Origin of the sequence: Isoptericola sp. NPDC060185 (genome assembly GCF_042728595.1) — a bacterium.
GTDB lineage: Bacteria > Actinomycetota > Actinomycetes > Actinomycetales > Cellulomonadaceae > Isoptericola.
The window spans coordinates 1-57,068 of sequence record NZ_JBHWYY010000020.1 but is presented as its reverse complement, the minus strand read 5'-3'; the positions used below and the strand labels follow the sequence as shown (position 1 = coordinate 57,068).

Here is a 57,068-nt window from a genome sequence, read left to right as displayed (position 1 = left end):
CGTCGTGCGCGCGGCTCGCCGCCGCCCTGCCGGGCGTGCGGTTCGTGCTCGACCACCTCGCCAAGCCGCCGCTCGCGGCGCTGCCCGCCGCCGGCCGTCCCGGGGACCCTGCCGCCCTCGACGCGTGGCGCCGCGACCTGGCCGCGCTCGCCGCCCGGCCGAACGTCGTCGCGAAGCTGTCCGGGCTGGTCACCGAGGCCCGCTGGGACGCGTGGACCACCGCCGACCTGCGGCCCGCCGCCGACCACGCGCTCGACGTCTTCGGCCCCGGCCGACTGCTGCTCGGCAGCGACTGGCCCGTCTGCCTGCTCGCGTCCGGCTACGGCCGCTGGTTCGCCGCCGCCGACGAGCTGCTGGCGTCCCTGTCCGACGACGAGCGGGCGGCCGTGCGCGGCCGCACCGCCGTCAGTACCTACGGTCTCGACACCTCCGGGGTCGACGTCGAGCCCGCCACCACGACGAAGGAGTACCCGTGAGCAGTGCCCCCCTCGAGAACCCGCCGGAGTTCGCCGGCATCCGCGCCGTCGTGACCGGGGGAGCGTCGGGCATCGGCGCCGCCGTGGTGCGTGCGCTCCTGGCGCGCGGCGCGCGCGTGGTCGCGATCGACCGCACCCGCGACGGCGTGCCCGAGGGCGCGGGCGCGGAGGTCGCGGACGTCACCGACGACGCCGGCGTGCGCGCCGCCGTCGAGGCCGCGGCCGCGACGCTCGGCGGCATCGACGTCGTCGTGAACAACGCCGGGATCGGCGCCCAGGGCACGGTGGCGGACAACGACGACGCCGAGTGGCTGCGGGTGCTCGACGTCAACGTGCTCGGCATCGTGCGCGTGACCCGCGCCGCGCTGCCGCACCTGCGGGCCTCGGAGCACGCGGCCGTGGTCAACATGGCGTCGATCGCGTCCTGGTCCGGCCTGCCGCAGCGCGCGCTGTACTCCGCGAGCAAGGGCGCCGTGCAGGCCCTGACCCTCGCGATGGCGGCCGACCACGTGCGCGAGGGCATCCGTGTGACCTGCGTGAACCCCGGCACCGTCGACACGCCGTGGGTGGGTCGCCTGCTCGACGCGGCGCCCGACCCGGCCGCGGAGCGCGCCGCGCTGGAGGCGCGCCAGCCCACCGGCCGGCTCGTCAGCCCCGAGGCCGTGGCGCACGCCGTCTGCTACCTCGCCAGCCCGCTCGCGACGTCGACCACGGGCACGGCGCTCGCCGTCGACGGCGGCATGCACGACCTGCGCGTGCGCGCGCCGGAGCAAGCGTGAGCGGCGCGACGACGGGCGTGCTGCCCGCGCGGGAGGTCCGCTCCACCGGGGTGCGGCTGACCAGCCTCGGGTACGGGGCGGCGCAGGCCGGCAACCTGTACCAGGCCACCACCGACGAGGAGACCGCCGCGGCGGTCGGGGCCGCGTGGGACGCCGGGGTGCGGTACTTCGACACCGCGCCGCACTACGGGCTCGGGCTGTCGGAGCGGCGGCTCGGGGCGAGCCTGGCCGGGCGTCCCCGCGACGAGTACGTCGTCTCGACCAAGGTGGGGCGCCTGCTGGTGCCCTCCCCCGAGACGGCCGACCGCCGGGACGACGACCTCTTCGACGTGCCCGCCGCCACCCGCCGCGAGTGGGACTTCTCCCGCGACGGCGTGCGGCGCTCGCTGGAGGCGAGCCTGGAGCGCACCGGCCTGGACCGCGTGGACGTCGTGTACCTGCACGACCCGGACGACCACGAGGAGCAGGCGTTCGCCGAGGCGGTCCCCGCGCTGCTCGAGCTGCGCGACCAGGGCGTGGTCGGCGCCGTCGGGGCGGGGATGAACCAGTCGGCCATGCTCGCCCGGTTCGTGCGCGAGACCGACGTCGACGTGGTGATGTGCGCCGGCCGGTTCACTCTCCTGGAGCAGCCGGCGCTCGCCGACCTGCTCCCCGCGGCCCTCGACCGGGGCGTCGCGGTGGTGGTGGCCGGCGCCTACAACTCCGGGCTGCTGGCCCGCGAGACCGTGCCCGACGACGCGACCTACGACTACGCGCCGGCCCCCGCGGCCCTGCTCGACCGCACCCGCGCCGTGGCGCGGGCGTGCGCCGACCACGGCGTGACGCTGCCGCAGGCGGCGCTGGCCTACGTGCGGGCGCACCCCGCCGTGGGGAGCACCGTCGTCGGGCTCCGCACCGCCGACCAGGTGCGCCAGGCCGTGGACCGGCACGCCGCCGTCGTCCCCGCCGCCCTGTGGGCCGACCTGGTGGACCGCGGGCTGCTCGCCCCCGAGGCCCACCCCGACGCCTTCGTCTGACGCCGTTCGTATCGCGGGACGGTTGTGACCGAGCCGCGGCCCGGGCGCATGATCGATGCGCCCCCCAGAGAGAACTAGAGGACACCGATGCAGCTGCTCCGCCTGGGCCCGGTGGGCCAGGAGATCCCTGCCGTCACCCACGACGGCGTCACCTACGACCTGCGGCCGCTGATCGCGGCCGTCCCCGGGAGCCACGACGTCGACGGCGCGTTCCTCGCGGCGGACGGCATCGCCCGCACCCGGGCCGCGCTGGCCGCCGGCGAGCTCCCCGTGCTCGAGGGCGCGGACGCCCTGCGCGTCGGCGCGCCGATCGCCCGCCCCACCGCCGTCGTGTGCGTGGGCCAGAACTACGCCGCGCACGCGCGGGAGTCCGGCGCGGAGCCCCCGCGCCTGCCGATCATCTTCTTCAAGCACCCCAACACCGTCGTCGGCCCCGACGACACGGTGCCGATCCCGCCCGGCTCGGACAAGGTCGACTGGGAGGTGGAGCTCGCGATCGTCGTCGGGAAGCAGGCGAGCTACCTGCCGTCCGTCGAGGCCGCCCTCGAGCACGTCGCCGGGTACACCGTGGTCGACGACGTGAGCGAGCGGGCCTGGCAGCTCGACGACTCCCTCGGCCAGTGGTCGAAGGGCAAGTGCGGCCCCGCGTTCCTGCCCACCGGTCCCGCGCTGGTGCCCGCCGACGAGGTGGACCCCGCCGGCCTGCGGCTGCGGTCGTCCGTCAACGGCGAGCCCCGCCAGGACTCGTCGACGACCGACATGATCTTCGACGTCGCGGCGATCGTGCACCACCTGTCGCAGTACATGACGCTCGAGGCAGGCGACCTGATCTGCACCGGCACCCCCGAGGGCGTCGCGCTGTCCGGCCGCTTCCCCTACCTCGCCGACGGCGACGTCGTCGAGGTCGAGATCGAGGGGCTCGGCCGCCAACGACACGCCTTCGCCGCGCAGGTCCCGGCCGCCTCGTCGGTCCCGGCCTGACGTGCTGCGCTACGAGCTGTTGCACCCTGGCCTCGTCGCGGCGCTCGCCGCGGCGGGGCACGGGTCGCGCGTCCTGCTGGCCGACGCCAACTACCCGCACTCCACGGGCGCACGGCCCGGCGCCGCGCGCGTGCACCTCAACCTGCGGCCCGGCCTGCTGACCGTGGACCAGGTGCTCGAGGTGCTCCTCGACGCCGTCCCGGTCGAGTCCGCCGCCGTCATGGTGCCCGGCGGCGTGGCGGGCGACGTCGTCGCCCCGGGCGAGGAGATCCCCGCCCACACCGGCTACCGGGCGATGCTCGGGCCCGACGTCGGCTGGGACGAGCTGGACCGCTTCGCGTTCTACGACGCCGCCCGGTCCGACGACGTCGCCCTGCTCGTCGCCACCGGCGACCAGCGCGTCTACGCGAACCTGCTGCTCACGATCGGCGTCCGCACGCCGGCGTAGGCACCGAATCATCAGAGGACTTGTCCCAGGTTCTCGAGCGATTCCCCAGGTCAGACGACTGCGGCCCGGCCCGCGCGCAAGGTCATCCGATCTTTATCGGCTCGGAGGGTCGTCTGGAGGTTATCTATCAGGTAGCCTGTCTGAAAGTAATAGTTCGCGGCCACCCGGCCGCCCGGACGAGATGGTCGCAATGACGCGAAAGACCCTGTCGGTGAACGAGCGGATGGTCCTCGACCTCCTCCTCGAGCATCAGTCGGCCTCCCGGGCCACGATCAGCAAGGCCACCGGCCTGTCGAAGCCGTCGACCGGCGATCTCGTCCTCCGGCTCGTCGAGGCCGGGCTCGTCGCCCCCGTGGGCGAGGTCTCGTCGGCGCAGCGGGGACCGAACGCGGTCCACTTCCGTGCCGTGACCGACCTCTGCCACGTCGTGGGCGTCGAGATGCAGCCGGGCCGGTTCGTGCACGCCGTCGTCTCCGACCTCTCGGGCGCCGCGCTCTCCGACGTCCGCGTCCCGCAGCACGGCGACGACCCGGTCGAGACCGTCGCCGAGGCGGTCGCCGCCGCGTGCGCGGAGGCCGGTGTCGAGCCGTCCAGCCTGTGGCAGGTGCTCGCGGGCACGCCGGGCGTCGTGAACCCCCAGGGAGACATGGACTTCGTCTCCGGGCATCCGGCGTGGCGAGCGGGACAGCGAGGCCGGCTCGCCGCGCGGCTCGGCTGCCCCGTCGCGCTCGAGAACGACGTCAACCTCGCCGCGCTCGCCGAGGCCGAGAGCGGCAACGCGGCCGGCATCGAGAGCTTCACTCTCCTGCGCCTCGACGAGGGCATCGGAGCCGCGACCGTCGTCAGCCGCACGCTGCTGCGGGGCGCGCACGGGTACGCGGGCGAGATCGGCCTCGCGCCGACGACGAGCGGCGGACCGCTCGGCTCGTCGTCCGCCGGCTTCCAGAGCCTCGTGGGCTCGGCCGCGCTCCAGGACGTGCTCGACGGGCTGGGGCTCGACGGGACCTCGCCGGAGGAGGCGCTCGGCGACGAGGGCCCGGGCGAGGCCCTCCACGCGTTCCGTCGGGAGGCCGCGCGCCGCGTCGCCCTCGTGGTCACCACGATCGCCACCGTCGTCGACCCGCACCGCGTCGTCCTCGCCGGGACGGTCGGGACGGCGGGGGGCAAGCGGTTCGCCGCGGAGGTCGAGGAGCTGCTCCGCACCGAGTCCCCGCTGCGGACCGAGGTGGTCCCGTCGTCGCTCGGCCCGGGCGGCGTGGTCCGCGGCGCGCTGACACTCCTGCGCGAGGCCGCGCGGGAGTCCGTCTACGGGATCGGCGCCGTCGCCTCCCCCGTCCGCACCTGGCCGGAGCTGCGCGAGCCCTGACACGACACCACCACGCGCGACCCACGCACGACCGACCACGCACGTCGCCCGAGAACGACCTCGCGCGACGGCACCGACCGCCACACCTGTGGATCACCACGGACCGACTCCAGGTCCGGCCCACCGTCGGGTAGACACCTCACGAGGAACGGCTGAACAGATGAGCACTCACACCTTCACGTCCCGACCGCACCGCCGCGGCCGCGCGCTCACGGGCGGCGTCGCCGGCGCCGTCGTCCTCTCGCTCGCACTGTCGGCGTGCGGCATCGGCGGAGGCTCCGACGAGGTCGGCGCCAACGGCAAGCCGACCACGGCGGGCCGGTGCCAGCTCTCGGACGAGGTGACGTCCGACGAGCGGCTGTCGGGCGAGCCGTCCGGCGAGATCACCTTCCAGACCACGGCGCTCAAGCAGGACTTCAGCCCGTACTTCGAGAAGCTCATCGCGGCCTTCGAGAAGAAGTACCCCGAGGTCACGGTGAAGTGGCAGGACGACCCGGGCGACGCCGAGTTCACGCAGCGCCTCGTCACCAACGCGCAGTCGTGCGACCTGCCCGACGTCGTCAACCTCAACCAGACGACGGCGTACGCGCTCTACCGCGAGAACTTCCTGCTCGACCTCACGACCAAGGGTCCCGAGGACATCGGCGCCCCCTTCATCCAGTCGGTGTGGGAGTCGCAGAAGTTCCCCGGCGACGACGACCACTACGTCCTCCCGTGGTACTGGGGCCTGAACGGCCTGCAGACCTTCAACAAGGACCTCATGAAGGACGCCGGCCTCGACCCGCAGGCACCGCCGACGACCGTCATGGAGCAGCTCGACATGGCGAGCCAGATCGCGAAGAAGTCGGGCGGCGAGTACTACGCGTTCCCCGCGAACCCGTACACGCACGTGCCGAACGACTGGCAGCTCATGAACGCGAAGATCACGAACGCGGACGAGACCGAGTTCACCTTCGCGGACGACCCGAAGATCCAGGAGTGGCTGACCAAGTACGCGGAGCTGTACGCCGAGGGCGCGCTGCCGAAGGACACCCTCTCGAGCGACGTGGACGTCACGCAGCTCTACTCCGCCGGGGACGTGGTGTGGGGCTCCACGAACGCGTCCTTCCTGCGCTACGTCAAGGACACCAACGAGGCCACGTACGACGTGACCGGCGTCGACACGCTGTTCGACGCGCGCGGCCACGCGTTCCAGGACGGCCAGCTCATCGGCGTCCCGTCCACGTCGAAGAACCCGGTCGCGGCGGTCGCGTTCGCGCAGTTCATGCTGAGCCCCGAGTGGCAGACGGAGTTCGTCTCCAGCCCGCTGGTCTCCAACTTCCCCTCCACCGAGGAGTCGCTGGACATCCCGAAGTTCACGGACATCACCGGCCACTCGCCGCTCGACGAGGCGAACCGCCTGTCGGTCGAGGCCGCGACGGACGCGGAGAACGTCTTCATCTTCGCGTGGTCCGACGCCGTGCAGACCGCCGTGATCTCCGAGCTGCAGCTCGCGATCTCGGGCAAGAAGCCGGCCGCCGAGGCGCTCCAGGACGCCGAGGACGCCGCGAACCAGATCCTTGAGCAGCAGGGCTGACCGATGACGACCGACGTCCTCGCGGGAACCCTGGCCACCGGTGAGCCGGCGGCCGGGGCCACCCGGCGCAGCCGGACGAGCAGCCGGACGCGCAGCAGGCGCCCGCGCCCCACCTCGGGCGCCGCGCTCTACCGGCCCTGGTGGACCCCGTGGCTGTGGGTCGCGCCGGCGCTCGTCGTCATCGGGGTGTTCGGGGTCTTCCCGTTCCTCAACACCATCGTGCTGTCCTTCACCGACGCGCGGCCGCTCGGCGGCGGCGGCGACTGGGTGGGCATGGACAACTACTCGCGCATGGTCGCGGACCCGGCGTTCTGGCTCGCCGTGCGCAACTCCGTGCTCTACGCGGTCGTCGCGGTGCCGCTGCTCGTCGTGCTGCCGCTGATGCTCGCCCAGCTCGTGTACAAGAAGGTCCCGGCCATCGGGTTCTTCCGGACGGCGTTCTATGCCCCCGTGGTCGCGTCGATGGTCGCGGTCGCGCTGGTGTGGCAGAACCTCGTGTCCGAGAACGGGCCGATCAACACCGCGCTCAAGCAGGTCGGGCTCATCGACTCCCCGATCCCCTTCCTGTCGGACACGACGCTGCTGCTCCTCACGGCCGTGGCGCTGACCGTCTGGAAGGGCCTCGGGTGGTACATGATCTTCTACCTCTCCGCCCTGGCCAGCGTGCCCAAGGACCTCTACGAGGCCGCGTCGCTCGACGGCGCCGGCACGTTCCGCCAGTTCGTCCACGTCACCGTCCCCGGCGTCCGCCTCACGATGCTGCTCGTCGGCATCATGTCGGGCATCGGCTCCCTGCGGGTGTTCACCGAGATCTACATCCTCGGCGGCGCGACGGGCGGCGTCGGCGGCCAGGCACGGACCCTGCCGTTCTACATCCGGGACGTCGCGCTCGACCCGATCGCGGGCAACGTCGGCTACGGCGCCGCCATCTCCGTCGCGCTGTTCGTCCTGACGATCGGCCTCGCGGTCGCGTCGCACAAGCTCGGCTCCAAGGAGGAGGACTGATGAACTGGTGGCGCACGCGCGGCCGCACCCGCGCGCTCGTGACGCGGTACGTCCTCCTGCTGGTCGTGCTCGCGATCTCCGTGGGCCCGCTGCTGTGGCAGTTCTTCTCGTCCCTCAAGGGGCCGCAGGACGCGCTGTACGGCAGCTCGGCGACCTTCTTCCCGGAGCACCCGACGTTCGCGGCCTACCAGACCGTGTTCGAGCAGGTGCCGATGGGCACGTACATCCGCAACAGCCTGATCATGTGCCTGCTCACGGTGTTCTCGCAGGTCGTCTTCCCGACGCTCGCGGGCTACATGCTCTCGCGCCAGGGCTGGCGGGGCCGCGGCGTCTTCTACTGGGTGCTCATCATCTCGATGATGTTCCCGTTCGAGTCGATCATGGTCTCGCTGTACACCCAGATCACCGACCTCGGCCTCGACGACTCGTTCATCGGTGTCTGGCTCCCCGGCGCGATCTCGGCCGTCAACGTCCTCATCACGAGGGCGGCGTTCAGCGCCGTCCCGAACGAGGTCGAGGACGCCGCGATGCTCGACGGCGCCGGCGAGCTCCGCCGGTTCTGGAAGGTCTACCTCCCCGCGGCGCGGGGCGCGATGGTCGTCGTCGTCATCAACTCGTTCATCGCCGCCTGGGACGACTTCCTCTGGCCGTTCATCGTGCTGCGGTCGGAGGAGCTGTACACGCTCTCCCTCGGCCTGTCGCGCCTCGCGGCCTCGTCCCTCTCGTACGACCCGCGCGTCACCATGGCCGGGTCCATCATCGCCATCGTGCCGATCCTCGTGCTCTTCGTGGCACTGCAGCGGCACTTCTTCAAGGGCGTGGAATCAGGAGCAGTGAAGTGACCCCGAACCAGGACGTCCTCCAGGACGTCGCGCCCCGGACCGCCGACGCCGTGCTCGTGCCGACGGCGGAGCAGCTGCGCTGGCAGCAGCTCGAGGTGGGCATGTTCTTCCACTTCGGCATCAACACGTTCCACGCCAAGGAGTGGAGCGACGGCACCCTCCCGGCGTCGTCGTTCGACCCGACCGAGCTCGACGCCGACGAGTGGGTGGCGCTGGCCGTGGCCGCGGGCGCGACCTACGTCGTGCTCACCGCCAAGCACCACGACGGGTTCTGCCTGTGGCCGACCTCGACCACCGACTACTCCGTGGCCTCGTCGCCGTGGCGCGACGGTCAGGGCGACGTCGTGGCCGAGGTCGCGGCGGCCTGCCGCGCGGCGGGCCTCGGCCTCGGCCTGTACCTGTCGCCCTGGGACCGGAACCACCCGGCCTACCAGGACCCGGAGGCGTACGCCGACGTGTACGTCACCCAGCTCACCGAGCTCTGCACGCGGTACGGCCCGCTCGTCGAGCTGTGGTTCGACGGCGCCGGCTCGGAGGGGTACTCCTACGACTGGGCGCGCATCATGGACGTCGCGCGCACGCACCAGCCGCAGGCGATGGTCTTCAACATGGGGGCCCCGACGATCCGGTGGGTCGGCAACGAGGACGGGCTCGCCAGCGACCCCGTCGAGTACGTCGTGCACCACACGCAGATGAGCAACTACACCGTCGTGACGACGCAGTTCGCGGAGGCCCTGTACCTGCCCCCGGAGTGCGACGTGTCCGTGCGTCGCGGCTGGTTCTGGGCGCAGGACGACGAGCCCAAGTCGCTGGAGCACCTGCTGGCGATCTACTACCGGTCCGTCGGGCTGGGCGCGAACCTGCTGCTCAACGTCCCGCCGGACCGCCGCGGCCGCATCGACCCCGCGGACGCCGCGGTGGTCACCGCGTTCGGCGACGAGCTCCGCGCGAGGTTCGGGGACGCCGTCGCGGCGACGCTCACCCGCACCGGGGACACCACCTGGCGCGCCGACCTCGGCGACGCGCCGGTGGAGCTCGACCACGTGCTGGTCCGGGAGGACCTCGCCGGGGGCCAGCGGGTCACCCGGCACGAGGTCCGCCTCGACGGGGCCGTGGTGGCCCAGGGCGGCACGGTCGGGGCGGGGCGGCTGCACGTCGTGGACGCGCCGGCCACCCGCGCGCTCGAGATCGAGGTGGAGGGCCCGGGCGCCCGCATCGCGGAGGTGCTGGTCCACCGGACCGGGCACCGGACGGCCCCGGTGGTGCCCGAGGGCTACAGCGCGCCGACCGACTACCCGGAGGACTGAGCACGTGCACGACCGGAGCACGCAGGACGAGGCCGCCGCGGGGACCGATCACCGCACGGTCCACCGCACCGACCTGGCAGGCACGGGCTGGACCGTGCGGCTGGTGGGCGAGGCCGGCGACGGCGCCCCGGCCGACGAGGTCGTCGCGCGGCTGCGGGACGGGATCGCGGCATCGGTCCCGGGGTGTGTCCACGACGACCTGCTCGCGGCGGGCGTCATCGCGGACCCGTACGTCGACGACAACGCCGCGGCGGTGCGCTGGGTGGGCGAGAGCGACTGGGTCTACGAGGCCGAGGTCGAGCTGCCGGACGCCGTCGCGGCGGGCCGGGTCGAGCTTGCCCTCGACGGCCTCGCGACCGTCGCCACCGTCCGCGTCAACGGCAGCGAGGCCGTGGCCACCGCGAACATGCACCGGTCGTACGCCGTCGACGTCTCGGCGCTGGTCCGCTCCGGCGCGAACCGCGTCGCCGTCGAGCTCTCCTCGGCCGCGCGGGCGATGCTCGCCGCCGACGACGGCCACCTGCCGTACGACTGGGCCTACCCGTACAACCGGCTGCGCGTCATGGCGTCGAGCGTGGGGTGGGACTGGGCGCCGCCGCTGGTCACCGCCGGCCTGTGGCGCCCCGCCCGGATCGAGGCGTGGACCGGCGTGCGGCTGCGGTCGCACGCCCGCGGCACCGTCTCGGCGGACCTCGCCGAGCGCCGCGTCGTCGTCGCCGTCGAGCTCGACGGGCAGGACGACGACGCCGCCACGGGCGAGGTGGAGATCGCGGTCGGCGGGAACCGGTCGCGGCACGCGGTGACCGGCCGCGCGGAGATCGTCCTCGACGTGCCCGACGCCGAGCTGTGGTGGCCGCGCGGGTACGGCGCCCCGACGCTCCACGACGTGACGGTCGGCCTGGTCGGGACGGACCAGGAGCAGGCCCACCGGGTCGGGCTGCGCCGCGTCGACCTCGACACGTCGCCCGACGAGCACGGGCGCCGCTTCGTCGTCGTGGTCAACGGGCGCGAGGTCTTCGCGCGCGGCGCGAACTGGATCCCCGACGAGCTGCTGGCCTCGCGCATGACGGCCGAGCGCTACGCCGAGCGCGTGGGCCAGGCGGTCGACGCGCACATGACCATGCTGCGCGTGTGGGGCGGCGGGGTCTACGAGGGCGACGCGTTCTATGCGGCGTGCGACGCCGCGGGGATGCTGGTCTGGCAGGACTTCGCCTTCGCGTGCGCCGCCTACCCCGAGGAGGAGCCGCTGCGCTCCGAGGTCGAGGCGGAGGCCCGCGAGCAGGTGCGGCGGCTCTCGGCGCACCCGAGCGTCGTCGTGTGGAACGGCTCCAACGAGAACCTGCAGGGCTGGAGCGACTGGGGCTGGCCCGACCGGGTCGGCGACCGCACGTGGGGCGAGGGGTACTACCGCGAGCTCCTGCCGCGCGTCGTCGCGGAGGAGGACCCCGGCACCCCGTACGTGCCGTCGAGCCCGTTCTCCTCGACGGACGGCGTCGCGCCGAACGCCGACGGGGAGGGCACGAGCCACCTCTGGGACCAGTGGAACCTGTTCGACCACACCACGTACCGCAACCACGTCCCGCGCTTCGCCGCGGAGCTCGGCTTCCAGGCCCCGCCGACGTGGGCGACGCTCTCCGCCGCGCTCACCGAGCGGCCGGTCGACGTCCGCGGCGCGGCGATGGCGACCCGGCAGCGGCAGGTGGGCGGGATGCGCCACCTCGTGCGGCGGCTGGACGGGCACGTCCCCGACCCCGACCTCCTGCTCGACGACGTCGACGACTGGTCCTGGGCGACCCAGCTCAACCAGGCCGACGCCCTGCGCACCGCCGCCGACCACCTGCGGGGCTCGTGGCCGCGCACCGCCGGGATGCTCGTGTGGCAGCTCAACGACGCGTGGCCGGGGATCTCGTGGTCGGTGATCGACCACGGCGGGCGGCCCAAGCCCGGCTGGCACGCGCTGCGCCAGGCGTACGCGCCGCGCACCCTCTCGATCCAGCCGCACGACGGCGCGCCCCAGGTCGTCCTCGTCAACGACACCGACGCGGTGTGGCAGGCGCGGGTCGTCGTGCGGCGCGTGCACGTCGTGGGCGGTCCGCTGGGCGGCCCGGCGGAGGCGGAGCGGACCGTCGAGGTCGCCCCGCGCTCCGTGGCCCGCTGGGACGTGCCGCCGCAGGTCGCGCTCCCCGGCGCGCGCCGCGACGAGGTGCTCGTAGCGGACTGCGACGGGCTGCGCGCGTGGTCCGCGCTGTGCCGTGAGGACGGCGTGCGCTGGGCGCGGCCGGCGCCGTCGGTCGAGGCCGCGCGGACCCCGCAGGGCTGGCGGGTGCGGGTCACGGCGGACGTCGTGACCTGCGACGTCGCGTTGCTCGTCGACCGGCTCGACCCGGCCGCGCGGGTCGACGACCTGCTGACCCTCCTGCTCCCCGGCGAGACCGTCGAGCTCGACGTGACCGGCGCCGAGGCCGCCGACCCGGCGGCGTTCGGCGCGCGCCCCGTACTGAGGACGAGGAACGACCTGTGGCACCGATGACGCACGAGGACCCCGCGGTGCGGGGCACCGGCACCGACCCGGCGCGGCGGCGCGCCGCCGAGGTGATGGCGGGCATGTCCCTGCGGGAGCGGGTGGGCCAGCTCAACCAGCGGCTGCTCGGCTGGCAGGCCGTCGAGCGCACCGCCCGGGGCAGGTGGCGCACCACCGACCTGCTGCGCGAGGAGGTCGACCGCTGGGGCGGGCTCGGAGCGCTGTACGGCCTCTTCCGCGCCGACGCGTGGTCGGGGCGGGGCTGGGCCGACGGCATCCGGCCGCAGGAGCGGGCCGAGGTCGCCGCCCTCGTCGTCGAGGAGGTGCGGGCCGCGTCCGGGCAGGGCGTCGGGCCGCTGCTCGTCGAGGAGGCCCCCCACGGGCACCAGGCGCTCGGCGCCGCGCTGCTGCCCGTGAACCTGGCGGTGGGCGCCACGTGGGACGCCGCGCTGTACCGGGAGGCGTGTGCGTCGGTCGCGACGTCGCTGCGGGCCGACGGCGTGCACCTCGCGCTGCTGTCCACCCTCGACCTGCTCCAGGACCCCCGCTGGGGCCGCTCCGAGGAGTGCTACGGCGAGGTCCCCGCGCTGGCGGCGCGGATGACCGAGGCCGCGGTCGTGGGCATGCAGGGGCCCGGCCGCTCGCGCCTGTCCGGCAACGCCGCCGACGGGACCGGCGTCGGCGTCGTCCTCAAGCACTTCGCCGCGCAGGGCGCGGGCACGGGCGGCCGCAACGGGCACTCCGCGGCGCTGGGCCCGCGGGACCTCGCCGAGCTGCACCTGCCCGCCGCCCGCGCGGGCGTCGCGGCCGGGGCCCTCGGCCTCATGGCCGCGTACAACGACATCGACGGCGTCCCGTGCGTCGCGAACCGTGCCCTCCTGACCGACCTCCTGCGCGGCGAGTGGGCCTTCGACGGCCTCGTCATGGCCGACGGGCTCGCCATCGACCGGATCGTCGAGCAGGTCGGGGACCCCGTCGCCGCGGCCGCCGCGGCGCTGCACGCGGGCGTCGACCTGTCGCTGTGGGACCGGTCGTTCACGATGCTCGAGGACGCGGTGGCGCAGTCGCCCGACCTGCTGGCACCCGCCGTGGACGAGGCCTGCCTGCGCGTGCTCACGGTCAAGGCGTGGTCGGGCCTCCTCGGGCCGCTCGACGCGGCGCCGCAGCCCACCGAGCGTCCCGACCAGCGGGGCCACGGGGCCGCCCGCGACCTCTCCACCGCGATCGCGGCCCGGTCCGTCGTCCTGCTGCGCAACGAGCCGCCCGCGGGCGCGGACCGCCCGGCGCTGCCGGTCGCTCCCGGCGGAAGATGGGTCGTCACCGGGCCGCGCGCCGACGACGTCGACGCCCTGCTCGGCGACTACGTCGCCCCGCTCGCCCCGGACCGCCGGCTGTCGGTCGCGGACGCGCTGACGGCGTCGTCCGGGCGGGACGGCGTCGTGGTCGAACGCGTGGACGCCGACGCCGACGACGCGGCCGCCGCGCTCGCCGCGGCGGACGGGGTCGTCGTCGTGCTCGGCGGGTCGAGCCACCGCGCCTACACGGACGAGTTCGCGGACAACGGCGCGAACGCCGGCCAGACCGCGGCGGACTGCGGGGAGGGCGTCGATCTCGCCTCCCCGGTCCTGCCCGCCGGGCAGGTCGAGACGCTCGCCGCGGTGCGCGCGGCCGCGCGCGGACCCGTCGTCGCGGTCGTCCTCGCCGGGCGCCCGTACGTGCTCACGGCCGTCGTCGCGCACGCCGACGCCGTCCTCCTCGCCTTCTACCCCGGGCCGGACGGCGGCCGCGTGATCGCGGACCTGCTGCTCGGCGCGCGCCAGCCCGCAGGACACCTGCCGGTGACCTTGCCCGCGCACCCGGGCGCGATCCCGGTGCGCGACGACGAGCGGATGCCCGCCGAGAGCGTCTACCGCGACGTGCCGGAGCCGGTGCTCGCGCGCGTCGGGGACGGCATCGGCTACGGCGGTCTCGACGTCCATGGGGTGCGGCTCGCGGTGGACGGGGAGGAGCTGCTGGTCGAGGCGGACGTGCGCGCCGCCGCGGGGGACTGGGACGGCGAGGGTCTGCTGCTCGTCCGGTCGCGGCGGGTCGGCGGCCTGGACTGGGCGCGCACGGTCGTCGTCGGATGGGAGCGCGTGAGCGTCGCGCCCGGGGCCGGGTCGCGGGTGTCCGTGCGCGTCCCGACGGACGACGTCCTGCGCCCGGACCTGCCCCTCGCGGTCCTCGGGGACCGCCGTTCGCGCGTCGAGGTGGCCATCGCCGGGCGGCGGTGGTCGTTCGACGTCGCGCAGGACGGCGCCGGGGAGGTGACCGTCGATGGGGCTCGAGCCTGACGACGTCACCCTCGGTCGCGTCCGCCGCTTCGTCGACGAGCGGCTCGCCCCGGCGCTGGACGCCGCGAGCGCGCCGGTCACCGTGACGGCCTGGTCGCGGCCGGGGGAGCCGGTGCGCCCGGACGTGGTCCTGGCCCTGCCGGACGACGCGTTCCACCCTGTGGCGCCGGGCGAGCCCTGGGGCGAGCCGTGGTCGACGACGTGGCTGCGGCTGCGCGGCGAGGTGCCGGCCGCGTGGGCGGGCGCGGAGTTGCTCGTCGACCTGGAGGTCGACCTCGGGTTCACGCGCGACACCCCCGGCTTCCAGGCCGAGGGCACGGCGCGCGCGCACGACGGCCGGGTGCTCAAGGGCGTCTCGCCGTACAACCGGCGCGTGCCGCTGCCGCTCCTCCTGCGCGCGGACCGCACCGGCTGGGACGCCTGGTCCGCCGGGGCGGCCGGCCTGCCCGTGGACGTGTGGGTGGAGGCCGCGGCCAATCCGGTCATGGACCCGGACTTCACCTTCGCGCCGACGCCGCTCGGCGACCCCGCGACCCTGCCCGCCGTCCCCCAGTACGCGTGGGGCGAGATCGCCCTGCGGCTGCGGGACGACGCCACGTGGGGGCTGTGGCGCGACGTGCGCGTCCTGCGCGAGCAGCTCGAGGTCCTGCCCGACCCCGGGCTGCGCCGCGGCCGGGTGCTGCGGGCGCTGGCGCGGATGCTCGACGTCGTGCAGGTCGCGACCCCCGAGGCGCTCCGGGCGTCCGCCGCCGCGGCGCGCGCGGAGCTCGCGGGCGTGCTGGCCGAGGGCAACGGGGACGCCGGGCACGAGGTCGTGGCCGTCGGCCACGCGCACATCGACTCGGCGTGGCTGTGGCCCTTCCGGGAGACGCGCCGCAAGGTGGTGCGGACGTACTCCAACGCCCTCGCGCTGCTGGAGGAGTACCCCGAGACGACGTTCGTGACCTCCTCCGCGCAGCACCTCGCGTGGGTGCAGGAGAGCGAGCCGGAGCTGTTCGAGCTGATCCGGGCCGCGGTCCGCCAGGGCCGGTTCGTCCCGGTGGGCGGGATGTGGGTCGAGTCCGACACCGTGCTGCTGTCGGGGGAGTCCATGGCGCGCCAGCTCCTCGAGGGGACCACGTGGTTCCGCGACGAGCTGGGGGTGCGCTGCCGCGAGGTCTGGCTGCCCGACTCGTTCGGATACTCCGCGGCCCTGCCGCAGATCTTCCGCGCGGCGGGCATGCGCCGGTTCCTCTCGCAGAAGATGTCGTGGAACGACACCAACCGGATGCCGCACCACACGTTCACCTGGGAGGGCATCGACGGGTCGCGCGTGCTCGCGCACTTCCCGCCGGTCGACAACTACAACAGCGACCTCACGCCGCGCCAGCTCGCCCACGCGGAGCGGAACGTCGCGGACTCCGACACGGTCTCCGCCGAGCTCTCGCTCGCGCCGAGCGGCTGGGGCGACGGCGGCGGCGGCCCGACGCGCGAGCACGCCGAGACGGCGCGGCGCGTGCGCGACCTCGCCGGCTCGGCCCGCGTGACCTGGGGCACCCCCGAGGACTTCTTCGCCCGGTCGGAGGCGCTCGCCGCCGCCGCGCAGGCGCGGGGCGAGGCCTCGCCCGTGTGGGTCGGCGAGATGCCGCTCGAGCTGCACCGCGGCATCTCGACGTCGCAGCAGCGGCTCAAGGCGGACAACCGGCGGAGCGAGTCGGCGCTGCGCGAGGCCGAGCTGTGGTGCGCCACCGCGACGCGGCGCACCGGCGCCGCCTACCCGCTCGACGAGCTGCGCGGGCTGTGGCGCACCGTGCTGCTGCACCAGTTCCACGACGTCCTGCCCGGCTCGTCCATCGCCTGGGTCTACCTGGACGCGGCGCGCGACCACGAGCGGGTCCAGCGGCGGTGCGCCGAGCTGGTGGCCGGTGCGCTGGACGCGCTCGCCGGCGCCGCGCCGCAGGACGCGCCGGCGACCGGCCGGGACGCGCTGTGGGCGAACCCGAGCCCCGTCGTCCTCGACGGCCTCGAGCCGATGACCGTGGGCCGCCGTCTCCGGGCCGAGGCGCCGTCCGCGCGGGCGGACGGCGCGGTGTGGACCCTCCAGGACGACGCGCTGCGCGTGGTCGTCGACGGCTCCGGCCACGTGATCGGTCTCGTCGACCTCGCGACCGGGCGCGACGCCGTCGCCGCGGCGGGACCGGCGAACGCCGTCCGGCTGTTCCGCGACCTGCCGAACCGCTGGGACGCGTGGGACGTCGACGCGCACGCGCACCGCGTGTCCCGCGACGTGCCCGAGGCCCGGGTCCGGGTCGAGGACGGCGCGATCGTCGTCGAGCGCGTCCTCGGGCCGGGCGGGAGCACCCTGTCGCAGCGCCTCGGGCTCGTGGACGGCGCGCTCGAGGTCACCACGACGGTGGACTGGGCCGAGCGCGAGGAGCTCCTCGTGCTGTCGTGGCCGCTCGACCTGCGCGCGCACGAGGTCGCGGCGGAGACGCAGTTCGGCCACGTCCGCCGGCCCACGCACCGCAACACGAGCTGGCAGTCGGCGCGGTTCGTCGACGTCGCCCACCGCTGGGTGCACGTCGGGGACGCCGGCTTCGGCGTCGGCATCGCGAACCGCACCACCCAGGGGTACGACGCGGCGAGCGAGGTGCGCCCCGACGGCGGGACCACGACGACCGTGAACCTGCACCTGCTGCGCGGGCCGCGGTACCCCGACCCGGGGGCCGACCTCGGCCGGCACACGTTCGTCCACCGCATCCGCCCGGGGGCCGGGGTCGCCGACGCCGTCCGGGACGGCTACGCCCTGTCGCTCCCGCCGCGCCCGGCGCCGTCCGGCGGTGTCGTCGGGCCGCTGGTGCGGCTCGACGGGCCCGGCCTGCTCGTGGAGTCGGTCAAGCTCGCGCACGACGCGAGCGGGGACCTCGTCGTCCGGCTCTACGAGCCGCTCGGCGCGCAGGCGAGCGTCGGGGTGACGGTCGACGGGCCCGGGACGGTCACGCGCGTCGACCTCCTCGAGGAGCCGCTCGGGGACGAGGCCGACGGCTGCTCCCGGTTCGAGGAGTGGTCGGCCGGCGACGCGTGCGGTGCCGCGCTCGTCGTGCGGCCCTTCGGGATCGTCACCCTCCGGGTGACGGACGCAGGGGACCCGCGCACCACCCGAGGAAGGGAATCATCATGACGACGCGACAGGGCGTCCCGGGTACCACGGTCGGCATCGACATGGGCGGGACGATGATCCGCGGAGGGCTGGTCGGGCCCGACGGCTCCCTGCGGGACGTCGTGCGTCGGCCGCTGCCCCGCACCCCCGAGGCCCGGCACTCCGCGGTGCTCGAGCTGGCTCGGGACCTCGGGCGGCACGCCGAGGCCGTCGGCGTCGCCGTGGCCGGCGTGGTCGACGACGGCCGCCTCCTGCTCAGCGCGAACCTGGGGCTCGGGGACGTCGACCTGCGGTCGGCCCTCGTCGAGGTCACGGGGCTGCCCTCCGAGGTCATCAACGACGCGCAGGCCGCGGCCCTCGCCGAGGTCCACGGGAGCGGTGCGCAGGGCCTGGTCCTCGTCGTCACGGTCGGCACGGGCATCGGTGGCGCGGTCGTCCTGGACGGCAGGCTCGTGCGAGGGCGCGGGTTCGCCGGCGAGATCGGCCACGTGATGGTCGACCGCGGCGGGCAACCCTGCGGGTGCGGCGCCGCCGGCTGCTGGGAGGGCCTCGCGTCCGGAGAAGCGCTGCGCCGTGCGGCCGAGCGTGTCCTACCGGGTCCGGACCGCACGGTCGACCGCCTCGTCGCCGCCGCCGACGCGGGCGACCCCGGCGCCGTCGGCGCCCTGATGGAGGCCGCCGAGGCCTTCGCCGACGGGCTCGACGGCATGTGCGCGGTCCTCTCGCCGCACCGCATCGTGCTCGGTGGCGGCGTGTTCGCCCGGGGCGGCCTCGTCGCCGACGTCTACCGGTCCCAGGCCGCCACGAGGCGGTGGGTCCGCGGGGCCGAGATCACGATGGCCGCCCTGGGCGACCAGGCAGGGCTCCTCGGGGCCGGGCTGGCTGCCCGCGAGCTCGCGGCCGGCCCGCCGGCGGCCGTCATGGCTCCCGCCCACGTCGGCTGACGGGTCCGGCGCCGACCTGGGCCGGGCGTCCGCGAGGAAAGAGCTGGGTGCCCGCCCGCCCCGGTGCCAGGATCCTGGGTGTGGAGACGCCCGCCCTGACCCGTGCGACCGCCGCCGCGACCGCGATCGCCGTCGCGCAGGGCCTGCCGGTCGACGCCGTGACCGTGCTCCACGACTCCAACAAGCTCGCGCTGCGGCTGGAGCCGTGCGGGGTGATGGCGCGGGTCGCCCCGGTGGGGAAGGAGGTCGCGGAGCTCGAGGTCGACGTCGCGCGACAGCTCGCCGACCTCGGGTCGCCCGTCGCCGCCCTGGAGCCCCGGACGGGCCCGGCGGTCCACGTCCGCGACGGGTTCGCGGTGACCCTGTGGGTGTACTACGCGCCGACGGCCCCTTCCGTCGCGCCGGGCGCCTACGCCCTGGCCCTGGAGCGCCTGCACGCCGGGATGAGGGGCGTCGACGGCACCTTCCCTCGGTTCACCGACCGGATCGCCGAGGCCGAGCGGGTCGTCGCGGAGCCCGGGCTCTCCCCGGAGCTGCCCGACGACGCCCGCGCGTTCCTCGGCGGCACGCTCCGGCGCCTGCGCCCCGCCGTCGACGCCACCGGGCGCGAGCAGCTGCTCCACGGCGAGCCCCACCCGGGCAACCTGCTGAGCACCCACGACGGCCCGCTGTTCATCGACCTCGAGACGTGCTGCCGCGGGCCCGTGGAGTTCGACCTCGCGCACGTCCCCGCCGCGGTCGCCGAGCGCTACCCGGGCGTCGACCAAGAGCTCCTCGACCACTGCCGCGAGCTCGTGCTCGCGATGGTGGCGGCGTGGCGGTGGGAGAAGCGGGACCAGTTCCCCGACGGGCGGCGCTTCGGGGAGGAGCTCCTCCGCGTGCTGCGCGACGGCCCCCCGTGGCCCACCCTCGACGCGGTGATCCCGCGACCGGGTGGGGCGTAGCGGTCAGTCGTCCGTGTCGTCGGCGTCGTCGGTGTCTGCGGCGACTTCCGGGTCGGGGAGGGTCTCCTCGACGTCCAGGAGGTGCGCGGCCATGCGGACGCGGGCCGCCTCGGCGTCGCCGGCGGCCAGTGCCCGCCAGACGGCCTCGTGGTCGCGCTGGGTGCGCTCCTCCGCGCCCTGCTCGTGGCGGCCGCGCCACAGGCGCTCGCGGAACGTGCGGCCGGCGATCGCCTCGACGAGGGCGGTGGCGACGGGGTTGCCGCCCTGCTCGGCGACGATGCGGTGGAACGCGGTGTCGGCCTCGATGAAGGCGGCGTGGTCGATGTCGTCCTGGGCGAGCGTGCGCGCCGCCTGATCGAGCACGACGCGGGCCTCCTCCAGCGCCTTGGGCGTGATGCGGTGGGCGGCCAGGCCGGCGGCCTCCGTCTCGAGCACCCGCCGCACGGCGTGGAAGGGACGGGCGCTGGTGTCGCCGTGCAGGTCGACGACGAACTGCAGCGAGGACATGAGGCGCGCGGGGTCGAGGCTGGTGACGTAGGTGCCGTCGCCCTGGCGCGTGTCGAGGACGCCGAGCACGGTGAGCGCGCGCACGCCCTCGCGCAGGGAGCCGCGGGAGACGCCGAGGCGGTCGGCGAGGTCCTTCTCCACGGGGAGCCGGTCGCCGGGGCCGAGCTCGCCGCCCGTGATCATGCGGCGGACGCCGTCGACGACCTCATCGGTGCGGGACATGCCTGGATTATGGCGCAGTTCGGGCGGCGGTGCCGCGATTCCTCCGATGAATTCGCCGACCCGTGCGGGCAGCCCGGCGGGTTCCTAGCCTGGGGCGATGCCGGACCTGCCGACGGACCTGACGACCGACGACCTGCTGGCCCTGGAGCGACGGGGGTGGGACGCGCTGTGCCGGGGGACCGGCGGCGCGTTCTACGGGGCGCTCATGACGCCCGCGGCGCTCATGGTGCTCGTCGACGGCTCGGTGCTCGACCGCGACGCGGTCGCGGCGTCGCTGGACGGGGCGCCGCCGTGGGACTCCTACGACCTGCGCGACGTCCGTCGCGTCGGGCTCGTGGATGGGGCCGCGGCCCTCGTCTACCGGGCGCGGGCGGTGCGGGGCGGCGACGCGCCCTTCGAGGCGCTCATGACGAGCACCTACGTCGTCCTCGACGGCGAGCTCCGCCTGGCGCTGTACCAGCAGACAGCGCTGTGAGCGGGCGTCTGGCCCCGTTTCCCGACGGAAACAGGGCCAGACGCCCGCTCACAGCGTGGGGTGTCGTCAGGCGGGGACGATGAGCCCGGCGGTCTGGGTGCGGGCGCGCTGGAGGCGGGCGGCGACGTCCTGCCAGTTCGCGATGTTCCACACGGCCTTGACGTAGTCGGCCTTGACGTTGAGGTAGTCGAGGTAGAAGGCGTGCTCCCACATGTCCAGCATGAACAGCGGGGTGATGCCGACGGGGACGTTGGCCTGCTGGTCGAAGAGCTGGAAGATGGCGAGGCGCTGGCCGATGGAGTCCCAGCCGAGGACGGCCCAGCCGGAGCCCTGGATGCCGGTGGCGACGGCGGCGAACTGGGCCTGGAACGCCTCGAACGAGCCGAAGGTGTCCTTGATGGCCTCGGCGAGCTCGCCCTCGGGCTCGCCGCCGCCCTCGGGGGACAGGTTGTGCCAGAAGACGGTGTGGTTGGTGTGGCCGCCGAGGTTGAACGCGAGGTTCTTCTCGTGCAGGTTCACCGCGGCGTTGTCGCCGGACTCGCGGGCCTCGGCGAGCTTCTCCAGCGCCGTGTTGGCGCCGGTGACGTACGCGGCGTGGTGCTTGTCGTGGTGCAGCTCCATGATCTTGCCGCTGATGTGCGGCTCGAGGGCGCTGTAGTCGTACGGCAGGTCGGGCAGGGTGTAGACGGACATCTCGTTCCCTTCGCGAGGCTGGTGTCGTTGCTGGTCACGCTACGACCTCAACCCTTGTTGAGGTCAACGTGTTCCGCCCGACGTGTCCCAGGTCACGACGCCCAGGCGGCGCCTTCCGGGTAGCGGAACTCCGCGACGGAGGCGGGGTGCATCTGCGTGGAGTACCCGGGCCGGGTGGGCACGACGTACGACACGCCCTCGCCGGCGTCCGTCACGACGCACGGGTCGGTGAAGTGCTCGTGCAGGTGGTCCACGAACTCGGTGACACGCCCGTCGAGCGACCCGGACACGGCGACGTAGTCGAGCACGGACACGTGCTGCACCATCTCGCACAGGCCGACGCCGCCGGCGTGCGGGCACACGGGGACGCCGAACTTCGCGGCGAGCAGCAGCACGGACACGATCTCGTTGACGCTGGCGAGGCGGCCCGTGTCGAGCTGGCAGTAGTCGGTCGCGTGCGCCTGGAAGAGCTGCTTGAACATCACACGGTTGTGGCAGTGCTCGCCCGTGGCGACGCGGACGGGGGCGACGCCCGCGCGCACGGCGGCGTGGCCGAGGACGTCGTCGGGCGAGGTGGGCTCCTCGATCCACAGCGGGTCGAACCGCTGCAGCGCGCGCACCCACTCGATCGCCTCGGGCACGTCCCACACCTGGTTCGCGTCGATCATGAGCGTGAGGTCCGGGCCGAGCTCCTCGCGCGCGATGCCGAGCCGGCGCACGTCGTCCTCGAGCCTGGCCCCGACCTTGAGCTTCACGTGCCGGTAGCCGGCGTCCACGGCCTCGCGGGTCAGGCGGCGCAGCTTGTCGTCGTCGTACCCGAGCCAGCCGGCCGACGTCGTGTACGCGGGGTAGCCGCGCCGCTCCAGGTGCGCGATCCGCTCCGCCTTGCCGGGGGCGGCGGCGCGCAGGATCCCCAGGGCCTCGTCGCGGGTGAGGGCGTCGGAGAGGTAGCGCAGGTCGGCGACGTCGACGAGCTCCTCGGGCGTCATGTCCGCGAGCAGCCGCCACACGGGCTTGCCCGCGCGGCGCCCGGCGAGGTCCCACGCCGCGTTGAGCACGGCGGCGAGCGACAGGTGCACCACGCCCTTCTCCGGCCCGAGCCAGCGCAGCTGGCTGTCGGCGGTGAGCTCGCGGTAGGTGGCACCCATGTCGCCGACGACGTCGTCGACGTCGCGCCCGACCAGGAGGTCCGCCTGGTGGCGCGCGGCGAGCGCGACGACGTCCGTGCCGCGGCCGATGGTGAACGTCAGGCCGTGACCGGCCAGCGGGGCGCCCTCGGTGTCGGTGCCGTCGGTGCGCAGCACGACGTACACGGCCGAGTAGTCGGCGTCGGCGTTCATGGCGTCCGAGCCGTCGGCGGTGCGGGACGTCGGGAAGCGGACGTCGGTGATCTCGACGTCGGTGATGGTGGGCATGCGCACCTCTTCGTGGCGGTCGGCGTTCCCGGCGATCCGGAAATCATCAGATGACTGATCGCCAAACTAGCGGTCTCGCCACGAGAGGAGCAAGCCTCGTCCGGGGCGGGTGGCGCTAGACGTTGGAGGATTCCACCGCCTGCGGCGCGACCCCGGCCGTCGCGGCCCGCGCGCGGGCGGCCCTGCGTGCCACCACGACGTTCTGCGTCAGCAGGGCGAGCCCGAGCGCGAGCAGCACGCTGCCCTCCGTGACGGCGGGCGACGCCCCGAGCCGTGCCCCGAGGTCCGCGAGCTCGAAGCGGAGGGCCACCGAGACCGCCCACAGGACCACCGTCGCCGCGGTGTACCGGTACTGCACGACGCCGTCGGTCCCGGGAGAGAGCTGCACGGTGGCGGCGCGTGCGACGCCGAGGCCCACGGTCAGCGCGAGGTCGGCGGCCGCGACGGCGACCGTCGCGCCGGCGCCGCCGGGCGACGGCAGCGCGAGCCACGGCACCAGCAGGAACGCCCCGACGACCAGGACGACGAGCGGGCCGGTCAGCAGGCGCCGCGTCCGCGCGGGGCGGGCGCGCAGGCGGAGGAGGACGACCACGGTGAGGGTCAGCAGGCCGACGAGGACCTGGGGCGGGAGGGTCTCGAGCGCGGTGTCCATCAGGCGGCCTCCTCGCCGACGAGGTACGCCGCGACGGCGGCGGAGAGCGCGGTGCGGAACGCGGCGGCGCGTGCCGGGTCGTCGGGGGAGTGGCCGAGGGCCGACTGCCAGGACCGCCCGCCCAGCGCGTATCCGTACGCGCCGGACATCCCGAGCAGCAGCACCGCCTCGATCCGGTCGCGCGACGGGACCCGGTCGGCCGGCAGCGCCGCGTGCAGGCCCGTCTCCATCATGTCCGCGATGCCGGCGAGCCCGTCGGTCGCGAGCGTGCCGTGCTCCGGGTGCAGCGCCGACCACGCCCACAGCCGCCGGTACCGCTCGTCGTCGAGCGTCGCGAACACGACGTCGAGCATCCGGGCGGCGTACGGGACGCCGGCGTCGTCCGCGACCCGGGCGCGCACGCGCTCGCGGTGGCGCGCGTCCTCCGCCTGGAGCACCGCGCGGACCAGGCCGCCGTGGGTGCCGAAGTAGTGGCCGACGAGCCCTCTGGTCACGCCGGCCGCGGCGGCGACCTGGGCGAGGGTGACGGCGTCCGGGCCGTGCTCGGCGACCAGCGCGGTCGCGGCGTCGAGGATCTGCTGGCGGGAGCGCTCGGGGCTGAGCCGGCGTCGTCTGCCGCGCTGGCCTGCGACGACGTTATTGGCGGTCATGCCAATAACGTAGCGCAGCAGGCGGGAGCGGGGCACCCCCTTCGAGCACGGGATCCGTATCGCCGACCGGGTGGATGGCGACACGGATCCCGTGCTCGAAGGGGACTTCGTCAGCTCGCGGGAGAGATGCTCATCTCGCCCGCGGGGCCCTGCCGGTAGACGGTGAAGTACCCGTCGGTGGCCAGCGGGTTGTCGGCCGCGTCGTCGAGGTAGCTCCACACCGGCTCGCCGTCCACGCGCAGCACCAGGCGGGTGCCGCCCTCGACGTTGACCGCGCCGAACGTGACCTCGTGGGTGGAGTTCGGCTCGATCACCGTGTTGGGGAACGTGTCGACCATGAAGACGGCGGGGCTCCACTTCTGCATCTCGATGACGTCCTCCTTGATGACCACGAGGTAGCCCGAGCTGCTGTTGGTCCACACCGGGTCGCCGGCCGTCTTCGACCGCACGGAGAACCCGAACCAGCCGCCGTTGAAGTCGCCGACGGACGTCTCGAACCGCAGCAGCTCGTCCCCGAACTGCTGGGGCTTGAAGCTCCACGCGCCGCGCGGTGCCAGGTGGGCCGCGCCGTCGGACACCGTCACGCCCTCGCCGGGGGCCCACGCCGCCGGGTCGAGGATCTCGGCGCCGAGGTCGGTCACCGGGTGCTCCGCCGCCTGCACCGTCACGGTGGACGACGCCGCGAGGCCGGGCACCACGGTCGACGTGGCCGTGATGGTGGCCGTGCCGGCGGCGCGGCCGCGGACGACGCCCTTCGCGTCGACGGTCGCGACGGACTCGTCGCTCGACGCCCACTCCAGGCCGGTACGCGTGGCGTCCGCGGGCGTGAACGACGGGGCGATCGCGCGGGTCTCGCCCGGTTCGATCGTCGCCGCCGACGGCGCCAGCGTCAGGCCGTCGGGGTCGACGCCCACCAGCGAGAACGACACGTCGTCGAAGTCGAGCGACGCGAAGCCCTGCACGTAGAAGCCGACCTTGCCGGCCGCCTTCGGGGCCGGGTTGGCGCCCGCGACGACCTCCTCGCCGTCGACCAGCACGCGCACGCCGCCGGCCGTGACCACCACGCGCACGTCGTACTCGGTGGAGGGCTTCAGCCCCTCGCCCGCGGGGAGCGTCACCTGCTTCACCGTGCCCCAGGCGGAGTCGAAGATCGTCCACGTGGACCCGGCCGCCGCGTGCCGGTAGCGGACATACCCGCCCGGCGTGCTGCCCGTGCGGTCGTAGACGAGCATCTGCCCGCCCTCGGGGACGTCGGCCGGCGTCGTGACCGTGAAGTCGAGCGCGTACTCCGAGAACTGGCGGTCGAGCTGGGAGTTCGCGCCGTTCTTGATCCGGTAGACGTGGTCGCCCGTGCCGTCGTCGACGATCGCGCGGTTCGGGTCGGTGGCCCAGCCGTTGCCGCCCGTCTCGAAGTCCGTCGAGTGCAGCACGCCGTCGCCGGCCGCCACGGTGACGGCCATCTCGTCGCGGATGCCCGCGTCGGCCTTCGACTCGACCGTGACCGTCACCTCGCCGGGCGCGACGGCGGTGAGGATGCCGGCGGCGCTGACGGTCGCGACGTCCGGGTCGCTCGAGGTGTAGGTGACGGCCTGCGCGGTGGCGTTCCACGGCACGGCCTGCGCCGCCACCGACACCTCGTCGCCGAGCGTCACCGCCAGCTGGTCCGCGGGCAGCTGGAGCGATTCGAGGGCCACGCTGTCCGGCGTCTGCGACTGGCCGACGTGCCCGTCGGTGCCGATCTCGTCGAACGGGATGGCCTCGAAGCCCGGGACCTGGTCGAAGACGGGGGAGTCAGCGGTGAGCGTGTAGTCGCCGTTCGCCGCGTCGACGAAGCCGGGGTCCGCGTCCGTGACCCAGTTGGCGGCGTCGCCCGTGCCGTAGTTGAGCAGGTTCTTCGTGTCCAGGGCGCCCTCGGCGTTCACGTCGGGGTTGCGCGCGCGGTGCGGGTTCCACACGACGTTCTTCGCGAACGTGGAGTGGTTCGGGAAGTAGTGGTTGTCCTCGAAGAAGTGCCTCAGCTCGGGGTACTTGGTCAGGTACGGCGTGCCGACGAAGTCCTTGTTGTCGGCGAACACCTTCTTCCACTTCGGCATGTACACGCGGTCGACGGTGTTGCCCTCGCCGTCGCCCATCCACTGCGTGTAGTTGTCGTAGGGCACCTTGGTGTCGACGAACACGTTGTTCGTGGCGTCGATGTAGTCGGCCGAGCCGGACTTGATGGCGTCGTTGCCCATGTTCACGAAGACGTTCTGGCTGATCTCCAGGTCCCACGTGAAGTTGTCGGCGTAGATGCCCTCGATGCCGTCCTTGCCCACGCCGATGTCGTGGAAGTAGTTCTGCCGGAACACGTGACCACGCTGCTGGGGGGTCTCGCCGGAGTTCATGTAGACGGCGCCCAGGTCCTGGAACGTCTTGCAGACGTCGTAGACCTCGTTCTGCTCGAACACGTGGTCGTTACCGTGCACGATCACGCCGGGGTGCGGCGCGTCGTTGATCTCGTTGCCGCGCGCGACGTTCCCGACGCCGTCGAACATGACGCCCGGGTTGTATGCCTTGTGGTAGTACGCGAAGTCGTGGATGTGGGAGTCCTCGACGCGGTTGCGGCCCGGGGAGAGGGCCGCCTTGTCGCCGCCCTGCAGCACGACGCCGACGCCGCCCACGTGCCGGATGTCGCTGGAGACCACGGCGTGGTCCGTGCCGCCGCGGTTCACCGGGATGCCGTCGTACGTGTACCGGCCGGGGGAGTTGATGAGGACGCCGCCGTCGGTGAAGTTCTGGACGTCGCTGTTCGAGATGGTCACGTGGCTGCCGCCCAGGATGACGGCAGCCGTGGCCCGCCCGTACTCCAGCACCAGGTCGTCGAACGTCACGTACGACGCCCCGTCCGTGCGGATCATCGGCTCGTCGAGCGTCGTCACGACGGGGGCACCGCGCTGCGCGAGGAACGACGCGTTCGGCACCAGGTAGAGGATCCCGGCGTCGCGGTCGATGTAGTACTCGCCGGGCGCGTCGAGCTCCTCGAGCAGGTTCTGCGCGAAGTGGAAGTCCGGGTACCAGGTCTTCATCAGGCCGGACATCTCGCCGTAGCGCAGCGTGATGGTGCGCGCGTCCGTGTCGATCTTCTGGATCTTGTTGTACGACCACTCCCAGCTCTGGCCGAAGATGCCGTCCAGCCAGATGTCCTTCGCCTGCGTCCAGTACTGGGGCCGGTCGTAGGAGTAGCTGAACGTGCCGCCGCGCTCCTGCAGGTCGGCGTCGTTCTTGGTGGGGCCCGGGTCGACGATCTTGTTCATCTGGACGGTGTCCTTGGCGGCGCCGGCGTTGGGCCAGCGGGCCAGGGTCATGTCCTCGCCGTCCACGTACAGCTCCATGGGCGGCGTCGTGCTGACGTCGTTGGCCTTCCAGTAGCCGTGCCGGCTGAGCTGGCCGTAGTCGTCGATGCCGAGCGCGCCCAGGTCGATCTGGAGGACGTCGTCGCGGGCCGACGTCTCGATGATCCGGTCGAGCACGGCCTGGTCGGTGACGGGGGAGAAGCCGTCGTAGGGAAGCTCCTTGCCGCCCGAGATCGTGGCGCGCTCGCCGGGGTAGGAGGCGTACGTGATGGGCGCGTCCGCGGTGCCCGAGTCCTCCGGGCCGAGGACGAACGACTCCGAGCGCTCGTACGTGCCCTCGCGGAGGTACACCGTGACGCCCTTCGCGCGCTGTCCCTTCGACAGGTCGCGGATCGCGTCGCGCGCGCCCTCGAGCGTCGCCAGGGGGCGCTTCCGGTCGCCCTTCGCGTCGTCGTCGCCGTCGGGGGAGACGTAGAGGACGACACCGGCCGTGGCCGGCGTGCCGGCGGGCGCGGATGGGGCCGCGTGCGCCGTGGTCTGTGTCCCTGCGACGAGCAGGGACGTCAGCAGGAGTGCTGACAGGGGTCGCTTCATTGCGAGTGCTCCGACCTCTCGTGTGGTCACGGGTGTCGGGGCGACGCGGCTGCGCCGGCCCGGATCGTCAAGCACCGGCAGGTTACATTAATCGATAATCGCTGACAATGATGTGGCGGCCGCCCCGAACCGCTACGGTCGGACCCGCCCGCCACTCGAAGGAGAGCTCATGACCAGCAGCGGAACCCCCGGACGCCTCGTCTTCGTCGGGGACTCCATCACCGACGCCGGCCGCGACCGCGGCGACGCCGCGTCGCTCGGCGACGGCTACGTCAGCCTCGTCGCGCGCGCCCTGCCGGGCGCCGAGGTGGTCAACGTCGGCGTCGCCGGCGACCGCGCCGTCGACGTCGAGGCCCGGTGGGAGCGCGACGTCGCGCCGTCCGCGCCCGACATCCTCACCGTGTACGTGGGCGTCAACGACACCTGGCGCCGCTTCGACTCCGACGACGCGACGAGCGCCGAGGCGTTCGAGACGACCTACCGGCGGCTGCTCGACCGCGTGCCGGGCACGCCGCGGCTCGTGCTGGTCGAGCCGTTCCTGCTGCCGGTGCGCGACGACCAGCTCGGGTGGCTGGAGGACCTCGACGGCAAGCGGGACGTCGTCGCGCGGCTGGCCGCCGAGTCCGGGGCCGCGCTGGTGCCGCTGCACTCCCTGCTGACTCGCGCCGCCGGCGCCGCCGGCGCTGCGGCGCTCGCCCCCGACGGCGTGCACCCGGCGCCGCCGGCGTCGCGGATCATCGCGGACGCCTGGCTCACCGCGTACGCTGGCGACGCACAAACGATTGTCGATAACGACCGGACGAACGACGTGGGGCGGCAGGCATGACGGACGCGCTCAGCTCGATCGGCGGCCTCGAGCGCGGGCTGCTGTCGGACCAGATCTACGACCTCGTCAAGACCATGATCAAGACGTCGCAGCTGGCCCCCGGGGAGCAGCTCGTCGAGTCGCAGCTCGCCCGGCGGCTGCAGGTCAGCCAGGCGCCCGTGCGCGACGCCCTCAAGCGCCTCGCGCACGAGGGACTGGTGACGCACGTGCGCCACCAGGGCAACTTCGTGGCGCAGTACTCCGACGAGGAGGCGCAGCAGGCCAAGCAGGCGCGCGTGGCCCTCGAGGCGCTGGCCGGCCGGCTCGCCTGCGGACAGCTCGCCCCCGAGACCCGCTCCAACTTGGAGAAGGTCATCGACGAGATGCACGGCGCCGTCGAGGCGCAGGACCTGCCCGCGTTCCGCGAGCTCGACTTCGGCTTCCACCGCGCCGTCATCGAGGCCAGTGGCAACGGCTACCTGCCGCGCATGTGGGACATCATCGAACCCAGCCTGCGGTCCATGCACCTGCTCGGCGACCCCGAGTTCACCGGCGACTGGCACCAGGTGGCCGACTGGCACCGCAGCCTGCTCGACGTGCTCGACGACGGCGACGCCGACGCCGCGTCCGCGCTCTTCGAGGCGCACGCGGCGGGCACGCTGCTCGACGGCGAGGGTTAGGGCTGCCAGCCCGTGGCGGCGGCCCACGCCTCCGCCCGGGCGGTGATCTCGGCGATCAGGCCGCCCTTGGCGTCGGCGTAGTCGTTCATGCTCGGCCAGTCGCGCTGTGCGAGCTCGCGCTTGAGCGCGGCGTAGGCGGCACGGTCGGCGGCGTCGTGCCGGAGCCGGTCGCGGAACAGCAGGTGGCTGCGCTCCCAGCCGCTGCCCGTGGCGCAGACGTGGACGTGCACGTCGCGCTCGGGCGTGCGGACCAGGCGGTGGCCGGGCTCGCGGACGCGCAGCTCGTACCCGGCCGCGAGCAGCGCGGGCAGGTAGGCGTCCTCGTCCTCGACGTCGGGCACGCTGACGTCGATGTCCACGATCGGCTTGGCCGCGAGGCCCGGCACCGACGTCGAGCCCACGTGGTCGACGCGCACCGCCACCGGGCCGAGGGCCGCGACGATGCGCTCGCGCTCCCGCGCGAACCGCTCCGGCCACGTCGGGTCCGGCTCGACGAGGACGATCTCGCGCTTCTCGACCCCCCCGACCAGCTCGACGCCGTCGTCGCTCATCCCTGGGCTTCCCACTCCGGCGCGAGCACCGACCAGACCTCGATGTCCTGCCGCACGCCGCGGTACTCGTGGTGCTCGCGCAGCACGCCGTCGCGCCGCATCCCCAGTCGACGGGCGACCGCGATGCTCGCCGTGTTGCCCGACGCCGCCCACCACTCGATGCGGTGGATGCCGCGCTCGCGGACCGCCCAGTCGATGATGACGCGCGACGCCCGGGTCACCAGGCCGCGGCCCGCGGCCGTCGGCTCCAGCCAGCAGCCCGCCTCGGCCGTGCCCTGCGCCACGTCCATGGTGCGGAACAGGACGCCGCCCACGAGGGTGCCGTCCAGCCAGATGCCGTAGAGGCGCCCGGTGTCCGTCGCCGCCTTCTGCGCGTACGACTCGAGGAACGACCGGCTCGACGCCACGTCGGTGATGCGGTCCGGCAGGCCGATGAACCGCCCGACGAACTCCCGGCCGCGGTCGATCGTCGCCAGCAGCTCCTCCGCGTGCCACGGCTCCAGCGGCCGCAGCTCCGCGCCGTCGTCGCCCAAAGACCTCGCGAACATCAGTTCCTCCCTCGTCGCCCTGACACGTCGGGATCCTCGCACGGCATCGTCGGCGGCGACGTAGCGATTTCTCGCCGTCCTGACAGCGCACGGCGAGAGATCGCTACGTCGACCGGCGTCTGCGTGCTCAGGGGACTCGTCGGGTGCGAGGTAGCGGTACCCGCGGCGCGCGTAGGGTCGTCGCGTGAACCGGACGGACCGGCTGTACGCGATCGTCGAGGAGCTGCGGGCGGTCGCTCCCCGCCCGCGGAGCGCGTCGTGGCTGGCCGCCCGGTTCGAGGTGAGCCGGCGCACCGTGGAGCGAGACATCAGCGCGCTGCAGCAGGCGGGCGTGCCCGTCTGGGCCGAACCGGGGAGGACCGGCGGCTACTGCCTCGACCGCGCGCGCTCGCTGCCCCCGGTGAACTTCAGCCCGGACGAGGCCGTGGCCGTCGCCGTCGCGCTCGGCTCCCTCGCGGGGACGCCGTTCGCGGGCGGTGGGTCGACGGCGCTGCGCAAGATCCTCGCGGCCATGCGCGACGACGACGCGGCCGCCGCGCACGACCTCGCCGCCCGCGTGCACCTGCTGGGCGCGCCGCCCGACGCGCCCGCGATCCCCGCCGTGCTCGCGGACGCGATCACCGCGCGCCGGGTGCTCCGCCTGCGGTACACGGACCGCGACGGCGCCGCGAGCACGCGCGACGTCGAGCCGCTCGGGTTCGTCGGGTCGTCCACCGGGTGGTACCTGCTGGCGTGGTGCCGCCTGCGCGACGGGATCCGCGCCTTCCGCCTCGACCGCGTCGACCGCGTCACGGCCACCGCCGAGCGGGCGCCGAGACGCGTCGTGCGGCCCGAGGACGTCCAGGTGCCCGACGGGGACCTGCGGACCCTCACGCTCATCTGAGCCGGAATCACCGACGTCGGGGTGTCGCGGAGCGTCGCCACGCTGGTCGGGAGCCGCGGGAACCCGCGGCCCCACACCATCCCCGACCGGAGGAGCACCACCATGACCCTCGTCGCGAGCCTTGTCTCCGTCCGCCTCATCACCGACGACGTCGACCGCCTGACGGCCTTCTACGAGCGGCTCACCGGCGCCGTCGCCGACCGCCCGTCGCCGGAGTTCGCCGAGCTGCGCACGTCGCAGGGCACCCTGGCGATCGGCAGCACGCGCACCGTCCCCCTGTTCGGGCCGGGCTCCGCGGCGCCGGCCAGCAACCGCACCGCCATCGTGGAGTTCCGCGTCGAGGACGTGGACGCCGTGCACGCCGGGCTCGACGACGCGGTGGAGGTCGTCGCCCCGCCCACCACCATGCCGTGGGGCAACCGGTCGCTGCTGGTCCGGGACCCGGACGGGACGCTGGTGAACTGTTTCGCCCCGGTGACCGCCGAGGCGCTGGCGCGGCTCTCGTGACGACGGCGCGTCAGCCCGCGGCGCCGTAGAGGCGCGCCGCCGTCCCGGACCAGACCGCCGTCGCCGCGGCGTCGTCGAGCACGGGCAGGGCCGCGGCGGTGCGCCCGACGACCTCCGCGTACGGCGCGATGCGCGCGGACATCGGCCAGTCGCTGCCGAACAGCAGCCGCTCCGGGCCGAGCAGGTCGACGGCGGCGCGGGCGGCCGCGGCGACGCGGGCGGCGTCGTCGGGCGCCGTCGTGTGGAGGCCGGAGAGCTTGGCGTGGGCGAGGGGCCGCGCGGCGACGGCGGCGAGGGCGTCGCGCCACGACGCGTCGGGGGCGCCCGTGCCGAGGCCGAGGTGGCAGACGACGACGTCGAGGTCCGGGTGGCGGCCCGCCAGCCCGGCGACCGCGGGGAGCTGCTCGGGGCGCACCAGGGTCTCGAGCACGCGGCCCGATGCCGCGAGGCCCTCGCACAGCGCGTCGAGGCCCGCGACGTCGGACAGGTCCGCCGCGCGCCCGGGGACGGCGAGGCGGATCCCCGCCACGGGGGTCCCGTCGTCGATCACCGCCTGCGCCATGCCCGCCCAGGCTCCGGCGTCGCCGGGGCGTGCGTCGTACTGCAGCACGACGGGCCCGGGCAGCGGGCCGTGCGCCCCGGCCTGCCGGGCGAGCCAGCGGGCCTCGCCCTCGGTGTCCGCGGCCTGCACGGCGACGGCGGCGCGCACCGGGACCGGGGAGGTGGCGGCGGCGCGCGCCAGGTCGTCGGGGCCGACGCGCGCGGGCAGGCCCAGGTCGTCCCGGAACCACGAGATCCGCATCGCCGCCGTGTCCCACAGGTGCACGTGCCCGTCCACGATCCCGCCCGCCGTCGTGCCGAACCGGGACGTGCCGAGCAGGGACCTGACACCGTTATGCGGTGCCATGCGGCCCCATCACGGTGTCAGGTGCCTGCTCGGCTCCCCGGGGTGCTGCGGTGCCCAGCGCGATCGCGTCGAGCTCGGCCCACAGGTGGTCGGGGACGACGGCGTCGGCGGCGTCGGCGAAGACGTCCACCTCGGCGGGGGTGCGTGCGCCCACGACGACGGCCTCGACGCCGGGGACGCGCAGCGGCCAGCGGACGGCGGCCGTGGGCAGGTCGATCCCCTCGCGGTGGCACGCGGCCGCCATGCGCAGGGCCCGGTCGACCTGGTCCGGCGTCGCGGGCCGGTAGTCGAAGAACGGCGCCGCCACCGGGTCGGCGAGCAGGCCGGAGTTGTACACGGCGGCGCCGATCACGCCGACGCCGCGCTCACGGGCGGCGGGGAGCAGGTCGACCAGGGCCGACCGGTCCAGGAGCGTGGCGCGTCCCGCGGGCATGACGACGTCGAGGACGCCCGCCGCCTCGCGCACGAACCGCGCGACGGGCTCCGTCCGCATCATGCCCACCCCGACGGCCCGCACGACGCCCTGGTCGCGCAGCTCCAGCAGCGCGGGCAGGGCGCCATGCCTCGGGTGCAGCGCGGCGTCGACGTCCGCCGGGTCGTGCAGGTAGAGCAGGTCGACGCGGTCGGTGCCGAGGCGGGCCAGGCTGCCCTCCAGCGACCGGAGCACCCCGTCGCGGCTGAGGTCGCCGACCGTCCTGCCGCCCGGCCCGCCGGTGCCGCCCGACGGGACGGGTGCGCCGTCGGCGTCGACGATCACGCGGCCCACCTTGGTCGCGATGACGACCGAGTCCCGGTCGACGCCGGCCAGGGCGTGCCCGAGCCGCAGCTCGCTGACACCCTCGCCGTAGTGCGGCGCCGTGTCGAAGAACCGGATCCCGCGCTCGAGCGCGCGGCCGACCGTCGCCTCGGCGTCGGCCTCCGCCACCGGCGTGAAGAGGTTGCCGATCGGCGCGCAGCCGAGCCCGAACGACGATGCGGCGAGCCCCGCGGGAGCCTCCCCGACGGGCGTCAGCGGGCGGAGGGCTGGGCGGAACGCCATGCCTCGAACTCCCCTCGCGTGTCGGGGGTCAGGGGGTAGTAGTCGCTGAGGCGGGCGCCCTCGTCGAGCCGCTGGCGGCTGAAGACCTCCCACTCCTCGTGGTCCTGCGCGGACGCGACCACCTGGTCCGCCATCGCGCGGGGCACGATGACGGGGCCGTCGTCGTCCGCGACGACGAGGTCGCCCGGCATGCACAGCACGCCGCCGACGGCGACGGGCACGTCGTAGGCCCAGGGGAACAGCTCGGACTGCGACGCGTAGTGCGGCGTGACGCCGGTGGACCACACGGGCAGTCCGAGGTCGGCGATCTTGCCCGAGTCGCGGATGCGGCCGTCGACGACCATGCCCGCGCCGCCCTTGCGCTGGAAGTAGCGCGCGAGGATGTCGCCCACGCAGCCGGAGAAGCGGCTGCCGTACGCCTGGACCACCAGCACGTCGCCGGGCTGCACGGCCTCGAGCACGTGCCACAGGGCAGTGTGCCGCTCCACGTACTCCTGCTCGTCCCCGGCGGCGAGGTCCTCGCGCTGGGGCATGAACTGCAGGGTGAGCGCGGACCCCACCACCTGGTACCCGGGCTTGAGCGGCCGCGGCCCCTCGACGAACGAGTGGCGGATGCCGAGGCCGTGCAGCTTGGCGCATGCCGTCGCGGACGAGACCTGGCCGAGCCGCTCGAGCGTGTCCGCGTCGGCCCGCTCGTACGCGCCGCCGCGCACGGGCAGCGTGATCTCGGGCCGCACGAGGCCGGCGCCGGGATCGGACGGCAGGGCGCTGACGGGCGCGAGTGCTTCGGTCATGGTCGTGCTCCTTCGTGGTGCTGGTGGCGCGGCTGGTGGTGATGTGGGGCGGTGCCGGCGGGTGCGGTGAGCAGGACGACGTCGGCGCGCTGGCTCGGCGGCAGCTCGACGAGCAGGTCCGGGGCGTCCAGGGGGACGGTCGCGGTGGTCCGTGCTCCCGCGACCCCGGCCGATGCCGTGGACGGGCCGGGCCAGACGCCGCCGTCCTCGCCATGCGTCACGACGCCCGTCAGGCGCTCCTCGCCGAACCGCGACGGCCGTACCCGCACGCGCCGCGCGTGCGTGGGGGACAGGTTGACGAGGCTGAGCTCGACGCGTCCGGTGCCGTCGGCGTCGCGGTCGAGGCCGGAGACGAGCGCCGCGACGTCCGGCGGCAGGCCGGGGCGGCCGCGGTCGGCGTCGGTGTACGCGACGGCGGCGAACGGCAGCCCGCCGTTGTACAGGGTCTGCGGCGTGCCGGTGATGAGCTGCCCGAGCACCTCCGTGACGACCGGGTTGGCGCGCTGCCAGAAGTGCAGGTGCACGGTCTCGGGGTCCACGGGCTCGGCGTCCATCACGGCGACGCGACGGGCCAGCTGGCCGAGCGCCATCGACAGCGCGCGCTCCGGGTAGTCCGGCAGCGAGCCGTCGAGGAACGCGAGCCAGGGGCCCTCGTGGCCGGCCTCGACCTTGTCGCGGAACGGCCGCACCTCGTCCGATCCGGGGATGCCGTCGAGCACGCGGTCGAGGCGCTTGCGGTCGGCGTCGTCGCGCGTCCACCACCACAGCCAGGTGGGCAGGTCGAGCTGCAGCGGGCCGTAGTCGAACCAGCCGTCCGCGCCGTACCGGTAGGGCACGAGCGTCGCGGGCTCGTCGGCGTGCGGCCCGAGCCGCTCGATCCAGCTGCCGCGCAGGCTGAACGGCGTCTCGGTGACCGGCGAGGTGATCGCGTGGTCGAGCGCCGTGTCGAGCATGGTGCGCACGAGGTCGAGCGGCCCGTCGTCGCGCGACCCGGCGGCCCCCGCGAGGGACGACGAGACGAACGACGCGTTGATCGCACCGATCAGCGTGCTCATGCCCACCGAGTGCAGGCCGTGGGGCCACGTCCACCCGTAGTGGCCGCCGTACCAGGCGCCGTCGTGCAGGCCGCCGACGACGCCGTCGGGCGCCACGTTGTCGGGCATGAGGCCGCCTGGTGCAGTCCCGGCGGCCGCGCGCTCGCGCCACCCGTCGACGTACCGCGCCACCCACGCGGCGGAGGCGGTGTCGCCGTCGTACAGCCAGCGGTTGACCACGAGCGACGTCGCCGCGAGGTTGACCGCGGTGTCGCCGGCCGCGCGGCGCTGGAGCTCGTCGCCCATGAGCTGCGCGTGCGCCGGGTCCTCCAGGTCGGACCACCGCGTGATCCCGGGCAGCCCGTGCAGGGGGAGGCCGTACGCCTCCATGTAGTCGAGGGAGGCGGGGTAGGTGAGCCACTCCGTGCCCAGCCCGGGCAGCGGGCCCCGCGCCCCGTTGTGCGGCGCGGTGACGATGTTGCGCGCGGGGTCGTAGTTGCCGTGCGCCGGGTCCGTGTACAGCGCCGCGAACCGGCGCGCGCGCTCGGCGAACCGCTCGTCGCCCGGGTCGGCCGCGCACAGCCCGTAGAAGAACAGCAGCGACTCGCCCTGGTGGAACCAGTCGTACCCGTTCTCGTACTCGCCCGTGAGCATGCCGGCCTCGGTGAGCTGCGCCGTCACGCCCTCGAAGTGGTGCTTCGCGGCCGCGAGGATCTCGTCGCTGCCGCCCAGGGCGTAGAACGCGGGCCAGTTGAAGAACGGCTCGTACAGGTCGTCCACGCCGTCGCGGTGCTCGAAGCCGCCCGCGTGCAGGATGCGCCCGTCGGGCCCGGTGTAGCGGGCGGAGAAGAGGCGCCAGGCCTCCTCGGTCGCGTCGAACAGGCGCCGCTCGAGGACGGCCCAGGCGGGGACCTCGTGCAGGGACGTGGTGGGGATGCGGGGGTCGGTCGTGCGGTCGGTCATGGTGCGCGTCAGCCCTTCGTCGCGCCGGCGACCAGGCCGCCGATGATGTGCCGCTGCATGAGGACGAAGAAGAGGATCGCGGGGCTCACCGCCAGCAGCAGGGTCGGGAAGACGGTCGTGTAGTCGGTGGAGAACTCGCCCACGGCCGCGTACACGCCCGTCGTCACGGTGTAGATGCCGGAGCTGGGGCCCAGGATGATCTGCGGGCTGACGAAGTCGTTCCAGACGCTGATCGAGTTCAGCACGACGATCGTCGCGACCACCGGCCGCATGATCGGGAAGATGCAGGACCAGAACGCCCGGATCCTGCCCGCGCCGTCCAGGGCGGCGGCCTCGTCGATGTCGCGGGGCACGGTGCGCAGGTAGGCGGAGAACAGGAAGATCGTCACCGGCAGCGTCGCCGCCGTCTCGAACAGGATGAAGCCCGGGATCGTGTTGATGAGGCCCAGCACCCGCAGCACGAAGACGACGGGGATCAGCGTCACCTGGCCCGGGATGAACAGCCCGGACACGAACAGCAGCAGCAGGCCCAGGTGCCACTTGGAGCGGCCGCGCGCGATGACGTACGCGACCGGCGCGGCGAGCGCGATGCCGCACACGTTGACCAGCGCGACGAACAGCAGCGTGATGCCGTACGCCTTCACCACGTTGAACTTCTCGCTGGTGAGGGCGGCCTGCAGGTACTCCAGGCTGAACGTGTCCGGGGTGATCGCCAGCGGCGAGGAGATGATCGCGTCCTGCGGCTTGAAGGCGTTGATCACCATGATGTACAGCGGCACGAGCATGACCAGCGCGCCGAGGCCGAGCACCACCCACTTGAGCACGGTGCCCACGCCGGGGCGCTCGCGGCGCCGGGCCCGCGGCGTCCGGGCCGGCGTGCTCGGCGCCGGGGCTGCCGGCGGGGTCACGGGGGTGGTGGGGTGCGTCGTCGTCGCCATCAGTCGGCCACCTTCTTCTCCGCGCCGCGCCGGGCGAACGTCACCGCGAGGCCCAGCACCGCCGTCACGAGCAGCAGGACCACGGACTGCGCCGCGCCGAAGCCGAGCTTCGACTGGGCGAACGAGTCCCGCAGGATCTGGTACACGATCGTCTGGGTCGACGCGGCGGGGCCGCCGTCGGTCAGCGCCAGGACGATGTCGTAGACCTTGAGCAGCCCCACCAGCGTGAGCACGAGGTTCACGGTGAACACGGGGGCGATGAGCGGCATCGTCACGTTGCGGAACTGCTGCCACTTCGAGGCGCCGTCCACGGTGGCGGCCTCGTAGTACTCCGTGGGCACGGACTTGATGCCCGCGAGGAACAGGATCATGTTGAAGCCGAAGTGCGACCACACGATCGTGAGGATCACGCTCGCCTTCGCGAAGGCCACCTCGGTGAGGAACGGCACCGGCGCGATGCCGAGGTGCCCCAGCAGGCCGTTCACGGCGCCCTCGGGGGAGAGCATCGCCGACCACAGGAACCCGATGATCAGCGCGCTGATGATGTACGGGTAGAAGAAGATCGTGCGCAGCAGCGTGTTCGCGCGGCTGTTGCCGGCGATCAGCGCAGCGATGAAGAGGCCGACGCCGTTGCACAGGACCGTGCCGACGAACGCGACGACGGCGGTGAAGATCGCCGCGTCCACGGTGCGCGGGTTGCGGAAGGCCTCCGCGTAGTTGTCGAAGCCGATGAACGTGAAGTTCAGGCTGTAGCCGTTCCAGTCGGTCAGGCTCAGCACGAACGCCAGGATCATCGGGACGATGAACATCGCGAGGAACACCAGGACGGCGGGGCCGCCCATGACGATCCCGGGGACGCGGTCGCGCCACACGCGCGCCGGCGGACGGCGGCGCGCGCGGGCGGGTGTGAGGGTCGCAGCCATCATCAGCCTGCGGTGGAGGCGAACCAGTCGTCCATCGCGGAGTCGACCTTGTCGGGCGCGGTGCCGCCGATGAGGGCCTGCGTCTGCGCGTTGATCTCGTCCGAGTAGCCGGTGGGCAGGGTGCGCTCGCCGTAGCCCTGGCCGGTCGGGGTGTACGACTCGGCGGGGGTGTCCGCCACGATCTGCAGCAGCTCCTTGCCCAGGTCGTCCATCTCGTACTCGTAGCCGTCGCGGAAGTTGCCGTCGACCTCGAGCTGGTCCGCGACCGCCGTCTTGTCGGTCACGAGGAACTCGACGAGCTTGGCCGCCGCGTCCTGGTTCTTGCTCGCCTTGAGGATGGAGTACGGGCTCGCGATGTTCGCGCCCATCGCCGGGTTGCTGACGCCGTCCACGGCGGGGGCCCGGAAGACGCCGATGTCGGCCTTGTCCTCGGCCTTGACCTCGGAGCCGACGAACCAGCTGCCCATCGGGTAGACGGCGCTCTTGCCGGACAGGAACGCCTGCTCGGCGTCGGGGTACTTGATGCCGAGGGCGTCCTTGGGGATGTAGCCCTTCGCGACCCAGTCCGCGTAGGTGGCGACCGTGTCGCCGTACGTGTCGGAGAAGGTGACGTCGCCCGCGCTCATCTGCGCGAACCAGTCCGGGTTCTCCGCGATGATCGTCGGCAGGCCGAGGGCCTGGATCGAGTGGCTGGACATCCAGTCGCCGCCGGTCTGCAGCGGCGTCCAGCCCGCGTCCTTGAGCTTGCCGAGGTCGGCGGTGAGCTCCTCGACCGTGGTCGGCACCTCGGTGATGCCGGCCTCCTCGAACGCCGTCTTGTTGTAGAAGAAGAGGCTCTGCAGCTGGAAGCCGATGCCGGCCATGTAGTACTTGCCGTCGATCGAGTACTGGTCGGCCAGCGGGCCGGTCTTGGCCCAGTCGTACTGGGACAGGTCGACGAGCTCGGGGGCGAGCTCGGTCGTCGGGGGCAGCGACTGGACGACGTCGGGCGCGTCGCCCGCGGTGAGCAGGCGGGGGAGCGCCGCGGTCACGCCCTCGGCGCCCGGGTCCTGGACGACGACGTCGATGTCCGGGTTGGCGTCCTCGAACGGCTTGACGAGGTCGTTCCAGAACTCCTCGGTGAGGTTCGGGGTGACGTTGACGAGGAGGCTGACCTCGGTGGTGCCGCCCGCGTCGCCGCTGCCGCCGTCGTCGGAGCCGGCGCAGCCGGTGAGCGCGAGGGCGGCCACCGTGAGGGTGCCCACGCTCGCGAGGGTGCGGTGCTTGATCATCGTTGATCCTCTCGGGTTGCCGCCTGGCGCGGCCCGCTGCTGTGCGGGGGCCCGCGACGTTCGGCTGCGTGTGGGTGGGCGCCCGCGGCGCCCGGTGTCGAACGAACGTCCTGGACACTAATCGATAATCGTTGGAATGGGAAGAACGGATCTCCGAGAAGGCGGGGGAGTCTCACACCCGGGGCGTTCCGGGCCGCCGCCCGTCGCCCATAGGCTGGCCGGGTGACCTCCGCAGCTCCCGCCGTCCAGCGGTCGGGCGGTACCCCGAGCGCGCCGCAGCGGCCCTGGTGGCTCGTCGCCGCCGGGCCGGCCGCCGTCCTCGTCGCCGTGCTCGCCGTGCTGGCGGGCGGCGCCTACTCGGGCGCGTTCGAGGCGCTGAGCGGGTTCACCGACCCGGGCGCCGCCGTCCGGTTCGGGCTGCCCGTCGTCACTGTGCTCACCGAGGTGAGCCTCTCGGTGACCCTCGGCTCGCTGGTCGTCGCCGCGTGCCTGCTCCCGCCCGGCCGCGCCCAGACGCGGGTGCTCACCACCGCCGGCGCCGCGAGCGCCGTGTGGGCCGTCGCCGCCGTCCTGCAGCTCGTGCTGCGGTACTCCAACATCTCCGGCACGTCGCCCACGTCGCCCGCCTTCGGGCAGGGCCTCGGGCAGTTCGTCACCGACCTCGACCTCGGCAGGCTCTACCTCGCGATCATCGTCGTCGCGGCCGTGACGTCGGCGCTCGCGATGGCGGTGCGGGGGCCGGTGGGCGCGCTGTGGACCACGGTGCTGCCGGTCGCGGCCCTGGCCATGCAGTCCACCACGGGCCACGCCGCCGGCGCCGCGGACCACGAGCTCGCCGTCGGCGCCATGCTGCTGCACCTCGTCGGCGCTGCCGTGTGGGTGGGTGGCCTGGGCGCCCTGCTGGTGGTCGTGCTGACCCGGTCCGAGGGTCGGTCCGAGGGTCGTGGCGAGGGGCGCGACGACGGCCGCACCGCCGCCGCGGCGGTCGCGCGGTTCTCGCCGATCGCGGGGTGGTGCTTCGCGGCCGTCGGCATCTCCGGGATCCTCAACGCGCTGCTGCGCCTGGGCTCGTTCGGCGACCTGCTCACCCCGTACGGCGTGCTGCTGCTCACCAAGGCCGTGCTCATGGTGGGGCTCGGCGCGTTCGGGTTCGCGCACCGGATGTGGGTCGTGGACCGGCTCGGCCGTGCGGACTCGCGGGGCGCGGTGCGGCGCCTGTTCTGGCGGCTGCTCGCCGTCGAGCTGCTCGTCATCGGCGCCGTCTCCGGCGTGGCCGTGGCGCTCGGCTCCACCGCGCCGCCCGTGCCCGACGAGGTCCCCGTCGACGTGTCGCCCGCCTTCCAGCTCACCGGCCGGGCGCTCCCGCCCGAGCCGTCGATGGGGCGCTGGTTCACCGAGTGGAGCCTCGACCCGCTGCTGGCGTTCGCGTGCGTCGCCGGCCTGATCGTCTACCTCCGCTGGGCCGCGCGGCTCGCGCGGCGCGGGGACCGGTGGCCGGTGGGGCGCACGATCTCGTGGTGCCTGGGCATGGTCGTGATGTTCTGGGTGACCAGCGGCGGCCCGGCGGTGTACGGGCGCGTGATCTTCAGCGGCCACATGGTGCAGCACATGATCCTGGCGATGCTGGTGCCGCTGTTCCTGGTGCTCGCCGCCCCCGTGACCCTGCTGCTGCGCGCGATCCCGGCCCGCAAGGACGGCAGCCGCGGCCCGCGCGAGTGGGTGCTCGGCCTGGTGCACTCCCGGTTCGGCCAGTTCCTGGCCCGCCCCGTGGTGGCGGCGGTGCTCTTCGCGGGCGGCATGATCGCGTTCTACTACACGCCGGCGTTCGAGTTCGCGCTGCGCAACCACGCCGGCCACGTGTGGATGATCGTGCACTTCACGCTGGTCGGGTACCTGTTCGCGAACGCGCTGGTCGGCATCGACCCCGGGCCGAAGCGCCCCGGCTACCCCCAGCGCCTGCTGCTCCTGTTCGCGACGATGGCGTTCCACGCGTTCTTCGGCGTCGTGCTCACCACGGGCACGTCGCTGCTCGTCGCCGACTGGTTCGGCAACATGGGCCGCCCGTGGGGCCTGCCCGCGATCGACGACCAGCAGCGCGGCGGCGGCGTCGCGTGGGGCATCGGCGAGCTGCCGACGCTCGCGCTCGCCATCGCCGTCGCCGTCCAGTGGACGAATTCCGACGAGCGCGAGGCCCGCCGCCGCGACCGCAAGGCGGACCGCGACGGCGACGCCGAGCTGGAGGAGTACAACGCCATGCTCGCGAAGATGGCCGACCGCGACGAGCGCCCCCCGAGGTAGTCCGAGTCGGGGCGAGGTGGCGCGGGAGGCCTTGTCGCGAGGCGCACCATCCGCCTCGCTCGTTCCTCGCTCGGCTCCCGCCAGGCCCGACCAGCCTCGCGACAAGGCCTCCCGCGCCACCTCGCGGAGACGTTGCGCTGCCTCGTGCTCAGGCGGTTTGGGGCTGAGGCTGCGGGCGCACCCGCGGCGACAGGCCGGCCAGGGCGGCGACGTGCGCCGGGACCGGCTCGTGGGCGTGGGCGTCGGGGACCGCGGCACCCACGACGCGCCGCACCGGCACGTGCCCGCCCCAGCCCCCGGCGGCGACGTCGGCCGGGTCGTCGACGGGGCCACCGGCGCGGGCCTTCATGGACGCCTCGCGCAGGGGGACGGCGAGCACGGCGGTCGCGGCGAGCTCCTTGCGGGTCGCGGGGCGCAGCGTCGCGGACCGGCCCGGCGCCAGGTGGTCGACGATGGCGTCCAGGGCGCGCTCCCGCTCCGCCTCGTCGTCGACGAGGCGCGCGGTGCCGATGACGACGGCCGAGCGGTAGTTCACGGAGTGGTGGAACCCCGACCGGGCCAGGACGAGGCCGTCGAGCTCGGTCACCGTGACGCACACGGTCGCGTCCGTCGCCCCGACCAGCCAGCGCGCCGCGACCGACCCGTGCACGTACAAGGTGCCGCCGTCGTCGGGGCCGTCGAGGTCGACGGCGTAGGCGCACGGCAGCACGACGGGATGCCGGTCGCCGCCCTCGCCGACGTCGACGCCGAGGTGGGCGACCATCCCGTCGGACAGCAGGGCGTGCAGCTCCGCGCGGTCGGCGACGGCACGGTTCCGGCCGCGCCGCACGGTGGTCCTCGGGGTGGGGGAGAGTGCGTCCATGCCGCTAGCGTGGCCCTTGGCTGGCCTGCCGTCACGAGCCATTTCCGGGTGGGTCCAGCAGGCCACTTCGTCCTCGACATCGACCCCCGACATGCCCCCCGACGACAGGAGCCCGCCGTGGCAGCCCTCCCCGTCCGCCTGGACCGCGGCAGCCGCGAGCCGCTCGGCGCGCAGCTGTCCGGGCAGGTCCGCGACCTCGTCTCCCGGGGCACGTTGCGGCGCGGCGACCGGCTGCCCAGCACGCGGGCCCTCGCTGCGGACCTCGGCGTCGCGCGCTCGGTGGCCGAGCAGGCCTACGACCAGCTCGTGGCCGAGGGGTGGCTGTCCGCGCGCCGGGGCGCGGGCACGTTCGTCGCGTCGGAGGCGGTGCCGCGCGCCGACGTGCGACCGCGGCCCCCGGCGGGTCCGGGCAGCGGGCTGGTGCGCCTGAGCACCGGCGAGCCGTGGATCGACCCGCGCCACCGCGCGGGCTGGCGTCGCGCGTGGCGGGAGGTGTCGGCGGCGACGCCGCCCCGGGGCTACGACGACCCGTGCGGTCTGCCCGCGCTGCGCGAGGCGCTGGCCGAGCGCCTCGCCCGCACCCGCGGCCTGGTGGTGGACCCGGACGAGGTCGTCGTCACCGCGGGGACGACGGCGGGGCTGAGCGACGTGCTCGCCGTCCTGCCGCCGGGGCCGGTGGGCGTCGAGGACCCGGGCTACCGCGCCGCCGTCGCCACCGCGCGCGCATCGGGCCGCGCCGTCGTCGACCTGCCGGCCGAGGCCCGGCACGACGAGGCCGCGCTGCGCGGCCTGGCCGCGGCGTACGTGACCCCGGCGCACCAGCACCCCCTGGGCCGCGTGATGCCGGCCGACGACCGCCTGGCGCTGCTCGCCGCGTCGCGGGCCACGGGAGCCGTCGTCGTCGAGGACGACTACGACTCCGAGCTCCGCTACGACGTGGCGCCCGTGCCGGCGCTGGCCACCCTCGGCCGGGACCGCGTGGCGTACCTGGGGACGGCGTCGAAGTCCGCGCCGCCCGGGCTGCGGGTCGGGTGGATGGTGCCGCCGCCGGCGCTGCTCGACGACGTGGCGCGGCACCGCGGGCTCGTGCACGACGTCGCCGCCTGGCCCGTGCAGCGCGCCCTGCTGACCCTGCTGCGCGACGGCTGGCTCGACGCGGTGGTCCGCACCGCGCGGCGCGTGTACGCCGAGCGGGCGGCCCGGGTCGCCGCGGTCCTGGCGCCGCACGCCGCCCCGGCGGCGACCTCCGCCGGCATGTACTCGACGTGGCTCATGCCGCAGGACGCCGCGCTGCGCGCCCATGCCGCCGCGCGCGAGGCCGGCTTCGACCTGCCGCTGCTGTCCGACGCGTGCCGCACGGCCCGGCACACCGGCCTCGTCGTCGGCTTCGGGGGAGTGAGCGACGGCGAGCTCGACCGCGCGCTGGGCGCGATCCGGGCGGGGCTGGGCGGGTGACGTAGCGACGGGTCGCCGTCAGCGCGCAGGACGGCGACCCATCGCGACGTCACCGGGCCCCTCGCCGGCGCGGCCGCCGGGTCAGAGCAGGCCGTCGACGACCTTCGCGGCGAGGCCCAGCGCGGTGGTCGTGCCGAGCCCGTCCGCGACGGTCACCGTCGTGACGCCCGGCGCCGGGTCGGTGACGACGAACGGCGTGCCGGCGAACGGGCCGCGGCGCGGGCGCGGCACGGCGACGTCGGGCACGGACCAGCGCCGGCGCACCTCGAGCGGCCGCCCGAGCAGCACGGCGGCCTCGCGCAGCAGCAGCGCGTCGGCGACGTCGGAGCGCTCGGGGTCGCGGTCGAGCGCGGCGTCCGCGCGTCGCTCGGCGTCCGTGCGGCGGGCCTCGCCGAGGAGGAGCGCGCCGTCGGCGAGCGGGGTGAACGCGAGGTGGACGGCGGCGTCGAGGAGCTCGGGAGCCCCGGTGCGCAGGCGCTCGCGCACGTCCGCCAGCGCCGGGCTGTGGGCGTAGGCGGCGTCGCGCAGGAGGGTGCTGCCGCCGAGCACGACGGGGCCGGCCGGGTCGTGCGCCCGCCCCGGAGCGACGACGCGCAGGACCTGCCGCACGTCGTGCCGCAGGCCGGTGCGCGCGGCCTCGCCGGGGAAGAACCGGTCGAGGTCGGGGCCCACCGCCACCAGGACGCGCCGGGCCACGACCTCCCCGCGTGACGTGCGCACCAGCGTGCGACCGGTGCCCGCCTCGAACGTCAGCGCCGTCGTCGACCAGGCCACGTCGGCCCGGGGTCGCGCGTCGAGGGCGGCGGCGAGGGCCCGGAGCGCGTCGCGCGGGTCCACGCGCAGGTCGAGGGGGAGGAACGCGCCGCCGACCACGCCGTCCGCGGTCACGTGGGCCCGGTCGGCGGCCTGCGCGGCGTCGAGGAGCTGGGCGTCGCCGTCGCGCGCGGCGACGAGGTCGTCCAGGACGGCGAGCTCGTCGGCCGAGCGCGCGACCACGACGGCGCCCGTGTCCTTGACCCAGAACCCGGCCTCGCGCCCCAGCTTCAGCCAGCGCTCCCGCGAGGCGAGCGCGCAGGAGAGCGTGGCGGCGTCCTGCGTCGTGACGGCCACGTGCCCGCCGCGCCGGGCCGAGGCTCCGTCGGGCCGCGGGTCGCGCTCCACCACCAGCACCGAGTGCCCCCGCGCGTGCGCCTCGAGCGCGTGCGCGAGCCCCACGATCCCCGCCCCGACGACGACCAGGTCGGCGGTGGCGGGCAGCGGCGGCAGGGAGGAGGCGGGGTGGGACGAACGGGGCGACGGTGGTCTCACGACCAGACCGTGCCCGATGACGGCGGGACCCCTCAACCGCACGGGGCGCCGGCGCGGACAAGTTCAGCGAACGTTCATCCGGCGTTCCCCGTGGCCCCGCCAACGGTGCCGAACAGGCAGTTGACACCGTGATGGGGCCCGTCCGCTCCCCATAGCGGTGTCAACCGCCTGTTCGGCGGGCGGGTCGGTACGGTGCTCCGATGTCGATTCCCTCCGCGCCGCCCCGCGTGCTCGTCGTCGACCCCGCGCCGGGCGCCCGGGGGCCGGCCGAGCTGCGGGAGCTGCGGGGTCTCGGCGTCGAGCTCACCGTCAACGTGCGGCGCGTGCCCGGCCCGGAGCGGGCGGCTCTCGCCGAGCACGGCGCGGTGGTCGACCTCGACGGGTTCGACGGCGCGGCGCTGGTGGACGTGGCCGAGCGCGCGTCCGGCTTCGACGCCGTGAAGTTCCGGGCGGGCATCCCGCTCGACGCGACGGTGCTCGGGCGGCTCGCGGACCCGTCCCACGACCAGCCGTTGCGGGTCGTGGGGCGCGCCGCGACCGGCATGGACACGGTGGACGCGGCCGCGTGCCGGCGGCTGGGGATCGAGGTGCTCTCCACGCCGGGCGCGAACGCGGCGGCGGTCGCGGAGCACACACTGGCCCTGATGCTCGACGGCCTGCGGGGCGTGACCCGGCGCAGCGCGGCGCTGCACGCCGGCCGGTGGGCCGAGGCGGTCGCGCCGGGGCCGGCGCGCGGCCTGGCGGGCCGCCGCGTGGGCCTGGTCGGGGCGGGCGCGACGGCGCGGGAGGTGGCGCGGCTCGTGCGGGCGTTCGGCGCGTCGGTGGTCGTGCTGGGGTCGCCGCGGTTCACGGCCGCGGCCGCGCGCGAGCGGGGCGTCGAGCGGGCGGACTCGCTCTCCGCGCTGATCGGGTCGTGCGACGTCGTCTCGCTGCACGTGCCGCTCACGGCCTCGACCCGGGGGATGATCGGCGCCGCCGAGCTGGAAGCGATGCGACCTGGCTCGCTGCTGGTCGACATCGCGCGCGGCGGGATCGTCGACGAGCGCGCGCTCGACGCGGCGCTGCGGGACCCGGACCGCGGCCCGTCGGTCGCGGCGCTCGACGTCTTCGAGGCCGAGGGTGACCGGTTCGCCTCGCCGTTGGTGGGCAACCCGCACGCGATCCTCACCCCGCACGTCGCGGGGATGACGGCGGGCGCCATGGTCGAGTCGTCACGTCGGCTCGTCGCCGCCTTCGCCCGCTTCTACGGCGCCCCCGCCCCCGTCGCCGAACAGGCTGTTGCTCCCGGTATGGAGCCGTCCCGGGCTCCATCGCGGTAACAACTGCCTGCTCGGCAGGTGCTGTGGTAGACCGGGGCGCGTGACCCAGGACAACGTCGCCCCCACGCCCTTCGACGACCTCGACCGCTACGTGGAGATCCCTCGGGTCTCCGGTCTCTCGCTCAGCCCCGACGGCACACGCCTCGTCACGACCGTCCAGACGCTCGACGCGAAGCGCACCGGCTGGACGACGGCCGTCTGGGAGGTCGACCCGGCGGGCGCGGCCCCGGCGCGGCGGCTGACGCGCAGCCGCAAGGGCGAGTCGTCGGCGGTGTTCGCGGCGTCGGGCGACGTGCTGTTCGCGTCCGCCCGCCCGGACCCGGAGGCGGAGAAGGACGAGGAGGAGCCGAAGGCGGCGCTGTGGCTGCTGCCGGCGGGCGGCGGCGAGGCGCGCGTGGTGGCCACTGCACCGGGCGGCCTGGGCGGCGTCCTCGCGGCCCGCGCGTCCGACGTCGTCTCCGTCGCGGCGCCGGTGCTGCCCAAGGCGGCCGGGCTCGCCGAGGACGAGGCGCTGCGCAAGCAGCGCACGGACCGCAAGATCTCCGCGATCCTGCACTCCGGCTACCCGGTGCGGCACTGGGACCACGACCTCGGACCCGACGAGGACCGCCGCTTCGTGGCCCACCTCGCGGCCGACGACGCCCGCCTGGAGCTGCGCCAGGTGACCGGCGCGGGCCGGCAGCTGTTCGAGCACGGGGCCGACCTGTCGCCCGACGGCGGCACGCTCGTCACGACGTGGTCGGTGGGCGACCCGGGGGCGGCGCTGCGCTCCACGCTGGCGGCCGTCGACACGGCGTCGGGCGAGCGCCGCGCCCTCGTGGACGACCCGGACGCCGACGCGTTCGCCCCCGCGGTCTCCCCGGACGGGCGGTGGGTCGTGTTCGTGTCGGAGTCGGTGACGACGCCCGAGGAGGCCCCCGTGGTCCGGCTGGGCCTCACCCGCCTGGACGGCTCGGGCGAGCCGGAGGTCCTCGCGGACGACTGGGACCGCTGGCCGACCTCCGCCACCTGGCTGCCCGACGGCTCCGGCCTGGTCGTCACGGCCGACGAGGACGGCCGCGGCCCGCTCTTCCTGCTGACCTTCGGCCCCGGCGGGCCCGGTGCGGGCGAGCCCGTGACGGTGGAGCGGGTGACGGCCGACGCCGCCGTGTTCTCCGACGTGCGGGTCGCGCCGGACGGGTCGGCGCTCTACGCGCTGCGCACCAGCTACGCCGCGCCGTCGGAGCCGGTGCGGGTGGACCTCGCCGCCTTCGTCGCGTCGGGCGCGGCGGGCGAGCGCGAGCCCGTCGCTGCTGCCGCGCTGCTCGGCCCCGTGCCCGCCCCGGCGCTGCCCGGCACCCTCACGGAGGTCGAGACGACGGCCGCCGACGGGTCGCGCGTCCGGGCCTGGCTCGCGCTGCCCGACGGCGCCGCCGCGGACACCCCCGCGCCGCTGCTGCTGTGGATCCACGGCGGGCCGCTCGGCTCCTGGAACGCGTGGAGCTGGCGCTGGAACCCGTGGCTGATGGTGGCGCGCGGGTACGCCGTCCTGCTGCCCGACCCGGCCCTGTCCACCGGCTACGGCCAGGACTTCGTGCAGCGCGGCTGGGGCAGCTGGGGCGGCACGACGTTCACCGACCTCATGGCGATCACCGACGCCGTCGAGGCACTGCCCGAGGTGGACGCGACGCGCACCGCCGCCATGGGTGGGTCGTTCGGCGGCTACATGGCGAACTGGGTGGCCGGGCACACCGACCGGTTCCGCGCGATCGTCACGCACGCCAGCCTGTGGGCGCTCGACCAGTTCGGCCCCACCACCGACCACGGCTACTACTGGCAGCGCGAGATGACGCCCGAGATGGCGGAGGCCAACAGCCCGCACCGGTTCGTCGCCGACATCCGCACCCCGATGCTCGTCGTCCACGGAGACAAGGACTACCGCGTCCCGATCGGCGAGGGCCTGCGCCTGTGGCAGGAGCTGCTCACCGAGTCCGGCCTGCCCGCCGCCGACGACGGCAGCACCGTGCACCGCTTCCTGTACTTCCCCGACGAGGGCCACTGGGTGCTCGCGCCCCAGCACGCGAAGGTCTGGTACCAGACGGTCCTGGCGTTCCTGGCCGAGCACGTGCTGGAGACGGAGCAGGAGCTGCCCGACTATCTCTGAAGTTCCTCGCCGAACAGGCAGTTGACACCGTTATCGCGCCCCTCGAGGCGCGATAACGGTGTCAACTGCCTGTTCGGCAGCGGGCGGTGGGGTGCGGTGCCCGGTCAGGCGGGGGCGACGATGAGGTCCACGAGGACCTCGAGCATGGTGGTCGCGTCCTTGCGGGCGGTGTCGGCGGGGAGCATGGCGGCCCGCTGCCCGGCCTCGTGGGCGCCGAGGAGCAGGTCGATGGCGACGTGCTCGTCGATCGCGAACCGCAGGCCGAGGGCAGCCATGACGCGGTTCAGCGCGGCGATCATCTCCTCGCGCAGCACCTGCTGCTGGTCCACGTAGCGCTGCGCGACCTGCGGGTCGCGCAGCGCGAGCAGCTCGAACTCGAGCTCCATGACGCACCACGACGTCTTGGCGGCCGGGTCGGGCAGGACGGACGCGATGACCTCGCGCACGGTGGAGCGGAAGCCGTCCGGGGTCTGCAGCGCGGCGGGGTCGACGGTGGCGACCGCGCGCTCGAGGGCCCCGAGGTGGCCGCGCGCCTCGCGCTCGGTGAGCGCGAGGAACAGCTCCTCCTTGCTCGCGAAGTTCGAGTAGAAGGCGCCGCGGGTGAACCCGGCGGCCTCGCAGACGGCCTCGATCGACGCGGCCTGGACCCCGACCTGCGCGAACACCTCGAAAGCGGCGTCCAGCAGGCGCTCGCGGGTGCGCTCGCGCCGGGGCGAGCGGCCGGGGACGGCCGTAGCGTCGTCGGGGGCCACGCTGTCGGTGGTCAGGGCTCCTCCTCGGGTGCGGCCAGGTTCTCGGGTCTGCCGGGCTCGCGTCCGGCGCGGGCAGTGTGCCCGGCCCCGGCCCACTCTAGCCAATACGGCCATGTATCCGATACGTTCGTGCATCGGATACAGTGCCGTATCGAATCCCTGCTCCGTCGTCCCGGGAGAGCCTGTGTCCTCCGTCCTGTACTCCCTCGGCCGATGGGCCGCCCGGGCCCGGCGGCTCGTCGTCATCGGCTGGGTCCTCGTGCTCGCCGTCGTCGGCGGCGCGGCCGGCCTGCTCTACCAGGGGTTCGACAACTCCGTCACCATCCCGGGCACCGAGTCGCAGGATGCGCTCGACAGCCTCGCGGCCACGTTCCCGCAGGTCAGCGGCTCGTCCGCCCAGATCATCGTGGTCGCCCCCGACGGCTCCACCATCGACGACGCGGCGATGCGCGGCCCGATCACGGACGCCGTCGACGAGATCGGCGAGATCGACCAGGTCGCCGCCGTCACCTCCCCCTACGACGACCAGATGGCCGCGTCGGTCAACGACGACGAGTCGGCCACGCTGCTGACGATCCAGCTCGACGGCGACCAGTCCGTCATCACGGAGGACACGAAGGACGCGCTGCACACCGCGAGCGACGACCTCGCCGCCGCGCTGCCGGACGGCGCGCAGGCGAGCCTGGGCGGCGAGCTGTTCAGCGTCGAGTTCCCGGCGCTGAGCATCATCGAGGCGATCGGCGTCGTCGTCGCCCTGGTCGTCCTCATCATCACGCTCGGCTCGTTCGTCGCGGCCGGCCTGCCGCTCGTCAACGCCCTCATGGGCGTGGGCGTGTCGATGCTGCTGCTCCTCGCGGCCACGGTGTTCGGCCCGATCAACTCGACGACGCCGATGCTGGGCCTGATGCTCGGCCTCGCCGTCGGCATCGACTACGCGCTGTTCATCGTGTCCCGGCACCGCGAACAGCTCGGCCAAGGGCTCGACGTCGACGAGTCGATCGCCCGCGCCGTCGCGACGGCCGGCTCGGCCGTCATCTTCGCCGGCCTCACCGTGATGATCGCGCTGGTGGGCCTCGGCGTCGCCGGCATCCCGTTCCTCACGGTCATGGGCATCGCCGCCGCCGTCGCGGTGGGCGTCGCGGTGCTGATCTCCCTCACACTGCTGCCGGCGCTGCTCTCGTTCTCGGGCGAGCGGCTGCGGCCCAGGGCGCCGCGGGCGGCCCGGAAGCCGAAGGGGAAGGCGAGGGCGAAGCGTGCGGCCGCGCCCGCCGCCACTCCCGCGGACGGCGTCCGCCGCAACCGCTTCTTCGACGGCTGGGTGCGCGGCGCCACGCGCTTCCCCGTCCTGACGATCGTGCTGGTCGTGGGCGCCATCGCCGCCCTCGCCTGGCCGGCCACGAACCTCCGCCTCGCGCTGCCGGACGCCGGCTCGCTGCCCGAGGACAACAGCGCCCGGGTCACCTACGACCTCGTGGGCCAGGAGTTCGGCGACGGCTTCAACGGGCCCCTCATCGTCACCGGGTCGATCGTCACCAGCAACGACCCCCTGACGCTCATGGACGAGCTCGGCAAGGAGATCGGCACGCTCGACGGCGTCGCCGACGTGCCGCTGTCCACGCCCAACCCCACCGCCGACACCGGCATCATCCAGGTGATCCCCGAGGGCGGGCCCACGTCCGAGGAGACCAAGGCCCTCGTCACCGAGATCCGCGACCAGCACGACCACTACCTGGAGAAGTACGGCGTCGACCTGTCCGTCACCGGGTTCACCGCCGTCGGCATCGACGTCTCCGACAAGCTCGGCGCGGCGCTGCTGCCGTTCGGCCTCGTCGTCGTGGGGCTGTCGCTGGTGCTGCTCACCATGGTGTTCCGCTCGATCTGGGTGCCGATCAAGGCGTCGCTCGGCTACCTGCTGTCGGTCGGGGCCGCCTTCGGCACGGTGGCGCTCGTCTTCGAGGAGGGCGTGTTCGCCGACGCGCTCAACGTCACGACGCTCGGCCCCGTCATCAGCTTCATGCCGATCATCCTCATGGGCGTGCTGTTCGGGCTCGCCATGGACTACGAGGTCTTCCTGGTCTCCCGGATCCGGGAGGACTACGTGCACGGCGGCGACGCCCGCCGCGCCGTGCGCAGCGGGTTCCTCGGCTCCGCCAAGGTGGTCACCGCCGCGGCGGTCATCATGTTCGCGGTCTTCGTCGCGTTCGTGCCCGAGGGCGACATGACCCTCAAGCCGATCGCCCTCGGCCTCGCCGTCGGCGTCGTCGTCGACGCGTTCGTCGTGCGGATGACGCTCGTGCCCGCGGTGCTCGCGCTGCTCGGCGAGCGGGCCTGGCACATGCCGCGCTGGCTCGACCGCATCCTGCCCACGTTCGACGTCGAGGGCGAGGGCCTCACCAAGGAGCTGCGGCTCGCCTCCTGGCCGGAGCCGGACGCCACCGACGCCGTCGCCGCCCGGGACCTCGTGGTCGCGGGACCGGACGACGGCGCGCCGCCGGTCGTCGGGCCGGTCAGCGTGCGCCTCCCGGCAGGCGGCGCGCTGTGCGTGCACGGCGACGCGGCCGCCCCGGTCTCCGCGGTGCTGCTCGCGCTCGCGGGCCGCATGGCGCCCGACGCGGGCGCGGTCAAGGTCACCGGCCTCGTACTGCCCGAGCGCGCCATGACGGTGCGCGGCCGCGTCGCCGTCGTCGACGCCCTGGCCGAGCACGGCCGCCCCGCCCCCGCGGTCGACGCCGCGGTACGCGACGGCGCGCGGATCGTCGTCGTGGACCGCACGGACGCCGTCGTCGACCGCCCGGCGCGCGAGGCCCTCGCCGGCGCGCTCGCCCGGGCGCAGCACGGCGGCACCGCGGTGCTGCTGGGGGCCAGCGGCGTCGCCGCGACCGACCTGCTCGACGCGGGCGGCCCCGAGGGCGCAGGCCGCGAGGTCGCCGTGCTCGACGTCGGCGCCGGGTTCGGCGCGCCCAGCGTGCTCACCGGGGCCGACGTGCCACCGCCCCCGCCGTCCGCCGAGCCGGTCCACGCACCGGCGCCCGAACCGGTGCGCGAGCCGGCCGAGATCGACGAGGACACCCACGTGCAGGAGGTGCAGGCATGACCGCCGCGACCCCGACCCCGACGAGCGTCGCCGCCGCGCGCCGCAACCCGTGGAGCGTCGCCGCCGTCGCGCTGCTGCCGCTCATGATCCTCGGGCTGCTGCTCGCCGCCCTGTGGAACCCGCAGGACCGGCTCGACCAGGTGCCCGCTGCCATCGTCAACCTCGACGAGCCGGTCGAGGTGCAGGGCCAGACCGTGCCGCTCGGGCGGCAGTTCGCGTCCGGCCTGGTCAGCGGGGGCGAGACCGCCGACGGCGCCAAGGCCGCGCAGCCCGCGGCCGACGCGACCAACTTCGACTGGACCATCACCGACGAGGAGACCGCGACCGACGGCCTCGCGAACGGCACCTACGCCGCCGTCGTGACGATCCCGAAGAACTTCTCCGCCGCGGCCACGTCGATGGGCAACGACGACCCGTCGACGGCGAAGCAGGCCACCATCGACGTCAGCACCCCGCCCGGCGGGCGGGTCGCCGACGACGCGCTGGCCCGCGTCGTCGCCGCGACCGCCACCTCGGTCCTGTCCAGCACGCTCACCGAGACCTACGTGGACAACGTCCTCGTGGGCTTCAACGACCTGTCCGACGGCATCGGGCAGGCCCAGGACGGCGCGAACCAGCTCGCCGACGGCGCGGACCAGGCCGCGGGCGGGGCGACGAAGCTCAGCGACGGGGCCGGCCAGCTCGCGGACGGCGCGGGCGAGGCCGCGGGCGGCGCGTCGAAGCTCAGCGACGGGGCCGGTCAGCTCGCGGACGGTGCGAGCAGCGCCGCCTCGGGCGCCTCCGGGGTGGCGTCCGGCGCCTCGGGGCTCGCCGACGGTGCCGGTCAGCTCGCAGGTGGAGCCTCCGCCCTCGCCGACGGGGCGGACCAGGTTGCCACCGGCGCGCACGGGGTCGCGGACGGCGTCGCCGCGAGCGCGGACGGTGCCGACAAGCTGGCGGACGGAGCCTCGAAGACCGCCGGCGGAGCGTCCGACCTCGCCGACGGCGCCCACGCACTGGCAGGCGGCCTCGCGACGTTGGACAAGGAGACGGCGGACCTGCCCGCATCGGCGACCGAGCTCGCCGAGGGCACGCAGGCCGTCGACTCGCTGCTCGGGCAGTACTTCGCCGCCCAGGACGCCTGCACCGCGGGAGCCCAGGAGGGCTGCGACGCGATGGACAAGCTCCGACCGGCGCTCCAGAAGGCCGCGGGCGGGGTGGCCACGGGCGCCTCGGCGCTCGCCGGGAAGCCGGCGGCCGCGGGCTCGGACCCCACCGGCCTGTACGCCGTCTCCGCCGGAATCGGTCAGTCGAGCGAGGGCGCGACGAAGCTCGCCGGCGGCGCGGACGACCTCGCCGACGGCGCGGCCGGTCTTTCGGGCGGGGTGTCCGACCTCGCGGACGGCCTCGCCGACCTCGAGTCCGGTGCGACGAAGGTCGCCGGCGGCGCGGAGGGCGTCGCGTCGGGCGCGTCGGACCTGTCCGGCGGAGCGACGGCTCTCGGCTCGGGGGCTTCGAAGCTCGCCGGCGGCGCGTCGCAGCTCTCGACGGGCGTCGGCCAGCTCGCCACGGGCGCGACGGGCGTCGCCTCGGGGGCGGCGGACCTGTCCACCGGCGTCGGTCAGCTGGCGACGGGCACCGAGGGGCTGGCCACGGGGGCGTCCGACCTGTCGAGCGGCGTCGGGCAGCTCGCCACGGGCGCGGGCGACCTCTCCGACGGCCTCGGCGACGCGAAGGGGCAGATCCCGACCACCACGGACGACGAGCGCACGACGCTGTCGTCGGTGGTCGCGCAGCCGGTGAAGGCGCCGTCGGCGAGCGGCATCAGCATGGGCGCGTCGGGGCCGCTGTTCGCGGTCGTGGCGCTGTGGCTGGGCGCGTTGGCGCTGCTGACGATCTTCCCGCCCGTGCTGGCGGGGGCGCTCGGCTCGACGCGCGACTCGGTGCGCCTCGCGCTGCGTGCGTTCACCCTCCCCGCGGCCGTGGGCGCCGTCACCGGTGCCGCCGTCGGGGTGATCCTCGCGGCGGTCGAGAGCCTGGACGCCGGCGGCTGGGTCGGCGCGATCCTCGTCGGCGCGGTGGCGTCGGTGGCGTTCGTCGCCGTGCACCAGGGCTTCGTGGGCCTGCTGGGCAACCTGGGCCGCGGGATCAGCCTGCTCATCGCGGTGCTGCTCATCGCCACCGGCATCGTCGCGACCGTGCCCACGCTGCTGCAGGGCCTGGTCGACGCGCTGCCGGTCGGCGCCGCCCGCGACGCGCTCACCGCGGTGGTCGTGCCCGCCGCCGGCGGGCTCGGGATGGGCGTCACGCTGCTCGTGCTGTGGGGCCTGGGCGGTCTCGCGCTCGCCACGCTGGTCACCGCGCGCGGCCGCCGGCTCGGCGTGCGGCGGCTACTGCGCGCCTGACCGCGCTGCGGCGCGCTGCCAGCGCATGACGAGGAGGGCGTCGGCGCGCCGTCGCGCGGCGGCGCCCAGGTGCGCCACCTGACGGTGCTCCATCAGGGCGTGCAGGTCGTGGTCGAGGGCCCAGGTGAGGGCGCGGCAGACGTCGTCGGACTCGGTCGCGAGGGATCGTGCGGGTCTCACGGCAAGCAGAGATGTCCGACTCGCCGGTTTGTGACATCTGGTGTGTCACAGGCCTGCACCAGACTCTCGGCATGGACCTGACGACGGCGCGCGAGACCAAGGCACAGCTCACCGACTTCGCCCGTGACCTGGCCGAGCGTCACGGCGTGCCCGCCAGCCCGTACGCCGTCGGCGACGACGCGACGCCCGCCGACGTGGTGCGCGCCCCCACCCTGTCGCTCGGCCTCGCGCCGCAGGGGGAGGGCGCGTTCGCCATCGCGGTGCGGTACCGGCTCGGGGTGCCCACGGCGCGCTCGTTCGTGCGGAAGCTGGCCGCGGAGGCCGGCGACTCCGTGGACGTGCGGCGCACCGGCCGCATTCGCACCCTCGGCGCGCAGGTCCGCCCGCCGGTCGTGACGGCGCGCGCGCTCGGCGAGACCGACCGCGTGCGGCCGCTGCGGCCGGGGGTGTCGATCGCGCACGTCGACGTCACCGCGGGCACGCTCGGCGCGTTCGTCGTCAAGGCGGACGGCGGTGGCACCGAGGGCACCGACGGTGCGCGCTTCGTGCTGTCCAACTACCACGTGCTGGCGGGGTCGCCGTCGGCGCAGGTCGGGGACGTCGTCGTGCAGCCGGGCCCGGCCGACGGCGGTCGCGCGCCGGCCGACCGGGTGGGCACGCTCGCGCAGGTGGTGCCGCTAACCCCCGGGCAGCCCGCGACGGTGGACGCCGCGCTCGCGCTCCTGGACGACGGGATCGAGACCGACCCGACCTACCCCGTCGGCGCGGTGACGACCACGGCCGCCGCCGCGGGCGGCGAGGCGGTCGCGAAGATCGGCCGCACCACCGCGCTCACGCAGGGCCGGGTGACGGCGATCGAGATGGACGACGTGGTGGTCGGCTACGGCGAGGAGCTCGGCGCCCTGTCCTTCGACAACCAGATCGAGGTGGAGGGCACCGGCGGCGCGTTCTCGCGCGGCGGCGACTCCGGGTCGCTCGTCTACCGCGAGGACGGCGTGGCGATCGGGCTGCTGTTCGCCGGCTCCGAGACCGGCGGTGCCGACGGCACGGGGCTGACGTACTGCAACCCCGTCGACGCCGTCCTCGAGGCGCTGGGCGTCACCCTCGCCTGACCGCCGAGGTAGTCCGGATCGTGCCGAGGTAGTTCGAAAATCGCCGAGGTAGTTCGCATCCTGGCGAGGTAGTGGACTACCTCGCGGGCTTGCGAACTACC

At 74.5% G+C, this 57,068-nt stretch carries 46 protein-coding genes (1 of these 46 running past the window's edge); 27 read left to right on the top strand and 19 right to left on the bottom strand.

Going from position 1 to position 57,068, the window contains the following annotated elements; all coding sequences use genetic code 11:
• From ACFWDO_RS09545 to ACFWDO_RS09475, 15 genes are all read left to right on the top strand, one after another.
• Positions 1–476: the 3' portion of an amidohydrolase family protein gene (locus tag ACFWDO_RS09545; protein WP_380319132.1), read on the top strand. Its footprint begins 457 nt before the window's first position; only the last 476 of its 933 coding nucleotides appear in the window; the start codon falls outside the window, past its left edge; it ends in the stop codon at positions 474–476.
• Complete coding sequence (locus tag ACFWDO_RS09540; RefSeq protein WP_380319135.1) at positions 473–1,255, top strand: SDR family NAD(P)-dependent oxidoreductase; 783 nt, start codon at positions 473–475, stop codon at positions 1,253–1,255. The genes ACFWDO_RS09545 and ACFWDO_RS09540 overlap by 4 nt, the downstream gene beginning before the upstream one ends.
• A complete protein-coding gene (locus ACFWDO_RS09535; protein WP_380319138.1) occupies positions 1,252–2,271 on the top strand; it encodes an aldo/keto reductase in 1,020 nt (339 codons plus the stop codon). Before ACFWDO_RS09540 ends, ACFWDO_RS09535 begins: the two co-directional genes overlap by 4 nt.
• Positions 2,272–2,358: 87 nt before the next feature.
• The gene (locus ACFWDO_RS09530) at positions 2,359–3,252 is read left to right on the top strand and encodes a fumarylacetoacetate hydrolase family protein (protein WP_380319141.1); all 894 of its coding nucleotides are present in this window, start codon (positions 2,359–2,361) and stop codon (positions 3,250–3,252) included.
• A gap of 1 nt (position 3,253) precedes the next feature.
• The gene (locus tag ACFWDO_RS09525; protein ID WP_380319145.1) at positions 3,254–3,700 is read left to right on the top strand and encodes an RbsD/FucU domain-containing protein; all 447 of its coding nucleotides are present in this window, start codon (positions 3,254–3,256) and stop codon (positions 3,698–3,700) included.
• Positions 3,701–3,890: 190 nt separating this feature from the next.
• On the top strand, positions 3,891–5,066 hold the full coding sequence (locus tag ACFWDO_RS09520) for an ROK family protein (protein WP_380319148.1): 1,176 nt from the start codon (positions 3,891–3,893) through the stop codon (positions 5,064–5,066).
• A 160-nt stretch (positions 5,067–5,226) separates the two neighbouring features.
• The gene (locus tag ACFWDO_RS09515) at positions 5,227–6,642 is read left to right on the top strand and encodes an extracellular solute-binding protein (protein ID WP_380319151.1); all 1,416 of its coding nucleotides are present in this window, start codon (positions 5,227–5,229) and stop codon (positions 6,640–6,642) included.
• Positions 6,643–6,645: 3 nt separating this feature from the next.
• Positions 6,646–7,647, top strand: coding sequence for a carbohydrate ABC transporter permease (locus ACFWDO_RS09510; RefSeq protein ID WP_380319154.1), 1,002 nt, complete (start codon positions 6,646–6,648; stop codon positions 7,645–7,647).
• Positions 7,647–8,489 (top strand): carbohydrate ABC transporter permease, encoded by an 843-nt coding sequence (locus tag ACFWDO_RS09505; RefSeq protein ID WP_380319157.1) that lies wholly within the window; start codon positions 7,647–7,649, stop codon positions 8,487–8,489. Before ACFWDO_RS09510 ends, ACFWDO_RS09505 begins: the two co-directional genes overlap by 1 nt.
• A complete protein-coding gene (locus ACFWDO_RS09500) occupies positions 8,486–9,796 on the top strand; it encodes an alpha-L-fucosidase (RefSeq protein WP_380319160.1) in 1,311 nt (436 codons plus the stop codon). Before ACFWDO_RS09505 ends, ACFWDO_RS09500 begins: the two co-directional genes overlap by 4 nt.
• Positions 9,797–9,800: 4 nt before the next feature.
• The gene (locus ACFWDO_RS09495) at positions 9,801–12,326 is read left to right on the top strand and encodes a glycoside hydrolase family 2 protein (protein WP_380319163.1); all 2,526 of its coding nucleotides are present in this window, start codon (positions 9,801–9,803) and stop codon (positions 12,324–12,326) included.
• Positions 12,323–14,650: a glycoside hydrolase family 3 protein gene (locus ACFWDO_RS09490; RefSeq protein ID WP_380319181.1), complete on the top strand. Its 2,328-nt coding sequence runs from the start codon at positions 12,323–12,325 to the stop codon at positions 14,648–14,650. The genes ACFWDO_RS09495 and ACFWDO_RS09490 overlap by 4 nt, the downstream gene beginning before the upstream one ends.
• A complete protein-coding gene (locus ACFWDO_RS09485; RefSeq protein WP_380319166.1) occupies positions 14,634–17,810 on the top strand; it encodes an alpha-mannosidase in 3,177 nt (1,058 codons plus the stop codon). The genes ACFWDO_RS09490 and ACFWDO_RS09485 overlap by 17 nt, the downstream gene beginning before the upstream one ends.
• Complete coding sequence (locus ACFWDO_RS09480; RefSeq protein WP_380319169.1) at positions 17,807–18,733, top strand: ROK family protein; 927 nt, start codon at positions 17,807–17,809, stop codon at positions 18,731–18,733. The genes ACFWDO_RS09485 and ACFWDO_RS09480 overlap by 4 nt, the downstream gene beginning before the upstream one ends.
• Positions 18,734–18,813: 80 nt before the next feature.
• Entirely contained in the window at positions 18,814–19,677 is an 864-nt protein-coding gene (locus ACFWDO_RS09475) for an aminoglycoside phosphotransferase family protein (RefSeq protein WP_380319172.1), read from the top strand.
• Positions 19,678–19,680: 3 nt separating this feature from the next.
• On the opposite strand, the gene ACFWDO_RS09470 is transcribed toward ACFWDO_RS09475, so the two are convergent.
• Positions 19,681–20,406: a FadR/GntR family transcriptional regulator gene (locus tag ACFWDO_RS09470; protein WP_380319175.1), complete on the bottom strand. Its 726-nt coding sequence runs from the start codon at positions 20,404–20,406 to the stop codon at positions 19,681–19,683.
• Between the two features lie 97 nt (positions 20,407–20,503).
• Here ACFWDO_RS09470 and ACFWDO_RS09465 point away from each other — a divergent pair, with 97 nt between their 5' ends.
• Positions 20,504–20,881, top strand: coding sequence for a nuclear transport factor 2 family protein (locus ACFWDO_RS09465; RefSeq protein WP_380319178.1), 378 nt, complete (start codon positions 20,504–20,506; stop codon positions 20,879–20,881).
• A 66-nt stretch (positions 20,882–20,947) separates the two neighbouring features.
• Here ACFWDO_RS09465 and ACFWDO_RS09460 read toward each other — a convergent pair whose 3' ends face one another.
• From ACFWDO_RS09460 to ACFWDO_RS09440, 5 genes are all read right to left on the bottom strand, one after another.
• Complete coding sequence (locus tag ACFWDO_RS09460) at positions 20,948–21,574, bottom strand: superoxide dismutase (RefSeq protein ID WP_380319040.1); 627 nt, start codon at positions 21,572–21,574, stop codon at positions 20,948–20,950.
• Positions 21,575–21,666: 92 nt separating this feature from the next.
• The gene (locus tag ACFWDO_RS09455; RefSeq protein ID WP_380319037.1) at positions 21,667–22,989 is read right to left on the bottom strand and encodes an enolase C-terminal domain-like protein; all 1,323 of its coding nucleotides are present in this window, start codon (positions 22,987–22,989) and stop codon (positions 21,667–21,669) included.
• A 115-nt stretch (positions 22,990–23,104) separates the two neighbouring features.
• Positions 23,105–23,641, bottom strand: coding sequence for a hypothetical protein (locus ACFWDO_RS09450; protein WP_380319034.1), 537 nt, complete (start codon positions 23,639–23,641; stop codon positions 23,105–23,107).
• On the bottom strand, positions 23,641–24,291 hold the full coding sequence (locus tag ACFWDO_RS09445) for a TetR/AcrR family transcriptional regulator (protein ID WP_380319031.1): 651 nt from the start codon (positions 24,289–24,291) through the stop codon (positions 23,641–23,643). The genes ACFWDO_RS09450 and ACFWDO_RS09445 overlap by 1 nt, the downstream gene beginning before the upstream one ends.
• A gap of 110 nt (positions 24,292–24,401) precedes the next feature.
• Positions 24,402–28,217 (bottom strand): Ig-like domain-containing protein, encoded by a 3,816-nt coding sequence (locus ACFWDO_RS09440; protein WP_380319028.1) that lies wholly within the window; start codon positions 28,215–28,217, stop codon positions 24,402–24,404.
• Positions 28,218–28,386: 169 nt separating this feature from the next.
• Between ACFWDO_RS09440 and ACFWDO_RS09435 the strand changes: the two genes are divergently transcribed.
• Both ACFWDO_RS09435 and ACFWDO_RS09430 read left to right on the top strand, forming a co-directional pair.
• Entirely contained in the window at positions 28,387–29,043 is a 657-nt protein-coding gene (locus tag ACFWDO_RS09435; protein WP_380319025.1) for an SGNH/GDSL hydrolase family protein, read from the top strand.
• A complete protein-coding gene (locus ACFWDO_RS09430) occupies positions 29,040–29,702 on the top strand; it encodes a GntR family transcriptional regulator (RefSeq protein WP_380319022.1) in 663 nt (220 codons plus the stop codon). The genes ACFWDO_RS09435 and ACFWDO_RS09430 overlap by 4 nt, the downstream gene beginning before the upstream one ends.
• Here the strand turns inward: ACFWDO_RS09430 and ACFWDO_RS09425 are convergent.
• Positions 29,699–30,253, bottom strand: a complete 555-nt coding sequence (locus ACFWDO_RS09425) for a GrpB family protein (protein WP_380319019.1) — start codon at positions 30,251–30,253, stop codon at positions 29,699–29,701. The genes ACFWDO_RS09430 and ACFWDO_RS09425 overlap by 4 nt on opposite strands.
• Positions 30,250–30,801 (bottom strand): GNAT family N-acetyltransferase, encoded by a 552-nt coding sequence (locus ACFWDO_RS09420; protein ID WP_380319016.1) that lies wholly within the window; start codon positions 30,799–30,801, stop codon positions 30,250–30,252. Before ACFWDO_RS09420 ends, ACFWDO_RS09425 begins: the two co-directional genes overlap by 4 nt.
• A 184-nt stretch (positions 30,802–30,985) precedes the next feature.
• Between ACFWDO_RS09420 and ACFWDO_RS09415 the strand changes: the two genes are divergently transcribed.
• Both ACFWDO_RS09415 and ACFWDO_RS09410 read left to right on the top strand, forming a co-directional pair.
• On the top strand, positions 30,986–31,684 hold the full coding sequence (locus ACFWDO_RS09415; protein WP_380319013.1) for a helix-turn-helix transcriptional regulator: 699 nt from the start codon (positions 30,986–30,988) through the stop codon (positions 31,682–31,684).
• 102 nt (positions 31,685–31,786) lie between these two features.
• A complete protein-coding gene (locus tag ACFWDO_RS09410) occupies positions 31,787–32,191 on the top strand; it encodes a VOC family protein (protein ID WP_380319011.1) in 405 nt (134 codons plus the stop codon).
• A 10-nt stretch (positions 32,192–32,201) separates the two neighbouring features.
• Here the strand turns inward: ACFWDO_RS09410 and ACFWDO_RS09405 are convergent, their stop codons facing one another.
• Genes ACFWDO_RS09405 through ACFWDO_RS09375 form a run of 7 tightly spaced genes read right to left on the bottom strand, consistent with a single transcriptional unit; the run spans position 32,202 to position 40,060 of the window.
• Entirely contained in the window at positions 32,202–33,098 is an 897-nt protein-coding gene (locus ACFWDO_RS09405) for an amidohydrolase family protein (RefSeq protein WP_380319008.1), read from the bottom strand.
• Positions 33,085–34,137, bottom strand: a complete 1,053-nt coding sequence (locus tag ACFWDO_RS09400; protein ID WP_380319005.1) for an aldo/keto reductase — start codon at positions 34,135–34,137, stop codon at positions 33,085–33,087. Before ACFWDO_RS09400 ends, ACFWDO_RS09405 begins: the two co-directional genes overlap by 14 nt.
• Positions 34,107–34,931 (bottom strand): ribonuclease activity regulator RraA, encoded by an 825-nt coding sequence (locus tag ACFWDO_RS09395; protein WP_380319002.1) that lies wholly within the window; start codon positions 34,929–34,931, stop codon positions 34,107–34,109. Before ACFWDO_RS09395 ends, ACFWDO_RS09400 begins: the two co-directional genes overlap by 31 nt.
• Positions 34,928–36,928 carry a hypothetical protein gene (locus ACFWDO_RS09390; protein ID WP_380318999.1) on the bottom strand — a complete coding sequence of 667 codons (2,001 nt, stop codon included), beginning with the start codon at positions 36,926–36,928 and terminating at the stop codon, positions 34,928–34,930. The genes ACFWDO_RS09395 and ACFWDO_RS09390 overlap by 4 nt, the downstream gene beginning before the upstream one ends.
• Positions 36,929–36,936: 8 nt before the next feature.
• Entirely contained in the window at positions 36,937–37,866 is a 930-nt protein-coding gene (locus tag ACFWDO_RS09385; RefSeq protein ID WP_380318996.1) for a carbohydrate ABC transporter permease, read from the bottom strand.
• Positions 37,866–38,789 carry a carbohydrate ABC transporter permease gene (locus ACFWDO_RS09380; RefSeq protein WP_380318993.1) on the bottom strand — a complete coding sequence of 308 codons (924 nt, stop codon included), beginning with the start codon at positions 38,787–38,789 and terminating at the stop codon, positions 37,866–37,868. The genes ACFWDO_RS09385 and ACFWDO_RS09380 overlap by 1 nt, the downstream gene beginning before the upstream one ends.
• 2 nt (positions 38,790–38,791) lie before the next feature.
• A complete protein-coding gene (locus ACFWDO_RS09375) occupies positions 38,792–40,060 on the bottom strand; it encodes an ABC transporter substrate-binding protein (RefSeq protein WP_380318990.1) in 1,269 nt (422 codons plus the stop codon).
• Positions 40,061–40,282: 222 nt separating this feature from the next.
• Here ACFWDO_RS09375 and ACFWDO_RS09370 point away from each other — a divergent pair, with 222 nt between their 5' ends.
• Positions 40,283–42,358 carry a cytochrome c oxidase assembly protein gene (locus ACFWDO_RS09370; protein ID WP_380318987.1) on the top strand — a complete coding sequence of 692 codons (2,076 nt, stop codon included), beginning with the start codon at positions 40,283–40,285 and terminating at the stop codon, positions 42,356–42,358.
• 148 nt (positions 42,359–42,506) lie between these two features.
• Here ACFWDO_RS09370 and ACFWDO_RS09365 read toward each other — a convergent pair whose 3' ends face one another.
• Positions 42,507–43,220, bottom strand: coding sequence for a pyridoxamine 5'-phosphate oxidase family protein (locus tag ACFWDO_RS09365; protein WP_380318984.1), 714 nt, complete (start codon positions 43,218–43,220; stop codon positions 42,507–42,509).
• 117 nt (positions 43,221–43,337) lie between these two features.
• Between ACFWDO_RS09365 and ACFWDO_RS09360 the strand changes: the two genes are divergently transcribed.
• A complete protein-coding gene (locus tag ACFWDO_RS09360) occupies positions 43,338–44,675 on the top strand; it encodes a PLP-dependent aminotransferase family protein (protein WP_380318981.1) in 1,338 nt (445 codons plus the stop codon).
• 81 nt (positions 44,676–44,756) lie between these two features.
• On the opposite strand, the gene ACFWDO_RS09355 is transcribed toward ACFWDO_RS09360, so the two are convergent.
• The gene (locus ACFWDO_RS09355) at positions 44,757–45,983 is read right to left on the bottom strand and encodes an FAD-dependent oxidoreductase (protein ID WP_380318978.1); all 1,227 of its coding nucleotides are present in this window, start codon (positions 45,981–45,983) and stop codon (positions 44,757–44,759) included.
• 200 nt (positions 45,984–46,183) lie between these two features.
• Between ACFWDO_RS09355 and ACFWDO_RS09350 the strand changes: the two genes are divergently transcribed.
• Together ACFWDO_RS09350 and ACFWDO_RS09345 are read left to right on the top strand one after the other, a co-directional pair.
• Positions 46,184–47,302 (top strand): NAD(P)-dependent oxidoreductase, encoded by a 1,119-nt coding sequence (locus ACFWDO_RS09350; protein ID WP_380318975.1) that lies wholly within the window; start codon positions 46,184–46,186, stop codon positions 47,300–47,302.
• 40 nt (positions 47,303–47,342) lie between these two features.
• A complete protein-coding gene (locus ACFWDO_RS09345) occupies positions 47,343–49,445 on the top strand; it encodes an alpha/beta fold hydrolase (RefSeq protein ID WP_380318972.1) in 2,103 nt (700 codons plus the stop codon).
• A gap of 104 nt (positions 49,446–49,549) precedes the next feature.
• Here the strand turns inward: ACFWDO_RS09345 and ACFWDO_RS09340 are convergent, their stop codons facing one another.
• The gene (locus ACFWDO_RS09340; protein WP_380346913.1) at positions 49,550–50,197 is read right to left on the bottom strand and encodes a TetR/AcrR family transcriptional regulator; all 648 of its coding nucleotides are present in this window, start codon (positions 50,195–50,197) and stop codon (positions 49,550–49,552) included.
• 184 nt (positions 50,198–50,381) lie between these two features.
• On the opposite strand from ACFWDO_RS09340, the gene ACFWDO_RS09335 reads away from it, so the two are divergent.
• Positions 50,382–53,291 carry an MMPL family transporter gene (locus tag ACFWDO_RS09335; RefSeq protein WP_380325971.1) on the top strand — a complete coding sequence of 970 codons (2,910 nt, stop codon included), beginning with the start codon at positions 50,382–50,384 and terminating at the stop codon, positions 53,289–53,291.
• A complete protein-coding gene (locus ACFWDO_RS09330) occupies positions 53,288–55,675 on the top strand; it encodes a YhgE/Pip family protein (RefSeq protein WP_380325968.1) in 2,388 nt (795 codons plus the stop codon). The genes ACFWDO_RS09335 and ACFWDO_RS09330 overlap by 4 nt, the downstream gene beginning before the upstream one ends.
• Here ACFWDO_RS09330 and ACFWDO_RS09325 read toward each other — a convergent pair.
• Positions 55,661–55,855, bottom strand: coding sequence for a hypothetical protein (locus ACFWDO_RS09325; RefSeq protein ID WP_380325965.1), 195 nt, complete (start codon positions 55,853–55,855; stop codon positions 55,661–55,663). The two genes, ACFWDO_RS09330 and ACFWDO_RS09325, sit on opposite strands and share 15 nt — an antisense overlap.
• A gap of 71 nt (positions 55,856–55,926) precedes the next feature.
• Between ACFWDO_RS09325 and ACFWDO_RS09320 the strand changes: the two genes are divergently transcribed.
• Positions 55,927–56,967, top strand: coding sequence for a hypothetical protein (locus tag ACFWDO_RS09320; RefSeq protein WP_380325962.1), 1,041 nt, complete (start codon positions 55,927–55,929; stop codon positions 56,965–56,967).
• Positions 56,968–57,068 lie beyond the last annotated feature (101 nt).

Excerpts from the sequence above, each read along its gene's own strand:
- ACFWDO_RS09530 (WP_380319141.1), top strand. The coding sequence starts at position 2,359 with ATGCAGCTGCTCCGCCTGGGCCCGGTGGGCCAGGAGATCCCTGCCGTC.
- ACFWDO_RS09520 (WP_380319148.1), top strand. The coding sequence starts at position 3,891 with ATGACGCGAAAGACCCTGTCGGTGAACGAGCGGATGGTCCTCGACCTC.
- ACFWDO_RS09515 (WP_380319151.1), top strand. The coding sequence starts at position 5,227 with ATGAGCACTCACACCTTCACGTCCCGACCGCACCGCCGCGGCCGCGCG.
- ACFWDO_RS09510 (WP_380319154.1), top strand. The coding sequence starts at position 6,646 with ATGACGACCGACGTCCTCGCGGGAACCCTGGCCACCGGTGAGCCGGCG.
- ACFWDO_RS09505 (WP_380319157.1), top strand. The coding sequence starts at position 7,647 with ATGAACTGGTGGCGCACGCGCGGCCGCACCCGCGCGCTCGTGACGCGG.
- ACFWDO_RS09490 (WP_380319181.1), top strand. The coding sequence starts at position 12,323 with ATGACGCACGAGGACCCCGCGGTGCGGGGCACCGGCACCGACCCGGCG.
- ACFWDO_RS09485 (WP_380319166.1), top strand. The coding sequence starts at position 14,634 with ATGGGGCTCGAGCCTGACGACGTCACCCTCGGTCGCGTCCGCCGCTTC.
- ACFWDO_RS09480 (WP_380319169.1), top strand. The coding sequence starts at position 17,807 with ATGACGACGCGACAGGGCGTCCCGGGTACCACGGTCGGCATCGACATG.
- ACFWDO_RS09470 (WP_380319175.1), bottom strand. The coding sequence starts at position 20,406 with ATGTCCCGCACCGATGAGGTCGTCGACGGCGTCCGCCGCATGATCACG.
- ACFWDO_RS09465 (WP_380319178.1), top strand. The coding sequence starts at position 20,504 with ATGCCGGACCTGCCGACGGACCTGACGACCGACGACCTGCTGGCCCTG.
- ACFWDO_RS09460 (WP_380319040.1), bottom strand. The coding sequence starts at position 21,574 with ATGTCCGTCTACACCCTGCCCGACCTGCCGTACGACTACAGCGCCCTC.
- ACFWDO_RS09455 (WP_380319037.1), bottom strand. The coding sequence starts at position 22,989 with ATGCCCACCATCACCGACGTCGAGATCACCGACGTCCGCTTCCCGACG.
- ACFWDO_RS09450 (WP_380319034.1), bottom strand. The coding sequence starts at position 23,641 with ATGGACACCGCGCTCGAGACCCTCCCGCCCCAGGTCCTCGTCGGCCTG.
- ACFWDO_RS09445 (WP_380319031.1), bottom strand. The coding sequence starts at position 24,291 with ATGACCGCCAATAACGTCGTCGCAGGCCAGCGCGGCAGACGACGCCGG.
- ACFWDO_RS09440 (WP_380319028.1), bottom strand. The coding sequence starts at position 28,217 with ATGAAGCGACCCCTGTCAGCACTCCTGCTGACGTCCCTGCTCGTCGCA.
- ACFWDO_RS09435 (WP_380319025.1), top strand. The coding sequence starts at position 28,387 with ATGACCAGCAGCGGAACCCCCGGACGCCTCGTCTTCGTCGGGGACTCC.
- ACFWDO_RS09430 (WP_380319022.1), top strand. The coding sequence starts at position 29,040 with ATGACGGACGCGCTCAGCTCGATCGGCGGCCTCGAGCGCGGGCTGCTG.
- ACFWDO_RS09425 (WP_380319019.1), bottom strand. The coding sequence starts at position 30,253 with ATGAGCGACGACGGCGTCGAGCTGGTCGGGGGGGTCGAGAAGCGCGAG.
- ACFWDO_RS09420 (WP_380319016.1), bottom strand. The coding sequence starts at position 30,801 with ATGTTCGCGAGGTCTTTGGGCGACGACGGCGCGGAGCTGCGGCCGCTG.
- ACFWDO_RS09410 (WP_380319011.1), top strand. The coding sequence starts at position 31,787 with ATGACCCTCGTCGCGAGCCTTGTCTCCGTCCGCCTCATCACCGACGAC.
- ACFWDO_RS09405 (WP_380319008.1), bottom strand. The coding sequence starts at position 33,098 with ATGGCACCGCATAACGGTGTCAGGTCCCTGCTCGGCACGTCCCGGTTC.
- ACFWDO_RS09400 (WP_380319005.1), bottom strand. The coding sequence starts at position 34,137 with ATGGCGTTCCGCCCAGCCCTCCGCCCGCTGACGCCCGTCGGGGAGGCT.
- ACFWDO_RS09395 (WP_380319002.1), bottom strand. The coding sequence starts at position 34,931 with ATGACCGAAGCACTCGCGCCCGTCAGCGCCCTGCCGTCCGATCCCGGC.
- ACFWDO_RS09390 (WP_380318999.1), bottom strand. The coding sequence starts at position 36,928 with ATGACCGACCGCACGACCGACCCCCGCATCCCCACCACGTCCCTGCAC.
- ACFWDO_RS09385 (WP_380318996.1), bottom strand. The coding sequence starts at position 37,866 with ATGGCGACGACGACGCACCCCACCACCCCCGTGACCCCGCCGGCAGCC.
- ACFWDO_RS09380 (WP_380318993.1), bottom strand. The coding sequence starts at position 38,789 with ATGGCTGCGACCCTCACACCCGCCCGCGCGCGCCGCCGTCCGCCGGCG.
- ACFWDO_RS09375 (WP_380318990.1), bottom strand. The coding sequence starts at position 40,060 with ATGATCAAGCACCGCACCCTCGCGAGCGTGGGCACCCTCACGGTGGCC.
- ACFWDO_RS09365 (WP_380318984.1), bottom strand. The coding sequence starts at position 43,220 with ATGGACGCACTCTCCCCCACCCCGAGGACCACCGTGCGGCGCGGCCGG.
- ACFWDO_RS09350 (WP_380318975.1), top strand. The coding sequence starts at position 46,184 with ATGTCGATTCCCTCCGCGCCGCCCCGCGTGCTCGTCGTCGACCCCGCG.
- ACFWDO_RS09330 (WP_380325968.1), top strand. The coding sequence starts at position 53,288 with ATGACCGCCGCGACCCCGACCCCGACGAGCGTCGCCGCCGCGCGCCGC.
- ACFWDO_RS09320 (WP_380325962.1), top strand. The coding sequence starts at position 55,927 with ATGGACCTGACGACGGCGCGCGAGACCAAGGCACAGCTCACCGACTTC.